Genomic DNA, 42,551 nt, shown 5'->3' with positions numbered 1-42,551 from the left:
GTCTGGAAGGCGTACCCCTTCGCGGAGGACGCCGGGATCCGCGCCGCGAACCCCCGCAGCGCCGGGAGGCGCCGCCGCAGCCGGCCCGACGGGAGGCGGCGCCCCGCGAGCGGCGCCCGCGCAGCCGCAACCGGATGTACATCCCGGGCCTCGGCTGTCTGAAGGGCTGCCTGATGGTCCTGCTGGTGCTGGCCGTGGCCGCGGTGGCGCTGTGGAACTTCACGCCGCTCCCGCAGTACTGGGACAACGTCCAGGGCTGGTTCAACAGCGCGAGCGACTGGGTGAGCAGCGTCCTCGGGTCGAAGTAGTGGCGCGCGGGGCCCGGCGCGCACTCCGGACGCCGGGCCCCGACAGCAACATTGACGCTTTGTCGACAATTTCCGAGATTTATCGCCCGTCAGTGCCCGCCGGACCCCCTCAGGCGGCCCGCGGAGGGGGTCCGGGCGCGTAGGTTGGTCGCTGTTGTCCCGCCCCACCGAGCGCTCCGGACCCTCCCGGCGCGCTCCCGCCGCCCACGGAGCAGCATTGGCACGCAAGATCGGCAGCCGCTACACCGTCCACCAGGTGATCGGCCGGGGCTCGGCCGGGACGGTCTGGCTCGGCGAGGGGCCGGACGGCCCGGTGGCGGTCAAGCTGCTGCGCGAGGACCTCGCCGCCGACCAGGTGCTGGTCGGCCGCTTCGTCCAGGAACGCGCCGCGCTGACCAGCCTCGACCACCCCCGGGTGGTCGGCGTGCGCGACATGGTCGTCGACGGCAGCGACCTCGCCCTCGTGATGGAACTGGTCCAGGGCACCGACCTGCGCTCCCGCCTGGAGCGCGACGGCGCCCTCGCCCCGCAGACCGCCGTATCGGTCATCGCGGACGTCGCCGACGGCCTGGCCGCCGCGCACGCCGCCGGGATCGTGCACCGCGACGTCAAGCCCGAGAACGTCCTGCTCGACCTCGCCGCCGCCCCCGGGCCCGGTGGCGCCCCGCGCGCCAAGCTGACCGACTTCGGCGTGGCCCGCCTGGTCGACGCCCCCCGCCGGACCCGCGCGACCCGGATCATCGGCACCCCCGACTACCTCGCCCCGGAGATCATCGAGGGCCTGGAGCCGCGCGCCGCGGTCGACATCTACGCCCTCGCCACCGTCCTCTACGAGCTGCTGGCCGGCTCCACCCCCTTCGGCGGCGGGCACACCGGCGCGGTGCTGCGCCGCCACGTCACCGAGCAGGTGCCGCCGGTCCCCGGCCTGCCGGACGGCCTCTGGCGGATCATCTCCGAGTGCCTGGCCAAGGCCCCGGCCTCCCGGCTGCGCGCCGCCGAGCTGGCCGCGCGGCTGCGCGAGCAGCTGCCCGCCCTGGCGGGGCTCCCGGTGCTGGCCGTCCCGCAGCAGGGCCGGGCCCCGGCCGAGGAGCTGCTGACCCCCGGCGAGGCCGTGTACGCCGAGGTGGACGCCGGCCCCGGCACCCACAAGCGGCGCCGCGGCCCGGCCGTCCCGCTGGTGCCCGGCGCCGCCCCGGACTCCACCCGCGACACGCACACCAGCCTGCGCCGCCCCTCGGCCCAGGAGCTGGCCTCCTACGCGGCCGAGTCCCGGGCCCAGCGCACCGTCCCCGCGGCCCACCGGCGGGACCGCCAGGCGCTGCTGCGCCGCCGCCGGATGCTGGCCGTCCTGCTGGCCACGGTCCTGCTGCTGGCCGGTGCGGCCGCCGCCTGGACCGCCTTCGCCGCCACCGCGCCGGACACCGGGAAGCCGCCCCGTCCGGTGGTGCACTCCGCACCGCAGCGGGCCCCGTAGGGGATCGCGGGCGCCCGGTCGAAGCACCGGATGCACCCGGTGTCGCCAGGAGCCCCCCCGGGGGCATTACCCTGGGTGCGTGGCAGCCGTCGATCCTTCCGAAGAGCTCAAGAACCTCGAAACGACCATGGGGTCGATCGAGGCCGTCCTCGACCTGGACAAGATCCGGGCCGACATCGCGCGTCTGGAGGAGGAGGCAGCCGCCCCCGACCTGTGGGACGACCTCGCGAACGCGCAGAAGGTGACCAGCCGGCTCTCCTTCCTCCAGGGTGAACTGCGCCGGGTCGAGAACCTGCGCAGCCGCATCGACGACCTCGGCGTCCTGTTCGAACTGGCCGAGGCCGAGGACGACGCGGACACCCGGGTGGAGGCCGAGAACGAGCTGGCCTCCGTCATGAAGGCGGTCGAGGAGCTGGAGGTCCGCACGCTCCTCTCCGGCGAGTACGACGCCCGCGAGGCGCTGATCAACATCCGGGCCGAGGCCGGTGGCGTGGACGCCGCCGACTTCGCCGAGCAGCTGATGCGCATGTACCTGCGCTGGGCCGAGCGGCACGGGTACCCGACCGAGGTGTACGACACCTCGTACGCGGAGGAGGCCGGCATCAAGTCCGCGACCTTCACCGTCAAGGCCCCGTACGCCTACGGCACCCTCTCGGTCGAGCAGGGCACCCACCGCCTGGTCCGCATCTCGCCCTTCGACAACCAGGGCCGCCGGCAGACCTCGTTCGCCGGTGTCGAGGTGCTCCCGGTCGTCGAGCAGTCCGACCACGTCGACATCGACGAGTCGGAGCTGCGCATCGACGTCTACCGCGCGTCCGGCCCCGGCGGCCAGGGCGTCAACACCACCGACTCGGCGGTGCGCATCACGCACATCCCGACCGGCGTGGTGGTCTCCTGCCAGAACGAGCGCTCGCAGATCCAGAACAAGGCCTCGGCGATGAACGTCCTCCAGGCCAAGCTGCTGGAGCGGCGCCGCCAGGAGGAGCGTGCGGCGATGGACGCGCTCAAGGACAGCGGCAGCTCCTGGGGCAACCAGATGCGCTCCTACGTGCTGCACCCGTACCAGATGGTCAAGGACGTCCGCACCGAGTACGAGGTCGGCAACCCGCAGGGCGTGCTGGACGGCGACATCGACGGCTTCATCGAGGCCGGCATCCGGTGGCGCAAGCAGCGCGAGACCGCCGCGCAGTAGTGGTCACGGCAGGCGGGTCACGACCCGCCTGCCGTGACACGACGAAGGCCCCGACGGTGATCCGTCGGGGCCTTCGCGTACGTCTTCCGGGGTCAGGCCAGTGCCTGCCGGGCGATCAGCGCCACCGCGAGCAGGCCGGCCAAAAGGGCAAGCAGCATCGCGGGGGAGAGCACACCGAACGGGCCCTGCTGCTCCTGCAGCCGGGCACGGTTGGCGCGGCACACCGGGCACCGGCCATCGCTCACGCGGCCGTTGCAGTTGGCGCACACCAGATGGTCGCAGGTCATGCGATCTCCTCCTCGCTGCCTCAGCCAACGCACCGGACGGGGCTTTGGTTCCTTTTCTTGCCCTGTGCGGGGGAGCGGCCAACCCCGGCCGCCACCTCCACTCTGCCAGGTTCTGGCCGTTCCGGCCCCCGGGCTGTGAGATGCCTCCCAATTTTCTGGGCATAACCGGACATTCTCCCCCAAGTTCCAATTTCTGTCACGGCCCGACCCTGCGAGTCGGACGCGGCTTCGCGTATGGTCCCAAGCCGGGAGGGGCCCTTCCCCCTCCTTCCGCCCGTCCCCGGGCCGGGCGCCCGGGGTGGACCGACCGAGGACAGGCGCCGCCTAGGATGGCCTCCGTGATGCAGCCGTGATCAGATTCGACAACGTCTCCAAGACCTATCCCAAGCAGAACCGTCCCGCCCTGGACAACGTCTCGCTGGAGATCGAGAAGGGTGAGTTCGTCTTCCTGGTCGGCTCGTCCGGCTCGGGCAAGTCCACCTTCCTGCGCCTGTGCCTGCGCGAGGAGCGCCCCAGCACCGGCGAGGTGCACGTGCTGGGCAAGGACCTGGGCAAGCTGTCCAACTGGAAGGTGCCGCACATGCGCCGCCAGCTGGGCACCGTCTTCCAGGACTTCCGCCTGCTCCCCAACAAGACGGTCGCGCAGAACGTCGCCTTCGCCCTCGAGGTGATCGGCAAGCCCAAGAGCGCCATCAACAAGGTGGTGCCCGAGGTGCTGGACCTGGTCGGCCTCGGCGGCAAGGAGGACCGCATGCCGGGCGAGCTGTCCGGTGGTGAGCAGCAGCGCGTCGCGATCGCCCGGGCGTTCGTGAACCGCCCGATGCTGCTGATCGCGGACGAGCCCACCGGCAACCTCGACCCGCAGAACTCGGTCGGCATCATGAAGCTGCTCGACCGGATCAACCGCACCGGCACGACGGTGCTGATGGCCACTCACGACCAGGCCATCGTCGACCAGATGCGCAAGCGCGTCATCGAGCTCGACAAGGGGCTGCTGGTCCGCGACCAGGCCCGCGGCGTCTACGGGTACCAGCACTGATCCTCCTGCGCTGACCCGTGGGCCGCCGGCCCGTTCCGCCCGACCAGTACCGACCCTGGAGTTGTTACACGCATGCGCGCCCAGTTCGTCCTGTCGGAGATCGGTGTGGGTCTCCGCCGCAACCTGACGATGACCATCGCGGTCGTCGTCAGCGTCGCGCTCTCCCTCGCCCTCGCCGGTGCCTCGCTCCTGGTCCGTGACCAGGTCAACTCCATGAAGGGGTACTGGTACGACAAGGTCGAGGTGAGCATCTACTTCTGCACGAAGTCGGACGCCCGCAACTCGCCGCAGTGCCAGAACGGCGCGGCCACCGACCCGCAGATCGCCGACATCAAGTCCCAGCTGGACAAGATGGACTCGGTGGTCCAGTCCTCGACCTTCGAGAACTCCACCGAGGCGTACAAGCACTGGAAGGAGATGAACCCGGACAACCCGCTCATCTCCGTCCTCGGCCCGGACGCCATCCCGCAGTCCTGGCGGGTGAAGCTCAAGGACCCGACCAAGTACGACGTCATCCAGAGCGCCTTCGCCGGCAAGCCCGGCGTCAAGTCGGTCGAGGACCAGCGGAAGATCCTGGAGAACCTGTTCGGCCTGCTGAACGGCCTCCAGACCGCGGCGTTCGTGATCATGGTGCTGATGCTGTTCGTCGCCCTGCTGCTGATCGTCAACACCGTCCGGGTGTCGGCGTACAGCAGGCGGCGCGAGACCGGCATCATGCGCCTGGTCGGTGCCTCGAACTTCTACGTCCAGATGCCGTTCATCGCCGAGGCCGCGTTCGCCGCGCTGCTCGGTGCGGTGATGGCGTCCGGACTCCTCCTCGGCGGGCACTTCTTCGTCCAGGGCTGGCTGGCCGACCGGGTCCAGTTCATCCACTTCATCGGGCTCAGCTCGGTGCTGGCGGTGATACCGCTGCTGGTGGTGGTCGGTATGGGCATGGCCGGCATCGCGGCGTTCTTCACCCTCAGGAAGTACCTGAAGGTCTAGCACAACCCCGGAGCCCCGGCTCCGGACCGGCTCCGGAGCCCCCGCGGCCCCGGACGGCACTGCGCCGTCCGGGGCCGTCGGCGTTCCGCCGTCAGCCGTTCCGGCCCGCCGCGTCACGTGCTGCGCCTACACTCCGATGCCATGCTGCAAACTCCGCGCAGGGCACGCCAGGCGGCCACCCTCAGCCTGGTGTTCGGCGCCGTGCTGCTGGCCGGCGCCGCGACCGGAGCCTGGGGCGACCCGAGCGCGCCACCTCACCGCCCGTCCGCGGACGCGGCCCCGGCCGCCGCGGCCGGCGTCGCGGCCGGCCAGGACCCGGCCGGGGCGGCGCTCTCCGAGCAGCAGGCCGAGCACCTGATCGGTGCCAACGGCGACCGCTGGGGCGCCTACTACAGCGCCCAGGAGTACGCCGAGTTCAGCCAGGGCCTGGACGGCCGCTACCTGGGCGTGGGCCTCTCGGTCGGCCGCGGGCAGGACGGCGTCACCGAGGTCTCGCAGGTGCAGCCCGCCGGGCCGGCCGCGGAGGCCGGGATCGCCGCCGGCGACCGGCTGCTGCGGGTCGGTCCGGACCAGGCCGACCACCTGCCCGTGACCGAGGTCGTCGCCCGGCTGCGCGGGCGCGAGGGGGAGCGGCGGATCGGCTCCGAGGTCACCCTCGCCGTCCAGCGCGGGGACGGCGGCATCCGCGAGGTCCAGCTGCGCCGGGCCCTGCTGGACAGTCAGCAGGTCGCGGTCGAGCACCTGGACAAGGGGGTCCTGCGGATCACCGTGCGGGCCTTCACCAGCGGCGTGGCCGAGCAGGTGCGCGCCGCAGTGCGCGGCCCGCACACCGGGGTGGTGCTGGACCTGCGCGGCAACTCCGGCGGGCTGGTCGACGAGGCCGCCGGTACCGCCGGGGTCTTCCTGGACGGCGGCCCGGTCGGCTCGTACCAGGAACGCGGCGGGACCCGCGAGCTGACCGCCCCGCCCGGCGGCGACCAGCGCTCGCCGCTGGTGGTGCTGGTGGACGGCGGCACCATGAGCGCCGCCGAACTGCTCACCGGCGCGCTCCAGGACCGCAGCCGGGCCGTCGTGGTGGGCGGCCGGACCTTCGGCAAGGGCACCGTCCAGCAGCCCAGCCGGCTCGCCGACGGCGCGGTGCTGGAGCTGACCGTCGGCCGCTACTACACCCCGGCGGGCCGCTCCCCGGAGGGCACCGGCCTGACCCCCGACGTGCCCGCGTCCGGCTCCGAGGACGCCGGCGAGCTGGCCCTGCGGGTCCTGGCGGGCCTGGGGACGCGGACCTGACGCACCCGGGCCCGGCGCGTGCACGCGCGAGGGCCTGACGCGCGGGTAAAGGGGCTGCTCCGCACCGGGCCGAGGTGCGAGAATGGCCGCGCTATGGCAAAGGAAACCGGACAGAAGCTGATCGCGCAGAACAAGAAGGCGCGACACGAGTACACCATCCTCGACACCTACGAGTGCGGTCTCGTGCTCACCGGCACCGAGGTCAAGTCACTGCGCGAAGGGCGGGCCAACCTGGTCGACGGGTACGCCTACATCCAGAACCACGAGGCGTGGATCGACAACGTCTTCATCCCCGAGTACACCCAGGGGACGTGGACCAACCACGCCGCGCGGCGCAAGCGCAAGCTGCTGCTGCACCGGATCGAGATCCACAAGATCGAGGCCAAGGTCCGGGACGCCGGCCACACCCTGATCCCGCTCTCGCTGTACTTCAAGGACGGCCGGGTGAAGCTCGAACTCGCGCTCGCCGTCGGCAAGAAGCTGTACGACAAGCGTCAGACGCTGCGGGAGAAGCAGGACACCCGCGAGACGGCCCGTGCGGTGGCGGCGGCGCGCCGGCGTCAGAGCTGACACCCGGCGACGCCGGCGTTAATCCGCTGGACCCTCGCTGGTCGCCTCGCGTACTATGGCGCCAGCAACACGGACGGCAACGTCCGAGCTGTTTCTCAAAAAAACATGGGGATGATCGGTTTCGACAGGGGACGTCGAAACAGGAGAAGCGAGCCGAGGAACGCGGCAATGATCTCGTTAACCATCTGTCGCAAAAAAATAATCGCCAACTCTAAGCGCGATTCCCAGCAGTTCGCTCTCGCTGCCTAATAACAGCTAAGAGTGCTTGGGTGTCAGACCGGGGAGTTCCCGACCCGGACCCTGGCATAATCTAGGGAACTCAACCGTCCGCCCGGGCTGCGAGGGCGGATGGGAAATCAAACAGCAGCTGGGCCTGTTGGCGGCTTGTCCGCGTGACTGCCAGGGCCGAGAAACTCACAGCGGACTGCGCTCGGAGAAGTCCTGAATCCACTCCACTGGACCCGGGTTCGATTCCCGGCATCTCCACAACCCCATGTTGCACAGCGAAGGCCGCCCACCGCTCAGCGGAGGGCGGCCTTCGCGATTTCCCTCCCGGTGCGGCGCAACGGAGCGGCGGGGCGTAGGATCTTCCGTCCGCTCGTTTCCCAGAGCCGGACTCCCGCCGCTACCACCGAGGCCATGCAGAGCAATACGGACACCACCGCCGCCACCGACTCCGAGACCGTCCGCGAGCGCGAGATCGCCGGGGAGCAGCACCACCTGGACACGGTCTACCACCGCCTGGAGGAGAAGCTCGCCGAGGCCGAGTACATCCTGGAGGACGCCGCCAAGCGCGTCCAGGTCGGCACCCCCGGCGCGCTCGCCGAGCGCGACGCCCAGGTCTACCGGGCGGGCGCGCACCTCCAGCGGCTCAACAACGAGTTCGAGGACTTCCTCTTCGGCCGGATCGACCTCCAGCAGGCCGACGCTCCGGAGGAGCACGGCATCCCCTCGAACACCCCGCTCGACCCGGCCGACCCCGCCGTCGCCGAGACCCTCCACATCGGCCGGCTCGGTGTGCTGGACGCCGAGTACGGCCCGCTGGTGATCGACTGGCGGGCGCCGGCCGCCGCGCCGTTCTACCGGTCCACCCCGCTGGAGCCCGGCCGGGTCATCCGCCGCCGGGTGATCCGCTCCAAGGGCCGCAAGGTGGTCGGCGTCGAGGACGACCTGCTCCGCCCCGACCTCACCCCCACCCTGGACGGCCGCGAGCTGGCGGTGGTCGGCGACGGTGCGCTGATGGCCTCCCTCGGCCGCGCCCGCAGCCACTCGATGCGCGACATCGTCTCGTCCATCCAGAAGGAGCAGGACGAGGTGATCCGCGCCGCCGCGGCCGGGGCCACCCTGGTCACCGGCGGCCCCGGCACCGGCAAGACGGCCGTCGCCCTGCACCGCGCCGCCTTCCTGCTCTACCAGGACCGCCGCCGCTACGCCGGGGGCATCCTGGTGGTCTCCCCGACCCCGCTGCTGGTCTCCTACACCGAGGGCGTGCTGCCCTCGCTCGGCGAGGAGGGCCAGGTCGCCATCCGCGCGGTCGGCTCCCTGGTCGACGGCATCGAGGCGGGCGTCTACGACACCCCGGAGGCCGCCCGGGTCAAGGGTTCGGCCCGGATGGTGCAGCTGCTGCGCCGGGCCGCCAGGGCGGCGCTGGAGCTCGGCGCGCCGCAGGAGCTGAAGGTGGTCGCCCGCGGCGAGGTGCTGCGGCTGGACGCCGGCCGGCTCAAGGCCGTGCGCGGCAACGTGGTGGGCTCCGGCGGCACCCCGCTGAACCTGCTCCGCCCGCGCGCCCGCCGGCTGCTGCTGGACGCGCTCTGGCAGGAGGCGACCCGGCACCTGCCGAAGCCGTCCGACCACTACGCCCGTGAGCAGCGCCAGGAGGAGAAGGAGGCCTTCGACGACTACGTCTCGGACGAGGCGGCGTTCCTGGACTTCCTGGACGCCTGGTGGCCCGCGGTGACCCCGCGCCGGGTGCTCGGCACGCTGAAGCAGACCCGGCACACCAACCGGATCGCCCGCCGCGCCGTGACCCCGGAGGAGGCCCGGCTGCTGGCCGGCTCGTGGCGGCACCTGTCCGAGCGCGGCGAGGGCGAGCTGTCGGCGCACGACGTGGCGCTGGTGGACGAGCTCCAGGTGCTGCTCGGCGAGCCGGTCCGCCCGAAGGTCCGCGAGGTGGACGCGGTGGACCTGCTGAGCGGCCTGGACGAGGTCACCACGTTCGCGGACCGCAACTCCAGGCAGCGCGAGAGGGTGCCGGTGGAGCGCACCGAGTACGCGCACATCATCGTGGACGAGGCGCAGGACCTGACCCCGATGCAGTGGCGGATGATCGGCCGCCGCGCCCGGATGGCCACCTGGACGATCGTCGGCGACCCGGCGCAGTCCTCCTGGCCGTTCCCCGGCGAGGCGCAGGCGGCGCTGGACGAGGTGCTGTCCGGCAAGCCGCGCCGTCGCTACACGCTGACCGTGAACTACCGGAACCCGGCCGAGATCGCCGAGGTGGCGGCCAAGGTGCTGGCGCTGGCAGCGCCGGGCACGCCGTCGCCGAGCGCGGTGCGCAGGGTCGGCGTGGAGCCGCGCTTCGCGGCCGTCACGGACCCGTCGCCGGAGGCCTTCGGCGCGGCGGCCCGGGCGGAGCTGGAGCGGCTGCTGGGGGAGGTGGACGGCACCGTGGCGGTCGTCGTGCCGATGGATCGCCGGGCCGAGGCGGCCGGCTGGATCGACGGCCTGGGCGAGCGGGCGGTGGCGCTGGGCAGTCTGGAGGCCAAGGGCCTGGAGTACGACGCGACCGTGGTGGCCGACCCGACCGGGATCGCCGGCGAGTCGGAGGCGGGCCTGCGGGTGCTCTACGTGGCGCTGACCCGGGCGACCCAGCGGCTGACCGTGCTCTCCGGTCCGGACGACCTGCCGGACGCGGACGGCGTGCCGGCCCTGCTGGACGGCTGACCTGCTGACCGCCCGTCAGGGCGGGCGGCACGAAGAAGGCCCCTCCCAGGGCACGAAGAAGGCCCCTCACCGACGGTGAGGGGCCTTCAGACGTTAATGACACCGACCCGCCATGCTCGCCTCGCGGCAAGTGGTCCCTCGAAGGGACGAAGGTTGGGCCCGGGGGCTTGGATCGAGCCGGTGTCCCGTCCAATGTAACGCATCGGCCCGCTGAGGCAAGAAGTTGTCGACTTCGCACACTCAATGAACGTTATTTCTGGCTACAGCCTGGTAGGTGCGACGATCGAGGTCTAGCATGCGCAGGCGAAGCCTTCAACAATCTGTTGAAGCAACTGAGGACGGAAGAAGGAACGTCGATGGCGACGGTGCCCAGTGTCTCCAACTCGATCACGGTGCGGCTGGAGGTCCCGGCCAGGGGCAATGCCGTCAGTGCGATCACCACGGCCGTCGAGTCCTCCGGCGGTTCGGTCACCGGCCTGGACGTCACCGCCTCCGGCCTGGAGGCGCTGCGGATCGACGTGACCGTGGCCGCGTCCTCGGTCGCCCACGGCGAGGAGATCGTCGAGAAGCTGCGCACGATCGACGGCGTGTCGATCGGCAAGGTCTCCGACCGTACCTTCCTGATGCACCTCGGCGGCAAGATCGAGATGTCCTCGAAGCTGCCGATCCGCAACCGTGACGACCTCAGCATGATCTACACCCCGGGTGTCGCCCGGGTCTGCATGGCGATCGCCGAGAACCCCGAGGACGCCCGCCGCCTCACCATCAAGCGCAACAGCGTCGCCGTGGTCACCGACGGTTCGGCGGTGCTGGGCCTGGGCAACATCGGCCCGGCCGCCGCGCTGCCGGTGATGGAGGGCAAGGCGGCCCTGTTCAAGCGCTTCGCCGGCATCGACGCCTGGCCGATCTGCCTGGACACCCAGGACACCGACGAGATCGTGGCCATCGTCAAGGCGATCGCCCCCGGCTTCGCCGGCATCAACCTGGAGGACATCTCCGCGCCGCGCTGCTTCGAGATCGAGGCCCGGCTGCGCGAGGCCCTGGACATCCCGGTCTTCCACGACGACCAGCACGGCACCGCGATCGTGGTGCTGGCCGCGCTCACCAACGCGCTCAAGGTGGTCGGCAAGGACATCTCCGAGATCCGCGTGGTGATGTCGGGCGCCGGCGCCGCCGGTACCGCGATCCTCAAGCTGCTGCTGGCGGCCGGCGTCGAGCACGCCACCGTCGCGGACGTGCGGGGCGTGGTCCACCAGGGCCGTGAGGACCTCAACGACTCGCTGCGCTGGATCGCCGAGCACACCAACCGCTCGGGCCGCACCGGCAGCCTCAAGGAGGCCGTGGCGGGCGCCGACGTCTTCATCGGCGTCTCCGCCCCGAACGTGCTGGACGGCGACGACCTGGCCACCATGGCGCCGGACGCGATCGTCTTCGCGCTGGCCAACCCGGACCCGGAGGTCGACCCGGCGATCGCCCGGCAGACCGCCGCCGTGGTCGCCACCGGCCGCAGCGACTTCCCGAACCAGATCAACAACGTGCTGGTCTTCCCGGGCGTCTTCCGCGGCCTGCTGGACGCCCAGAGCCGGACGGTCAACACCGAGATGATGATCGCCGCCGCCCGGGCGCTGGCCACCACCGTCGCCGACGACGAGCTGAACGCCAACTACATCATCCCGAGCGTCTTCCACAAGGACGTCGCGAAGACGGTGGCCGCCGCCGTCCGTGACGCCGCGCTGGCCGGCGTGCAGGAGGAGCGCGAACCGTCCCGTCCGACCCCGGGCATCGTCGGCACCCTCGACACCTCCTCCTTCCCCTCCGTCAAGCTCTGACGGCGGCCCCGCGGCGCGTGTCGCGGATCGGTCAAATGACCGAATAGCGCGCTTACCCACCCAAGCCCGCCCCGAACCCTTGCGACACAAGGGCGAGGGGCGTGTTTGGGCTTGTCGTGCCTAGGGCGTACGGTAGCCCTGCACGGGGCAGGCGTGTCCGACAAGTACGGAACGTCCCCCTGGTCTTCCGGCGTGTCGTCCCGACCGCCGCCCGCGCCCGGTCCGCCGGAGCCGACGGAGCATCACACCTCCGGCGGGCGGGCGTTGTTCGGGTGGCTCGGCCGGGGCCCGATTGGCTTTCTCGGGGCCGGACGGGGCAGGATTCGTATCCGGGCAGGCAGGCGGGCCTTCGACGGCACCGGCGCCGCGGCACGGGGTACGAACCCGGCCTGCGACCACGCATTGCCTGAATGAGCACAGTGTGCGGACCTGCGGCCTATCCGGGTGCCCCCCGGAGGGAGCACCGATGGGCCCCCGCACACCGCAAGCGAACAGACCACAGGAGTACACATGAACCGCAGTGAGCTGGTGGCCGCGCTGTCCGAGCGCGCCGAGGTGACCCGCAAGGACGCCGACGCCGTTCTGGCCGCCTTCGCCGAGATCGTCGGCGAGGTCGTCGCCAAGGGCGACGAGAAGGTCACCATCCCCGGTTTCCTGACCTTCGAGCGCACCCACCGCGCTGCCCGCACCGCCCGCAACCCGCAGACCGGCGAGCCGATCCAGATCGCGGCCGGCTACAGCGCCAAGGTGAGCGCGGGCTCCAAGCTCAAGGAAGCCGCCAAGGGCGCCTGAGCAACCCCTTGAACGCCGAGAGGCCGGGTTCCCTTCGGGGAGCCCGGCCTCTCGCCGTCGGTGGGGCCGCCGGTCAGGCGGTGACCAGCTGCTCGCTGGGCAGCTCGACGTGGGCGCCGAGGTCGCGCAGCTTCTCCATGAAGTTCTCGTAGCCGCGGTTGATCAGGTCGATGCCGTGCACGGTCGAGGTGCCCTCGGCCGCCAGCGCCGCGATCAGGTACGAGAAGCCGCCGCGCAGGTCCGGGATGACCAGCTCGGAGCCGATCAGCTTGGACGGGCCGGAGACGACCGCGGAGTGCAGGAAGTTGCGGGCGCCGAAGCGGCACGGGGTGGCGCCCAGGCACTCGCGGTAGAGCTGGATGTGGGCGCCCATCTGGTTCAGCGCGCCGGTGAAGCCGAGCCGCGACTCGTACACCGTCTCGTGCACGATGGACAGGCCGGTGGCCTGGGTCAGCGCGACCACCAGCGGCTGCTGCCAGTCGGTCTGGAAGCCCGGGTGCACGTCGGTCTCCAGGGCGATCGCCTTGAGCTCGCCGCCCGGGTGCCAGAACCGGATGCCCTCGTCGTCCACCTCGAAGGCGCCGCCGACCTTCCGGAAGGTGTTGAGGAAGGTCATCATCTCCAGCTGGCGGGCGCCGCGGACGTAGATGTCGCCCTTGGTGGCCAGTGCCGCGCAGGCCCAGGAGGCGGACTCCAGGCGGTCCGGCAGCGCGCGGTGGTTGTAGCCGGAGAGCTCGTCGACACCGGTGATCAGGATGGTCCGGTCGGTGCCCATGGTGATGATCGCGCCCATCTTCTGCAGGATGCAGATCAGGTCGACGATCTCCGGCTCGACGGCCGCGTTGCGCAGCTCGGTGACGCCCTCGCAGAGGACGGCGGTGAGCAGGACCTGCTCGGTGGCGCCGACCGACGGGTAGGGCAGCTCGATCTTGGTGCCGCGCAGCCGCTGCGGGGCGACCAGGTAGGTGCCCTGCGGGTGCTTCTCGATGGTGGCGCCGAACTGGCGGAGCACCTCGAAGTGGAAGTCGACCGGGCGGCCGCCGATGTCGCAGCCGCCGAGGCCCGGGATGAAGGCGTGGCCGAGGCGGTGCAGCAGCGGGCCGCAGAACAGGATCGGGATCCGCGAGGACCCGGCGTGCGCGTCGATGTCGGCGACGTTGGCGCTCTCCACGTGGGAGGGGTCGAGGATCAGCTCGCCCTCCTCGTCACCGGTGCGCACCGTCACGCCGTGCAGCTGGAGCAGGCCGCGGACCACCTTGACGTCGCGGATGTCCGGGACGTTGCGCAGTCTGCTGGGTCCCTGCCCGAGCAGGGCGGCGACCATGGCCTTGGGGACCAGGTTCTTCGCACCACGGACGCGGATCTCGCCTTCGAGCGGGTTTCCGCCGTGAACCAGCAGGACGTCGTCGGTCATCGTTCTCGCAATCCGGGGTGCCAGAGGAGTGGGTGGGGCTCCGGTCGGGAGCCGGCGGTGGACCGGTCGTACGGGCGCGTTCGGGCCCCCGGCGTGACCGAGTCGGCACCGTATAAGGGCGTCCACCATCAGTAGATGGTAGTGGGCGTATCGGTGGTTCCCGTGAGCCTCTCCCGTGATGGTGCTCTCTCGGGGTGGTGTCGCGCCCGCCGGTGCGTCCGTACGGGTGTTCGCGCGGCGCGGCGGCGGCCGGGCGGACGGTCTCCGTGTTGCGGTGTCCGCCCCCGGGGGTTCTGCGGGATCATGTGAGGCATGACGGCGGCCCATTCGCACGGAGGCCGGTCCCACACCGGCCGTTTGCTCGTCGCGACCCCCGTGCTCACCGACCCGAACTTCGCGCGGGCGGTGGTGCTCCTCCTCGACCACGACGCCGAGGGGGCGCTCGGCGTCGTCCTGAACAGACCGACGCCGGTCAAGGTCGGCAGTGTGCTGGACGGCTGGGGCGGCCTGGTCGGTCCGCCGGCCGTGGTGTTCCAGGGCGGACCGGTCGCCCTGGACTCGGCGCTCGGCCTGGCGGTGGCGCCGGGGGAGCCGGGCACCGTCGAACCGCTCGGCTGGCGGCGGGTGCACGGCGCGATCGGCCTGGTGGACCTGGAGGCGCCGCCCGAGGTGCTGGCCGGGGAGCTGGGCGGGCTGCGGATCTTCGCCGGGTACGCGGGCTGGTCGCCGGGGCAGCTGGAGGCGGAGGTCGACTCCGGCGCCTGGTACCTGGTGGACTGCGAACCGGGCGACATCTCCAGCCCCGAGCCTGAGCGGCTCTGGCGTGCGGTGCTGCGCCGCCAGCGCGGCCCGCTGGCACTGCTCGCGACGTACCCGGACGACCCCACGTTGAACTGACGTGCGACCGTCCCGGGCGCGACACTGGCCCGCTTTCCCGGGGCCCCCATAGACTTGGCACTCATGAGCACTCTTGAGCCCGAGCGCGGCCTCGGCACCGGCACCCTGGTCGAGCCCGTCCCGCAGGTGTCCAACGGGGACGGCGACCACGAGCGCTTCGCGCACTACGTCCAGAAGGACAAGATCATGGAGAGCGCGCTCTCCGGATCCCCCGTGGTGGCGCTCTGCGGCAAGGTCTGGGTGCCCGGGCGCGACCCGAAGAAGTACCCGGTCTGTCCGATGTGCAAGGAGATCTACGACGGCATCGGCAAGCCCCAGGACGGCAAGGGCGGCGACGACAAGTAGCCCGCCGGCCCCGGCCGTTTTGCACAGTGGACCATTTCGCGAAGTGGTCTATGCCAATTGAGCCGGGCGGGGGCAGGATGGCGGGATGGACCTCATCCCCGCCCCCTTGAGCTCCGTCCGCCTCCAGGACCAGGACTTCCCCCTCGACCGCGGCACCGCCCTCACCGCCCCGCCCGCGCTGGCCGGTGCCGAGCGGTGGCTGCGGACCTCGCTGACCGCGGCGACCGGACTGCCGCTCGCCCCCGGGCGGCCCGGCGAGGGCGTCGAACTGGTGCACGACGAGACGCTGGCCGGCGAGGCGTACCGGCTCTCGGTACGCCCCGGCCACGCCGTGATCACCGCCGGAGGCCCCGCCGGCGCGCTCTGGGGCGCGCAGACGCTGCGCCGGCTGCTCGGCCCGGACGCCTACCGCCGGGCCCCGCTGCGGGGCGGCGGCTGGGTGCTGCCGGGCACCGACATCGAGGACGCCCCCCGCTTCGCCTGGCGCGGCGCGCTGCTGGACGTCGCCCGGCACTTCCTCCCCAAGGCCGACGTCCTGCGCTTCGTCGACCAGCTCTCCGCGCACAAGCTCAACGTGCTGCACCTGCACCTGACCGACGACCAGGGCTGGCGGCTGGAGATCAAGCGCTACCCGAGGCTGGCGGAGCAGGCCTCCTGGCGCGAGCGCTCGATGGTCGGCTACCGGGCCGGCGGGCGGCGTGACGACCGCCCGCACGGCGGCTTCTACACCCAGGACGACGTGCGCGAGATCGTCGCGTACGCCGCCGAGCGGGCGGTCACCGTCGTCCCGGAGATCGACCTGCCGGGCCACTCGCAGGCCGCCATCGCCGCCTACCCGGAGCTGGGCAACACCGACGTGGTGGACACCGCGGCGCTGGGCGTCTGGACCGACTGGGGCGTCAGTCACCACGTGCTCAACCCCTCCGAGGCCACCCTCCGCTTCTTCGAGGGCGTGCTGGAGGAGGTGCTGGAGCTCTTTCCGTCCGAGTTCATCCACCTCGGCGGCGACGAGTGCCCCAAGGAGCAGTGGAAGGACAGCCCGGCCGCCCAGGCGCGGATCCGGGAACTGGGCCTGGCCAACGAGGACGAGCTGCAGAGCCACGTGATCCGGCACTTCGACCGCTGGCTGGCCGGGCGCGGGCGCCGACTGATCGGCTGGGACGAGATCCTGGAGGGCGGCCTGGCCCCCGGTGCGGCCGTCTCCTCCTGGCGCGGCTACGGCGGCGGGATCGCCGCCGCGCAGGCCGGTCACGACGTGGTGATGTGCCCCGAGCAGCACGTCTACCTGGACCACCGGCAGGCGCCGGGCCAGGACGAGCCGGTCCCGGTCGGCTTCGTCCGCACCCTGGAGGACGTCTACCGGTTCGAGCCGGTGCCGGCGCAGCTGGACGGGGCCGCGGCCCGCCGGGTGATCGGCACCCAGGCCAACCTGTGGACCGAGTTCATGGACAGCGCCCGGGACGTCGACTACCGGGCCTTCCCCCGGCTCGCGGCCTTCGCCGAGGTCGCCTGGTCCGCACTGCCCGCCGACCCGGCCGCGCGCGACTACGCCGGCTTCGAGCGCCGGATGGAGGCCCACCGGGCCGTGCTGGACGCGCTCGGCGTCGAGTACCGGCCGGCCGCCGGGCCGCACCCCTGGCAGCGCCGGCCCGGCGTGCTCGGCCGCCCGCTCGACGGACCGCCGCCGGCCGTCTGACGGACGAGGGTCCCCGAGGCGATCGGGAACTTCTGAGTGGTCATCCGACGTCAAGAACAGATGAACATCTGCTTCGGCCCGGTCCGGGCCGGAGCAGATACCGCCCGGTATCCGTCCCAATCGGGCAGTTCCGTTCGCCCGCCCCGAAATGATCATCGAGCATTGTGTGCCAGAGTTGCCCAACCCGGCCCGATCGCCCGTACCCTACGGGCCAGGCCGGGCTGCCGACGCGGACACCCCGGCCGAGGCCCGCGGGCGGCAGGCGATCGATGAGCAAGTGGAGCACGGTGGGACCCAGGTGAACCGGACGATCATGCTGCCGGCCTCCCTCGACGAGGCCGTCGACGCGCTGGCCTCCCACCCGGCCGCGGTGCCGGTGGCCGGCGCCACCGACCTGATGGAGGCCGTCAACGCCGGACGGTTGCGCCCCGCCGCCCTGATCGGCCTCGGCCGCATCACCGAACTGCGCGGCTGGCGGTACGAGGACGGCGGCACCGCCGTCCTCGGCGCCGGGCTCACCCACGCCCGGATGGACCGGCCCGACTTCGCCGCGCTCATCCCCGCCCTCGCCGACGCCGCCCGCACCGCCGGACCCCCGCAGGTGCGCAACGTCGGCACCCTCGGCGGCAACATCGCCACGGCCGCCCCGGCCGGCGACACCCTCCCGGTGCTCACCGCCCTGGAGGCCAGCGTCACCCTCGCGCGGGCCGGCGCCACCCGCGAGGTCCCGGTCAGCCACCTGCTCACCGGCCTCGACCCGCTGCGCCCCGGCGAACTGCTCACCTGGGTGCGCGTCCCGCTGCTGCACGCCCCGCAGGTCTTCCTCAAGGCCACCGGCCGCAGCGGCCCGGCCCGCGCCACCGCCTCCGTCGCGCTCGTCCTCGACCCCGCCCGGCGCGCCGTGCGCTGCGCCGTCGGCGCCGTCGCCCCCGTACCGCTGCGGCCGATGGAGGCCGAGGCGTGGGTGGCCGGCTGCATCGACTGGGACGGCAGCCGCGAGATCGACCCGGCCGCGACCGCCGCCTTCGGCGAGTACGTGGCCGCCGCCTGCGTGCCCGACAGCTACGGCGCCGAGGGCGCCTGGGAGGCCGTGACCGAGGGGCCGAGCGCGGCCGCCGTCCGGCTACGGCGTACCGTGTCGGTGCTGGCCCGACGGGCACTGGGAAGGGCGCTGAAGTGACCACTGACCCCATCGAGACCCTCGACGCCGGTCTGTTCGACCATGCGCCCGTCAGTCGCGAGCTGCGCCCCTGCGCCTCCTACACGCTGCGGGTCAACGGCTTCGAGCGGCCCGTCACCGACGCCTGGATCGGCGAGAGCCTGCTCTACGTGCTGCGCGAGCGGCTCGGCCTGGCCGGTGCCAAGGACGGCTGCGAGCAGGGCGAGTGCGGCGCCTGCTCGGTGCAGGTCGACGGGCAGCTGGTGGCCGGCTGCCTGGTGCCCGCCGCACTGGCCGCGGACAGCGAGATCAACACCGTCGAGGGCCTCTCGGCCGCCGGCGGCGCCAGCGACGTCCAGCAGGCGCTGGCCGAGTCCGGCGCGGTGCAGTGCGGCTACTGCACGCCCGGCATGGCGATGGCCGTCCACGACCTGCTCCAGCGCAACCACCGGCCCACCGACGTCGAGGCCCGTCAGGCGCTCTGCGGCAACCTCTGCCGCTGCACCGGCTACCGGGGCGTGCTGGCCGCGGTCCAGAGCATCGCCGACGCGCGCGCGGTCGAGACCGAGGACGCCGGGGACGCGCCCGCCGGGGAACCGGCCGGGGAGGCCGCCGCCCAGAACGCGGGGACCCCGCTCCCGGCCGCGCCGGAGGAGCCCGGGCGGACGGCGGAGCCGACGGTGTACACCGACGAGGACGCCTGGATCGAGCACGTCCCGCAGCCGCCCGCCGAGGAGGTCCGGGCCGCCGTCGGGACCACCGCCGGCACGGGCGTCGGCGTCGGCATGCAGTACGGCACGCCGGACGGCCAGGGCGGCTACGACACGGGCGTCTACGACACCGCGGTGCTGCCGCCCGTGCCGGGCATCCCCGCGCAGGCCGACGGCCAGGGCTACTACCCGCAGCAGGGCTACCCCGAGCAGACCGTCTACCAGGAGGCGGGCGGCCAGGAGAGCGCCGGGCACGGCACGGGCGTGCACGACGTCGGCATGCAGGGGATGGGCGGGCAGCCCGCCCCGGTCCACGGCGGCTACGTACCCGGCGCCTTCCCCGGCGGCGGCTATCAGCAGCCCGGCTACGAGGCCGCCCCGCCGTACGAGGCCGCCTCGCCGTACGACGGCCCGGTCTACGAGCCGACCCCCGCGCACGGCGTCCCCGTACCCGCCGCCGCCTTCGACGGCACCGGGTACGACGGCACCGCCTTCGACGGCCCCGGCTTCGAGGCCCCCGCCTTCGACGGCACGCCCGCGCACGGCACGCCGTACGTCGCCACGCCCCCGCACGGCGTCCCGGCCGAGGGCACCGCCCCCGCCGGCGTCCCGTACGGTGCCACCCCCGCCCACGGCATCCGGCTCCCCAAGGACGACCACGCATCATGACGTCGCCTACCGACATCGGCGCAGCACCCCAGCAGGACGGTGACGAGGGCGGCGCAGCGGAGCCGTTCGGGCTCGGCAGCTCCCCGCTGCGCAGCGACGCCCTGCCGAAGGCGCTCGGCATCTACCCCTACGCCGCCGACCTCTGGGCCGAGGGCCTGCTCTGGGGCGCGGTGCTGCGCTCGCCCCACCCGCACGCCCGGATCAACGGCATCGACACCTCCGCCGCGCTCGCCCTGCCCGGCGTGCACGCCGTGGTCACCGCCGCCGACCTGCCGGCCGGCCCGGACGGCGGCTTCGACGGCGCCCCGGCCGGCCCGATCGTCGCCGACCGGCCGGTGCTCGCCGCCGGGGTGGTCCGCCACCACGGCGAGCCGGTCGCCGCCGTCGCCGCCGACCACCCGGACACCGCCCGCCTCGCCGTCGGCCTGATCGTCGTCGACTACGAGCCGCTGGAGGCGGTCACCGACCCCGAGCAGTCCTTCACCGCCCCGGCGCTGCACCCGGACGGCAACCTCTTCCGCCACCTGCCGCTGCGCACCGGGGACCCGGAGGCGGCCGGCGAGATCGTCGTCGAGGGGCTCTACCAGGTCGGACGCCAGGACCCGGCGCCGCTGGGCGCCGAGGCGGGACTGGCCGTGCCGCGCCCGGACGGCGGCGTCGAGCTGCACCTGTCCTCCACGGACCCGCACGGGGACCGCGACCGCACCGCCACCTGCCTCGGCCTGGAGCCGGACCGGGTGCGGCTGGTCGTCACCGGCGTGCCCGGCGCCACCTCCGACCGCGAGGACCTCTCCTTCCAGGTCACCCTGGCGCTGCTGGCACTGCGCACCGGCCGGCCGGTGAAGATGACGCTCACCCGCGAGGAGTCCTTCCACACCCACACCTCCCGGCACCCCGCGCTGCTGCGCTACCGCCACCACGCCGACGCCGAGGGCCGGCTGGTCAAGGTCGAGGCGCAGATCCTGCTGGACGGCGGCGCGTACGCGGACGTCTCCGCCGAGGCGCTGGCGGCCGCCACCGCCTTCTCGGTCGGCCCCTACGTCTGCCCGAACGTCTTCGTGGACGCCTGGGCGGTGCGCACCAACAACCCGCCGGCCGGCCGGATGCGCGGCGAGGGCGCGCTCCAGGCCTGCTTCGCCTACGAGTCCCAGCTCGACCAGCTGGCCGCCCGGGTCGGCGTCGACCCGGTCGAGATCCGCCGCCGCAACGCCATGGCCACCGGTGACGCGATGCCCACCGGACAGGCCGTCACCTGCCCCGCGCCGGTGGCCGCGCTGCTGGAAGCCGTCTCCTCGGAGCCGTTGCCCGCGCTGCCGGTGGACGACCCGGACGCCGAGTGGCTGCTGCCGGGCGGGCCCGGCGGTGCCGGTGACCCGGCGGCGGTGCGGCGCGGCATCGGCTACGCGGTCGGCATGGTGCACATGCTGGGCGCCGAGGGCGAGGACGAGGTCTCCACCGCGACGGTGCGGGTCAGCGGTGACCACGCCACGGTGATCTGCGCGGCCGTCGACTCGGGGCAGGGCTTCGCCACCCTGGCCCGGCAGATCGTGCAGACGGTGCTGGGCGTCAGCGAGGTGTACATCGCGCCGGCCGACAGCGACCAGTCGATCGCCGGGCCGTCCGCCCGGGGCCGGCACACCTGGGTCTCCGGCGGCGCGGTCGAGCGCGCCGCACTGATGGTCCGTCACCAGCTGCTCCAGCCGATCGCCGCCAACTTCGGGATGTCGGTCGAGCTGCTCCAGATCTCCGACGGGAAGATCACCTCGTACGACGGGGTGCTCGGCATGCCGGTCGCCGAGGCGCTGGAGGGCAAGGAGCTCTGGGCCACCGCGCAGTGCCGCCCGCACCCGACCGAGCCGCTGGACGAGGCCGGCCAGGGCGACGCCTTCGTCTCCATCGCGTTCTGCGCGATGCGGGCCGTGGTGGACGTGGACATCGAGCTCGGCGCCGTCCGGGTGGTCGACATGACGGTGGCCCAGGACGTCGGCCGGGCGCTCAACCCGCGCCAGATCGAGGACCGGATCGAGGCGGGCGTCGCCCAGGGCGTCGGCCTGGCCCTGCTGGAGGACCTGCGCACCGAGGGTGGGCTGCTGATGAACCCCTCCCTCACCGGCTACCGCCTGCCGACCGCCCTGGACACCCCCGAGGTCCGGATCGCCGCCCTGCTGGAGGAGCGCGACGTGGTCGCCGCCTTCGGCGCCAAGGCGGTCAGCGCCGCCCCGGCCGTGGTCGCCCCCGCCGCCGTCGCCGCGGCGGTCCGCGCCGCGACCGGTCTGCCGGTGGGCCGCCTGCCCATCCGGCCCGAGGACGCCGTCACCGGCTGACCCGCCGGAGGGCGGCCGGCCGGCCGCCCCCCGGCGAATTCCCGGGAAATTCCCCGGGGTGAAATGGAACGACGAATTGCCGGTCGGCGGAATCAGCGCCGACCGGCAATTCGTTTCACGGAGGCCATGACGGGAATCGAACCCGTGTAAACCGCTTTGCAGGCGGTTCCCTCAACCACTCGGGCACACGGCCGTGGGGGGTGGAGCTGTACTGCGGGTGCGGCTCAGGCGCAGCGGCAGCAGTGACAGGCGCGACAACACCGGGGAGCGGCGGCACAGGTGCGGGGGGCCGCGGGGGCCGCCGTCTTCCTGTCCATTGCCGACTCCTGTCGTCGTTCGCCGTGTTGGTGAATTCATCTTGGCGGAATGGGCGGGAGAACGTCAATATCCGTTTGTAAATTCTGTATGGCGGATTGTGCTACCGTCGAAGACAGGTGGCCGCTCGAAGGCCGCCCCGGACGAGCGCGTCGTACCCGGTGACGACAAGACGGCGCAGCACAGCGGCAACCCGGCCGCTGCTGACTGCGGAGGTGCTGTCGTCATGGCGTGGCTCGTTCTGATCGTTTCCGGCGTCCTGGAAACCGTCTGGGCGGTGGCCCTTGAGTCGTCCAAGGGGTTCTCCCGGCTCGTCCCCACCGTCGTCTTCGGCATCGCGCTGGCACTGAGCATGGGCGGCCTGGCGTACGCGATGCGCTCCATCCCGATCGGCACCGGCTACGCGGTCTGGGTCGGCATCGGCGCGGTCGGCACCGCGCTGTACGGCATGGCGGTGCTGGGGGACTCGGCGACGGCGGCCCGGATCGGGTGCCTGCTGCTGATCGTCTCCGGCGTGGTGGGCCTCAAGGCGCTGCACTGAGGCGGGACCTAAGCCCTGCGGAGTAGCCGGCCACCACCCCTGGTCAGGGGCCATCCGGTGGGACGAGCCTTACGATGGCACGCATGACCACTGCCTCCCCCACCTCGGTCGACGCCGGCCCGACACCCCCCGACACGAGCGACTCCGGCGGGGTGCTCGGCGCCCGCTACCGGGCGCTGACCCTGGGCATCGTCTCGGTGGTCCTGCTGCTCGCCTTCGAGGCGACGGCCGTCAACACCGCGATGCCGGTGGCGGCCCGTCAGCTGGACGGGCTGGGGCTGTACGCGTTCGCGTTCTCCGGCTACTTCACCACCACCCTGTTCGCCCTGGTCGTCTCCGGCCAGTGGTGCGATAAGCGGGGCCCGCTGCAACCGCTGTTCAGCGGTATCGCGGTGTTCGGCGCGGGCCTGGTGGTGGCCGGGGCGGCGCCCGGGATGTGGGTGTTCGTCGCGGGCCGGGCGATCCAGGGCCTGGGGGGCGGGCTGGTGATCGTCGCCCTGTACGTGGTGGTCGGCCGGGCCTACCCGGAGCGGCTGCGGCCGGCCGTCTTCGCGGCCTTCTCCTCGGCCTGGGTGCTGCCCTCGATCGTCGGCCCGGTGGTGTCCGGCGCCGTCACCCAGCACCTGGGCTGGCGCTGGGTGTTCCTCTCCGTCCCGGTGCTGATACTGCTGCCCCTGGCGGTGATGGGCCCGGCGCTGCGCCGCTCGGAGCGGGAGCAGCCGGTGCTGAAGGGCGCCGACTTCGACCGCCGCCGCACCCGGCTGGCCGCGATGGCCGCGCTCGGCGCGGGCCTGCTGCAGTACGCCGGGCAGCGGCTGGACCTGGTCGGGCTGGTTCCGGCCGCCGCCGGGTCGGCACTGCTGCTGCCCGCCGTGCTGGGGCTGCTGCCCGCGGGGACGCTGCGGGCGGGGCGCGGGCTGCCGACGGTGATCCTGCTGCGCGGGGTGGCGGCGGGGGCGTTCTTCTCGGCGGAGGCGTTCATCCCGCTGATGATGGTCACCGAGCGGGGCCTGTCGCCGACGCTGGCCGGCCTGACGCTGACCAGCGGCGGCCTCTCCTGGGCGTTGGGCTCCTGGCTGCAGGGCCGGCCGGGGGCGGAGCGGTTCCGGGAGGCGATGATCCGGGGCGGCTTCGTGCTGACCGCGGTGGCGATCGCGGGGGCGGCCCTGGTGCTGGTCCCGGCGGTGCCGGCCTGGGTGGCGGCGGTGGCCTGGGGGGTCGGCGGGATCGGCATGGGGCTGGCGGTGGCGAGTGTCAGCGTGCTGATGATGAGCCTGTCCGCGCCGGAGGACGCCGGGGCCAACTCGGCCTCGCTGCAGGTGAGCGACGCGCTCGGCAACGTGCTGCTGGTCGGCCTCGCGGGGGTGCTGTTCTCGGCGCTGGGCGGCGGCTCGGTCGCCGCCGCCCACGAGGGCACCGGGGGCACCGGCTCGTCCGGTGCGTTCGCGGTGATCTTCCTGACCATGACCGGGGTGGCGCTGCTGGGCGCCCTCGTCGCGGGCCGGGTGCGGAAGGCGTAGCGCCGCGGGTCAGCCGGCGGCGGCCGCGGGGACGGGGGAGCCCAGGAAGGTCTCCCAGCCGCCGGCCGGGGCCTGGCCGGGGGCGAGGCTCTGGAGCTTGCGCAGCACCGCCGGGTCCTGCGCGTCCAGCCAGTTCACCAGCTGGCGGAAGGAGACCAGCCGGACGCCGGGCCGGCCGGCGATGGCCTTCAGCGCGTCCTCGACGGCGTTCATGTAGATGCCGCCGTTCCACTGCTCGAAGTGGTTGCCGATGACGTACGGCGCCCGGTTGGTGGTGTACGCCCGCTCGAAGCCCATCAGGTAGGAGTCCCGGGCCTGGGTCTGGTACGCCGCGTGGAGCGAGGGGTCGGCCTTGGTGTTGCTGCCGGACTGGTTGAACATGATGTTGTAGTCCATCGACAGCACCTGGAAGGTGTGCCCGGGGAAGGGGATGGACTGCAACGGGAGGTCCCAGAGCGCGCCGCCCTGGATCTTCTGCGGCCACACCTGGGTGCCGTTGCCGCTGCTGTCGTACCGCCAGCCGCGCCTGGCGGCGGTCGGAAGCAGGTTGCGCTGGCCCTCCAGGCAGGGGGTGCGGCTGCCGATCAGCTCCTTGCGGTAGTCGAAGGGCAGCGCGGGCAGGTCGGTGAATCCGGTGTTGGTCTTCCAGTTCATGACGAAGTCCATCGCCTGCTCGATCTCGCTGTCCCACTCCTCCGGCGACCACCTGCCGACGCCGGTGGCGCCGCAGAAGTGCCCGTTGAAGTGGGTGCCGATCTCGTGCCCCTCCATCCACGCCGCGTGCAGGTTCGTCAGCGTGTCGTGGATGTGCCGGTCGCTCAGGTAGCCGATGTCGGAGGCGCCGGCCTTGTGCTGCGGCGGGCGGTAGAGGTCCTTCTTGGACTCGGGCAGCAGGTAGAGGCCGCTCAGGAAGAAGGTCATCGAGGCGTTGTGCTCCCGCGCGAGCTTGCGGAACCGGCCGAAGAGGCCGTTGTCGAGCTCGCCGGCGCCGTCCCAGGAGAAGACCACGAACTGCGGCGGGCGCTCGCCGAGCTTCAGCGGTTCGGCGGTGGGCTGGCCCGGCTGCGGGCCGGTGTCCGAGGTGGAGCCGTCGCCGATGAGGGTGGCCGGGGGCCTGGGGACCTCGGACGGGGGACCGGCCTGGTCCGCCGCGGGACTGGCCGGCACCGGTGCCGGCGCGGCCCCCTGCCCACCGACCTGCCCGCTGTTTCCGCCGCAGCCGGCCGCGAGGGTGGCGGCGGTCGCGGCACCGGCGGCCAGTAGGGTGCGGCGGGAAAGAGCGTCCATGGTCACTCCGTTCGTGGGGGCGTGCGGACGGCGTGCGACGGCCCCGGCGGGAGGAACCGCCACACGTCCGGTCGGACAAGTGCGGTGATAGACCTTGAGCTGGGTCAGCATGGCATGTGGTCTCGACCGGTCAGTGATGCACCACGGTCGGTCTGAAGTGATCGCCCGATTGGTGCAACCGGATGGGCCGCCCAGGTTGTCGATGCCCATGCGGGCGGAGCCGGGGGCAGTCATCCCGGGGACCGCTGCTCTCTCCGGGTGGTCGGGGGTCTACTCGGAGTACACCCGGGGCCCTCGGCCCTGCCGATCGGGGGGTGCCGGTACGACCATCGTGTTGATGTGCCTTAGGGTCCCGTCCGGTTGGATAGTTCCCAGGGATCTCCCAGGGAGCAGCAAGTCGTCAGCAGAGGAGAGCACCGGGTGGGTGCCCAGCAGAGCAGGAGCCCGTGGCCGGGCACCCTGGCGGTCGGTGCCGCGCTCGTCCTCGGCGCCTGGATGCTCAACCAGGGCGGCCACCTCGAACTGCCCCCGGCCCCGGCCGCCGGCCAGGCCCTCTCGGGCTTCGCCCCGGTCTCCGTCGTCCCGCCGCTCGGCCCCTCCGCCCCCACCCGGATCCGGATCCCCGCCGTGAAGCTCGACGCCCCGGTCACCGGCCTCGGCCTGGACGCCGACGGCCACCTCCAGGCGCCCCCGGAGACCGACCGGAACCTGGCCGGTTGGTACCGCGGCGGCGCCACCCCCGGGCAGCGCGGCACCGCGATCATCGCGGGCCACGTCGACAACCGGACCGGACCCGCCGTCTTCTACCATCTGGGGGCCCTGCACCGCGGCGACCGGATCGAGATCGCCCGCGAGGACGGCGCCACCGCCGTCTACCAGCTCTACGCCATCGAAGTGCACGACCGAAAGGACTTCCCGGACGACCGGGTGTACCGCCAGGCCGCAGACGCCCAGCTCCGGGTGATCACCTGCGGCGGCGGGTACAGCGAGGAACACGGCTACCAGGGCAACGTGGTCGCCTACGGCTTCCTGGCCGACACCACCCGGCCGGGGAAGAAGATATGACGCCCGTCTCGCTTGCCGTCCGCTGGAACCCGATCGACTGGCCGCTGACGCACGGCCCGATCCCGCACGCCGTGCTCGCGGCCGGCTGGGGGTCCCTGCTCCTGCTGGGGCTGGCCCGCGACCGCGCCTGGTGGGGCCGCCGGCTGCCCGCCGCGCTGCTCGCGGCCGCCGCGCTCAGCGTGCTGGTGGACATCGCCGTCGACGGCTGGTGGCACCCCTTCCCGGAGGGGCTGCCGCGGTACGTCCGCTGGTGGATCGCCGTCGCGCTGCTGGCCGGCTGCCTGGCCGGGTTCCGGGTGCCGAGGCTGCGCCCGCGGGGCAGGCTGCTGGCGGTCGGCGGCGCGCTCCTGGTGCTGCTGATGTCCTCCTCGCAGGTCAACCGCGGCTTCGACCAGTACCCCAGCGGCCGCGTCATGCTCGCGCCCTGGCTGAACAAGACGCAGGAGCTGACCACCAGCAGGAGGGACGAGACCGTGGCGGCGCCGCCCGGGAAGGCGCTCTCCGAGGTCTGGCACGCCCCGCCCGGCATGCCGGCCAAGGGCACCGTCTCCAAGACGCCGATCCCCGGGGCCAAGTCCGGCTTCAAGGCCCGCGACGCCTACGTCTACCTGCCGCCCGCCTACTACGCCGACCCCAGGCCGCTGCTGCCCGTGGTGGTCCTGCTGGGCGGCCAGCCGGGCGTGCCCGAGGACTGGGTGAACACCGCTCAGGTGAACGAGGCCCTGGACGCCTTCGCCGCCGCGCACGAGGGCCTGGCGCCGATCATGGTGATGCCCGACCAGCTGGGCTCCACCTGGGCCAACACCCTCTGCTTCGACTCGAAGATCGCCAAGGTCCAGACCTACCTGGCGGTGGACATCCCGGACTGGGTGGGCGAGCACCTCCAGGCCGCCAAGGGCCGGGGCTCCTGGTCGATCGGCGGCGCCTCCATGGGCGGCACCTGCGCCCTCCAGCTCGCCGTCAACGCCCCCGAGGTCTACGGCTCCTTCCTCGACATGTCCGGTCAGGACGAGCCCACCCTGGGCACCCGGACGGAGACCGTCAACGTCGCCTTCGGCGGGGACAACGCCGCGTTCGAGGCCGTCAACCCCATGCACCTGCTGACCCGCAAGAAGTTCCCGGACACCGCCGCCGCGATCGTCGTCGGCCGCACCGACGACTACTTCCGGCGGCAGCAGGAGAAGATCTACCAGGCGGTCCTGGCGGCCGGCATGAAGGCCAAGTTCGACCTGATGCCGGGCGGACACGGCTGGGTGATCTTCCGGCCCGGCATCGCCGACCAGCTGCCCTGGCTGGCCCAGCAGACCGGACTGACCCCGTGATACGGCTCGGTGCGGCCCCCCTGGTGCCCGCCCAGCGGACCGCCGCCGCCGACCCGCCACCGGCGGTGGCCCCGGAACCGGGCCCGCTGCCGGGACGGCGGGTGCTGACCGGGCCGGCCGCCCGGCTGCGCGCCGCACCGCTGACCCTCACGCTGCTCGCCGTCCTCTGGGCGGTCGGCGGCGCCACCGGCAGCCTGGCCCACGGCCCCTCCCGGGGGCTGCTGGCGCAGGCCGGCGTCGGCCTGCCCACCCTCGCCGAGGGACGCTGGTGGACACCGTTCACCTCGCTGCTCTGGTGCTCCGGCCTGGCCTCGTACGTCTCCACCAGCCTGCTGCTGCTCCTCGTCGGCCCGGCCGCCGAGAACCGGCTGGGCCGGCGGCGGACCCTCCTGGTGCTGGTCGGCGGCCAGCTGGCGGGCACCCTGCTGGGGACCGCACTGGTCGCGGCCGGCTCCCGGGCCGGCGAGCACTGGACCCACTCGGTCGCGGACCAGACCGCGATCGGCCCCGTCGTGGGCCTGTTCGCCCTGGCCGGGGTGCTCGGCTACCGGCTCACCGTGCTCTGGCGGCGCCGGCTGCACCTGCTGGTGGTGCTCGTCCCGCTGGTGATGACGCTGTACGTCGGCCACCTGCAGAGCGTCCAGCGCTTCGCCGGCGCGCTGGTCGGCCTCGGCGCCGGCGCGCTGCTGGCCCGGGGCCGCTGGCAGCTGGGCCCGCACCGGGCCTCGCACAACGAGACCCGGGTGCTGGTCGCGCTCTGCCTGGTGGCCGCGGCCCTCGGGCCGCTGATCGCCTCGCTGTACGACAACGCCGCCGGGCCGTTCAACACCTTCTCGGAGCTGTACTTCTCCCAGCGGCTCACCCCGGACGAGGTCGCCGACTTCTGCGCGCTCTCCGCCCACGAGTGCGCCCGGGCGCACGCCGTCGAGCGGATCTTCGACACGCCGGCCCGGCTGATGGCCGCGCTGTTCCCGGCGCTGCTGCTGGTCCTCGCCGAGGGGCTGCGGCGCGGACTGCGGCTCGCCTGGCGGATCACCGTCGCCACCGAGCTGCTCTGGGCCGCGCTGCTGGTCTGGCTGTTCACCGAGACCGGTACCGGCTCCGGGGACGTGGTGCAGTACTTCGTCGAGGCGCTGCTGCTGCCGCTGCTCACCACCGGTCTGCTGCTGACCACCCGGCAGCGGTTCGGCCTGCGGCTGCCGGGCGCGCTGCACGGCCGGCTCGCCGCCCTGCTCGGCGGGGCGGTCCTGGCCGCCTCCGCCGCGTACGCGGGCCTCGGTCTGCTGGCGTCCGGTCAGTTCGAGCCGGGGGCGACCTTCCGCGGGCTGGTCTCCGGGCTGCCGGCGCAGTTCCTCCCGCCGGCCTACAACGACCTGCTGCCCGACTACCCGATCGCCGTCGGCCCGCTCGCCCGGCTGCTGGAGACGTACTGCGGGCTGGTCTTCTGGGTGGTCGCGCTGACCGCGCTGCTGGTGGCCTTCCGGCGGCCGGCGGTGCACGCGGACGCCGCGGACGCGGCCCGCGCCCGGGCGCTGCTCACCGCGCACGGCGGCGGCACGCTCTCCTTCATCACCACCTGGGACGGCAACCACTACTGGTTCGACGAGGAGGGCCGGGCCGCCGTCGCCTACCGGGTGCTCTCGACGGTCGCGCTGACCACCGGGGACCCGTTCGGCGAACCGGAGGCCCGCCGCCGGGCGGTGGCCGGCTTCGCCCGCTACTGCGACGCGCGCGGCTGGACGCCGTGCTTCTACAGCGTCACCCCGGAGACCATGGCCGAGGCCGGGCAGCTCGGCTGGCGTTCGCTGCAGGTCGCCGAGGACACCGTGGTCGCGCTGCCCGGGCTGGCCTTCACCGGCCGCAAGTGGCAGGACATCCGCACCGCGCTCAACAAGGCCGGCAAGCAGGGCATCACCGCCGAGTGGTGGGCCTACCGCGACGCGCCGCTCGCACTGCGGGACCAGATCCGCTCGATCTCGGAGGAGTGGGTCTCGGAGAAGGGCCTGCCCGAGATGGGCTTCACCCTCGGCGGCCTGGAGGAGCTGGACGACCCGGCCGTCCGGCTGCTGATCGCCGTCGACGGGGACCGGACCGTGCACGGGCTGACCAGCTGGATGCCGGTGTACGAGAACGGGGCGCCGGTCGGCTGGACGCTGGACTTCATGCGCCGGCGCTCGGACGGCTTCCGCGGGGTGACGGAGTTCCTGATCGCCTCGGCCGCGCTCGGCTTCAAGGAGGAGGGCGCGCGCTTCCTCTCGCTCTCGGGTGCGCCGCTGGCCCGCTCCGGGCAGGACGCGGCGCCCACCGGGATGCAGCGGATGCTGGACTGGATGGGCCGGGTGCTGGAGCCGGTGTACGGGTTCCGCTCGCTGCTCGCGTTCAAGGCGAAGTTCCAGCCGGAGTACCGGCCGATGTTCATGGCGTACCCGGACCCGGCGGCGCTGCCCAGCATCACCCGGGCGATCGGCAAGGCGTACCTGCCGCACCTGACGGCGGCGCAGGGCGTCCGGCTGATGCGTCGGCTCTCGTCCTGAGTCCCGGCCCGGCCGTCCTCCGGCCCCGCTCTGCCCGGCCCCGGCCCGGGCGGACGCGGACGGCCGGGCCGGGGGCTCCCGGGCGCGGGCACGGTCCGGCGCCGGGCACTCAGCCCAGCAGCTCGGCCAGCGCCCGGTCGGCGTCCAGGTGCAGGTGCTCCTCGCCCTCGGGGACGGCCAGCCGGCTGCGCCACAGGAAGCGCCGCAGGTCGGCGCTGTCGAACTGGACCAGTGCGGTGCCCTCGGGCGCGCGCAGCTCGACCATGGTGCGCCGGCCGGTCGCGGGCCGGACGTGGACGTCACCGATCCCGGCGGGCAGCTCCAGCCCGGCCGTGAGCAGGCGGCGGGCGAAGACCCAGACGATGTCCGGGCCGCCGTCCGGGCCGGGCTCGTCGGAGGGCTCGTCCAGGGAGAACTCGGCCGGGAAGGCCATCCGGACGGCGAGCGGGTCGTCCGGGCGGTAGGACAGGGTGACCCGCAGCCGGGCGGAGCGGTGGGTGGAGAGGATCAGGCGGGCCTGGACGGTCTCTTCGACGGCGGTGCGCACGGCGCGTCCCTTCTCGGGGGTGTGGGGCCTTCTCGGTGGCGTGAGGCCGCAGTGACGGCTGTGGAGGGTGGGGCGGTCTCACCCTGGTGAGAGTCGGTACAGGTGGCTCTGCTTACCCGCTTTTCCCGGGCAATCCCTGTGACCTGCGTCACACCGTTTTCCGGCCGCGCAGGCCGCGCGAGGGCCCGGCCTGGCCGCCCGAACGACGCCGGGCCGGGTAGGCTGGGCTGGTTGTCCGATTGCCCCCCGACCGCGGATCAGGGCTGCCAAACCGCCTCTGACCTGCGATGATCCCCCCTCGGAGACCGTGAGTACTGCCGCCGCCTCCTCGATGCCGCTCTTCTCCGACGTGCAGGAGCCGCACGCGCCCGCCCGGGTCGCCGCCGGCCATGCGTCGGCCTCCTCCTCGCACCACCTGTCGCCGGCCTTCCCCGGCCGGGCCCCCTGGGGCACCGCCGGGAAGCTGCGGGCCTGGCAGCAGGGCGCGCTGGACAAGTACATCGAGAACCAGCCGCGCGACTTCCTCGCGGTCGCGACCCCGGGTGCAGGCAAGACCACCTTCGCGCTGACCCTGGCCTCCTACCTGCTCCACAACCACCTGGTGCAGCAGGTCACCGTGGTCGCGCCGACCGAGCACCTCAAGAAGCAGTGGGCCGAGGCCGCCGCGCGGATAGGCATCAGGCTGGACCCGGCGTACTCCTCCGGGCCGCTCTCCCGGGACTACCACGGCATCGTGGTCACCTACGCGGGCGTCGGCGTGAACCCGATGCTGCACCGCAACCGCACCGAGGCCCGCAAGACGCTGGTCATCATGGACGAGATCCACCACGCCGGTGACTCCAAGTCCTGGGGCGAGGCCTGCTTCGAGGCCTTCGAGCCGGCCTCCCGCCGGCTGGCGCTGACCGGTACGCCGTTCCGCTCGGACACCAACCCGATCCCGTTCGTCCAGTACGAGGCGGGCGGCGACGGCATCCGCAAGTCCGTCGCCGACTACACCTACGGCTACGGGCACGCCCTCGCCGACCACGTCGTGCGCCCGGTGATCTTCCTCTCCTACAGCGGCAACATGCGCTGGCGGACCAAGTCCGGCGACGAGCTGGAGGCGCGGCTCGGCGAGCCGATGACCAAGGACCTGATCGCCCAGGCCTGGCGCACCGCGCTGGCCCCGCAGGGCGAGTGGATCCCCAGCGTGCTCCAGGCCGCCGACCGGCGCCTGACCGAGGTCCGCAAGGCGATCCCGGACGCCGGCGGCCTGGTGATCGCCACCGACCAGAACGTGGCGCGCGCGTACGCCAAGATGCTGCGCGAGATCAGCGGCGAGAAGGCCACCGTGGTGCTCTCCGACGAGGCGGAGGCGTCCAAGCGGATCTCCGACTTCTCGGCGGGCGACTCGCGCTGGATGGTCGCCGTCCGCATGGTGTCCGAGGGCGTCGACGTGCCCCGCCTGGCCGTCGGCGTGTACGCCACCTCGATCTCCACCCCGCTGTTCTTCGCGCAGGCCGTCGGCCGTTTCGTGCGCGCCCGCAAGCGCGGGGAGACGGCCTCCGTCTTCCTGCCGACCATCCCGACGCTGCTGGGCTTCGCCAACGAGATGGAGCTCCAGCGCGACCACGTGCTGGACCGGCCGAAGAAGGAGGGCGAGGGCCTCTTCGACGAGGAGGACCGGCTGCTCGCCGAGGCCGAGCGGGCCAACGACGGGCCGGACGGCGCCGGCGGCGACGAGTTCTCCTACGAGGCGATCGGCTCCGACGCGGTCTTCGACCGGGTGCTGTACAACGCCATGGAGTTCGGCATGCAGGCGCACCCGGGCAGCGAGGAGGAGGAGGACTACCTCGGCATCCCGGGCCTGCTGGAGCCGGACCAGGTGCAGATGCTGCTGCAGAAGCGTCAGCACCGGCAGATCCAGCGCAGCAAGGCCAAGCCGGCCGAGGAGGCCGACCTGCTGGAGCTGCCGGCCGAGCAGCGGCCGGTCGTCACCCACCAGGAACTGCGCGAGCTCCGCAAGGAGTTGAACGCGCTGGTGGCGGCCTGGCACCACCGGACCAGCCAGCCGCACGGCACCATTCACAACGAGCTGCGCCGTCAGTGCGGGGGGCCGCTCACCGCGCAGGCGACCGCCAATCAGCTGAAGGCGCGAATCGACCGAATCCGGGAATGGGCGAAGTAACGGTCCGTCAGTGGTTCGTTTTAACCGGTAATCCGGGCTTTCCCCAAGGGTGTGTGACATTCCGGTATACGCGAAGGAATTGTAGAGACAGCCGGTGTGATGATCGGCTAGTGTTCCGCGTGCTGCGCCGCCTTCGGGCCGTCGGAGTTGTGCGTCGGCCCGTCAGGGGCGGCCGTCACGGCCCCCGATGCGTCAGGCCGGCCAACCTCACCGACCCGAGGCCGCGACAACCGTCGGGCCCGGGCCTGCCGTCACAAGGAGCACACCGAACGTGTCGTACCCCCCCTACGCCCAGCAGCCCGAGCTGTCCGACAAGTCGAAGGTCGTCGCGGGCGTCCTGACGATCCTGCTCGGCAGCCTGGGTGTCGGCCGGTTCTACACCGGCCACATCGGCATCGGCATCGCCCAGCTGCTGACCTGCGGTGGCTTCGGCATCTGGTCCCTGATCGACGGCATCCTCTTCCTCACCAGCAACGACCGCACGGACGCCCAGGGCCGTCTGCTGCGCAGCTGATCTTGCGCATGTCATCCGCGGCAAGCCGCCCCGGCTCCGGCCGGGGCGGCTTCGCCGTGCCCGCGTCCTGGGCCGCCCGGCTGCCCCTGCTCGCCCGGCTGTCCCGCTCCGCCCGGCTGCGCTTCGCCGGGCCGCCGCTGGCGGTGGCCGCCGGCGGCCTCGCCGGTGCCGCGTACCTGTGGACCCGCAACCCGCACCTGCCCGGGCAGGCGCTGCCGTTCTGCCCCTGGCGGAGGATCACCGGGCTGGACTGCCCGGGCTGCGGCGGCACCCGGATGACCTACGACCTGCTGCACGGCGACCTCGCGGCGGCCTGGCACGACAACGCGGCGCTGCTGCTCTCGCTGCCGCTGGTCGCGCTGCTCTACCTCACCTGGCTGCGGCACGGCCTGGCCGGCCGGAGCTGGCGGCCCCCGCTCGAACGCCGCGGCACGGCCGTGCTGCTCGGCGTGGCGGTGGCCTGGACGGTGCTGCGCAACCTGCTCTGACCCGGAGCGTGGCGCCCCCCGTGACCCGCAGTGTCCGGACTTCGGACTGTGCTCGAACTTGCACCCGGTCGCCACCGGCGAGATATGGGCTTTTGCCCGTATTTGTCATGCGTGGCGAAATTGATCATGCCCGAATTTTGGACAACCACTTCCGCTGCGAGAATTCCTTCACTACCTTTCCCCCACGCTCTCCCGCCGGGAAACCCCCACGAGACGGGCACCGCAGGACCGCCAGGGCGTCAAGGACGACACACCGCGGCCCGAGCGCGGCCACCCACCCTGCGCGCGACACCTGAGTCCCGGACCGGCGCCTCCGTTCCGGCGACCCGCCGCGGAAAGGAATTGCGCGTCTTGACTGCAGAGACCTCCCAGACCCTGGACCGTGGCGTCCGGGTCCTCAAGCTCCTCGCCGACTCCGAGCGCGGGCTGACCGTCACCGAGCTGGCGGCCCGGCTCGCCGTCAACCGGACGGTCGTCTACCGGCTGCTCGCCACCCTGGAACAGCACGGGCTGGTCCGCCGGGACATCGGCGGCCGCGCCCGGGTCGGCCTCGGCGTGCTGCGGCTGGCCCACCGGGTGCACCCGCTGCTGCGCGAAGCGGCGCTGCCCGCCCTGCGCAGCCTGGCCGAGGACCTCGGAGCCACCGCCCACCTCACCCTGGTGGACGGGAACGAGGCGCTGGCGGTCGCCGTGGTCGAGCCCAGCTGGACCGACTTCCACGTCGCGTACCGGACCGGGCTGCGCCACCCGCTGGGGGAGAGCGCCGCGGGGCGGGCGATCCTGGAGGCGCGCGGCTTCCCCAGCCAGCGCCGTCCCGAACAGGGGTTCGTCATCACCCGCGCGGAGGAGCAGTCCGGGGCGAGCGGCGCGGCCGCCGCGCTGGTCGGGCTGAGCGGGATCGAGGGGAGCGTCGGCGTGGTGATGCTGAACGGCCTGGTCCCCGAACGGGTCGGCCCCCGGGTGGTGGAGGCCGCGACGGAGGTCGCCGACGCCCTCCGGTAGTGCCTGACCGGGGGCCCGGGTGTGTTTGGATGCCTCTGTGTCCGACTCCAAGCTGCCCCCGGCCCTGACCTCCCCCCGGACCCGCGCGCTGGCGCTGTGCGGGGCGCTGGTCGCCGCGCTGTTCGGCGTGGCCGCCTTCGTCCCGCTGCCGTACACGCTGACCTGGCCGGGCGTGACCGCGGACACCCTCGGCAGCTACCAGGACAAGCCGGTGCTCACCATCACCGGCGCGCCGGTGCGGACCACCGAGGGCCAGCTGCGGATGGTCACCATCTCGGCGACCAACGCGGGCGAGAAGACCACCTTCTGGCGTTCGCTGCGGGCCTGGTTCGACCAGGACGAGGCGATCCGGCCGACCGAGACGGTCTACCCGGCGGGCAACCCGGCCAAGGCCGAGGAGGAGAACGCCCGGCAGATGGCCGAGTCGCAGGACAGCGCCACCGCGGCCGCGCTCTCCTACCTCCACCTCTCGCCGGACCAGGTCAAGGTGAAGGTCGACCTCGGTGACATCGGCGGCCCGAGCGCGGGCCAGATGCTGGCGCTGGGCATCGTCGACAAGCTCGCCGGGGACGGCAAGGGCGGCGACCTCACCGGCGGGCTGAAGATCGCGGGCACCGGGACCATCGACGACCAGGGCGTGGTCGGTGCCGTCGGCGGCGTGCCGCTGAAGACCCAGGCGGCCGCCCGGGACGGTGCGACGGTGTTCCTGCTGCCCAAGGACGAGTGCGCGGACGCCAAGGTCAACACGCCCGAGGGGCTGCGGCTCGTGCCCGTGGGCACGCTGGGCGAGGCCGTCTCCGCGCTGGAGGCGCTGCACAGCGGCGGCGCCGTCCCCGGCTGCTGAGGACGCCGACCCGGACGGCGGGCGCGCGGCCGGCGGCGGCCCGGGCTATTCGGCGGCGGCCTGGTCCACCAGCGGCAGGATCCGGTACGGCACCGGGTTCTCCAGGGCGATCGCCGTCGAGGACCGGACGATCCCGTCGAAGCCGACCACCCGGTCGATCACCCGCTGGAGATCGGCGTTGGAGCGGGCCACGATGCGCACCATCATGTCCCCGCGTCCGGTGATCGTGTGCAGCTCCAGCACCTCCGGCACCGCCGCCAGGTGCGCCCGGACGTCGGAACCCTGCCCCTGGGAGATCTCCAGCGTGGCGAAGGCCGTCACCGGGTAGCCCAGCGCCGCCGGATCCACCTCCGGCCCGAAGCCGCCGATCACCCCCTTGGACTGGAGCCGGTCCAGCCGGGCCTGCACGGTGCCCCGGGCCACCTGGAGGCGGCGCGAACACTCCAGCACCCCGATCCGCGGCTCCTCGGTCAGCAGCCGGATCAGCCGGCCGTCCAGTGCGTCGATCGCGTCGTTGCCGCCGCCCGCCGGCGTGGAAGTGCCCTGCCCGGCAGGGGAGTCGGGGTCGCTCGGGGCGTGGGCGGGGGGCATCGCGGGCTCCGTCCTCCGGTGGGCAATCTGTACAGCGGTACCGCCGATTCTCCCGCCCCGGCGCACACCTTGACCAGGAGGAAACGGAACAGTTGCGCGGCGGTCGGCGCGGCGCCACCCTCCAGCCACAACCCCGTGAGCCGGGCCCCACACCGGCCCGCGGGGCAGACCGTGGTCCCGTACGCCTTCCGGGAGGGCCGACATGACCGACACCGCCGCCGAACCCGTGCTGCTCACCGCGGGCCGGGAGGAACCCGACCTCGTCCCGATGGGACGCGCCGACGCGGTGGTCTTCGCGGTCGGCGACGCCGGGCGGGCGGCCCGCCGCTACGCCACCGCGCTCGGACTGCGCTGCACCGCCTACGCCGGCCCGGAGACCGGCGAGCCCGAGACCGTCTCCTACGTCCTGGACGCGCCCGGGACCAGGTTCGTGATCACCTCGCTGGTCCAGGTGATCGGGCCGCGCGGCCGGGAACTGGCCGGGCACCTGGCCCGGCACGGCGACGGGGTCGTCGACCTCGCGGTGGCCGTGCCGGACGTCTACTACGCGTACGACTACGCCGTGGACCGCGGCGCCGGTTCGCTCGCCGAGCCCTACGAGGTGCAGGACCGGCACGGGACGGTGGTGCTCGCCGCGATCGGGGTGCCCGGCGGTACCCGGCACACCCTGGTCGACCGGTCCCGCTACCGCGGTCCCTACCTGCCCGGGTACGTCCCGTTCGCGGGTTGGTAGCCGGCCCCGGGGTGACAGCCGGGCGGGGGCGCAGCCGCCCGGCTGTCACAGTCGGCCAGGGGCGGCGGTGAGGCGGGGGCCGGTCAGCGGACGACGGTGTCCACGGTCGGCGGGTGGCCGTTCCAGGCGACGAACACCGAGTTGGCCTGGTCGCCCTTGGTGAAGTCCACCCGCAGCCACTGCGGGCCGTTCCAGACCTGCATCTGCCAGCCCGGGTCCGGTGTGGCGGAGACCAGCGAGGCGCTGTCGGTGCGCAGGTCGAGCGCCACCCGGCCGCCCGGCACCGGGTAACTGCGCACCGAGGACGTGGTGGTGGCGACCGGCGCCGGGCGGCGCGAGGACGGCTGGGCGCTGGACGGCTGGGCACTGGACGGCGCGACGCCGTGCGGGGCGGCCGTCGAGGCCTGGGCGGACGTCGGCGCGGGCTGCTCCGGCCGGGGGTCGGACTGCGGCCGGGCCGTCGCGGTGGGCGTCGGCGCCGCCGCTCCGGTGGACGCCGGGGACGGCAGCGGCAGAGCCGTCGGCTGCTCGAACGCGGCGCCGGTCAGCACCGCGTGCACGCCGAACCAGGACAGCGCCACCGCCGCCCCGGTGGCCGCCGCCCAGGCGCCGAGCTGTACGAGTCCGTTCCGCATCGTCCGCACATCCTGCCGTATTCCGGGGCGCGGCAGGCGGGCACCCCTGCCGTTCAACAGGGAAGTTGCAGAAAGCCCGAGGGTCGCACCGGAACGGCCCGGGCCCGGCCCCGGCGCCCCGTCAGGAGTCCGCCGCGCCGTGCGTCCCCCCACCGGTTCCGACCCACCCGAGGTACAGACCACCGGAGGCCGATGGCGTACCGTGCAGGGCCATGGCAACAGTGCTCGTGGTCGAGGACGACCCCTTCGTACGCTCCGCCCTCATCCGGCACCTGGCCGACACCGGTCACGCGGTCCGCAGTGTGGGCACGGCACTTGAGGCTCTGCGCGAGGTCGCCCAGGTCGGCTGCGACCTGGTGATCCTCGACCTCGGCCTGCCCGATCTGGACGGCAGCGAGGCGCTGAAGATGATCCGCGGCCTGACCAACGTGCCGGTGATCATCTCGACCGCGCGGGACGACGAGGCCGAGATCGTCCGGCTGCTCAACGACGGCGCCGACGACTACCTGGTGAAGCCCTTCTCCGGCGAACACCTCAGCGCCCGGATGGCCGCCGTGCTGCGGCGGCTCGGCGGCGGCGCCGCACCGGTCGCCCAGGTGCTCAGGGTCGGCGGGCTCGCCATCGACCTCCAGCGCCGCGAGGCCTCCCTGGACGACCGGCCGCTCGACCTGACCCGGCGTGAGTTCGACCTGCTGGCCTTCCTCGCCGCCCGCCCCGGCGTGGTCGTCCCGCGCAAGGAGATCCTGGCCGAGGTCTGGCGCCAGACCTACGGCGGCGACCAGACCATCGACGTCCACCTGTCCTGGCTGCGCCGCAAGCTCGGCGAGACCGCCTCCAACCCCCGCTACCTGCACACCGTGCGCGGCGTCGGCGTCCGGCTGGAGGCGCCCGGGCCGGGGCCCGCCGACGCGGAGCGCCGGACATGAGGAGGTTCGGGCACTCGCTGCGCTGGGCCCTGATCAAGGCCGCCGTGGCCGGGACCACCATGGTCGCGCTGGCCTTCCTCATCCCGCTCGGGCTGATGGTCCAGCAGACCGCCCGGGACCGGGCGTTCACGGCGGCCGAGCGTCAGGCGGCGGCGCTCGGTCCGGCGCTCGCCATCACCACCGACCAGGACGCCATCGCCCGCGCGGTGGCCAGTACGGACGCCGGCGCGCAGGGGCGGATGGCGGTCCACCTGCCGCTGCCCCTGCCGCTGCCGGCAGGGGCGGGCGCGGGGGCGGGCGCCCCGGCTGCCGCTTCGCCGGGCGGCGCTTCGCCCGGCGCCGCTGCGTCGGGCGGCGTACCGCCCGCTGCCGTCGCAGCCGGTTCCGCCTCGCCCGGCGGGGCGGCCGGGACGCCGCCCGCCGCGACGGCGATGGTCGGGCCGGACGGCGGCGCGACCATCGGCGAGGCCCGCGCGCTGGCCGCCGACGTGGCCACCGCGGGCGGCCAGGGCCGCTCCTTCACCGTCGGGGTGCCCGGCGGCTTCGCGCTGCTCCAGCCGGTCGCCGTCGACACCGGCCGGACCGCCGTGGTCGAGGTGTTCGTCGCGGACGGCGACCTCACCCGGGGCGTCTCCACCGCCTGGCTGGTGCTCTCCGCGGTCGCACTCGCGCTGGTGGCCATCTCGGTGCTGGTCGCCGACCGGATGGGCGCGCGGATCGTCGCCTCCGCCCGGCGGCTGGCCGCCGCGGCCCGCTCGCTCGGGTCCGGCAACCTCGCCGTCCGGGTGCCGGTCGACGGCCGGGAGAGCGCCGGCAGCCCCGAGGAGCTCCGCGAGGCCGGCCACGCCTTCAACTCGATGGCCGACCGCGTCGTCCAGCTGCTCGCGGCGGAGCGGGAGCTGGCCGCCGACCTGTCGCACCGGCTGCGCACCCCGCTCACCGTCCTGCGGCTCAACGCCGCCTCGCTCGGCGAGGGCGACGCCGCCGACGCCACCCGGCACGCCGTCTCCCAACTGGAGCGCGAGGTCGACCAGATCATCCGGTCGGCCCGCCGCGCCCCCGAGGACGCGCCCGCCGTCACCGTCGGCTGCGACGCCGCCGAGGTGATCCGCGAGCGCGTCGGCTTCTGGTCCGCGCTCGCCGAGGACGAGGGCCGCCGCTGGCAGCTGGCCGGCGCCGACCGGCCCGCCCCGGTGCCGGTCCAGCGCGGCGACCTCGCCGCCGTCGTGGACGCGCTGCTCGGCAACGTGTTCCGGCACACCACCGTCGGCACGGCCTTCTCGGTGGACGTGCTGGCCACCGACAGCTCGTTCATCGTCCTGGTCGGCGACGCGGGTCCGGGCTTCACCGACCCCGAGTCGGCCCTCCAGCGCGGCCAGGGCCACGGCGGCGAGGGCTCCACCGGCCTCGGCCTGGACATCGTCCGCAAGCTCGCCGAGGCCACCGGCGGAGACCTCGCACTCGGCCGCTCCGCGGTGCTCGGCGGCGCCGAGATCCGGCTGCGGCTCCAGGCCCGGCCCGACGGCGCGCCGGCCCGCGCCAGCCGTCGGCGCAGCCGCAGCGCGCTCTTCCAGCGGTGACCGGTGACCGGTGACCGGTGGGCGGTGACCGGTGCGCGGAAGGCGCAGGACGGGCCGGCCGGCGGGCGCCGCGGGACGGGCGGCCGGTGTGCCGTGCGCGGTGTGCGGCGGTGCCGGCGGCGGCGGGAGTGCCGGGTCCCACCCCTTCTTTCTTAAGCGGGCCCTAAGAGAGCTGTACCCCTCGCTCAGGGGGCCGTTTCCGGCCTTCCACCCCCGCTAGCGTCGTCCGCGCCGGTCACCCGACCGAGCCGGGGCACGCCGCCCGCAACGGGTCCACGGGACCCCTGCCCGGCCGCGGCGACCCCATTCGGCCCAGTTGCCACCTGCGGAGGTACGCCCACATGACGACCCAGCCCAACCGCCGCCCAGGCCGCCGCCGTCGCAGCCGCAAGGGCGTTGTCCTCGGGGCCTCGGCGGTCGCCGCCGCACTGGTCGCCGGTGGCGTCGTCGTCCTCGCCTCCTCGGCCAGCGCCGCCTCGCTCGGCGCCGTCTACAGCCGCACCAGCACCTGGGACGCCGGCTACACCGGCCAGTACCTGGTCAGCAACCCGGACGGCAGCGCGATCGAGAACTGGACGCTGACCTTCGACCTGCCGGCCGGGGCGAAGATCGACTCGCTCTGGAACGCCACCTTCAGCGCCGAGGGCCAGCACATCACCGTCAAGCCCGAGTCCTGGAACAAGCGGCTGGAGCCCGGCAAGAGCGTGGTGGTCGGCTTCGTCGCCCAGGGCGCCGGCGCCGCCCAGGCCGAGCCGGGCAACTGCCTGATCAACAACGTCTCCTGCAAGGCCGGGGACGGCACCGCGCCGACCCCCTCGGGCCGCCCGACCAGCACGCCCACCACCTCGCCGACCGCGACCACGGCGCCCACCGCGACGCCGACCGCGACCGCGACCGCCAAGCCCACCACGGCACCGCCGAGCCCGACCGCCACGGCCAAGCCCACCACCCCGGCACCGACCGCGACCACCACCCCCGCGCCCACCCCGACCACGACCGGGGCCCCCGTCCCGGCCGCCGGCGCCGGCTTCGCCCCGTACGTCGACACCTCGCTCTACCCGCCGTACGACCTCGTCGCCACCGCCAAGGCCACCGGCGTCAAGAACTTCAACCTGGCCTTCGTCGTCTCCGGCGGCGGCTGCACCCCCAAGTGGGGCGGCGTCAGCGACCTCGCCGCCGACGCGGTGGCCGCCCAGATCGGCGCGCTGAGGGCGGCCGGCGGCGACGTCCGGGTCTCCTTCGGCGGCGCCAACGGCAGCGAGCTGGCCCTCGCCTGCTCCTCGGTGGCCGACCTCACGGCCGTCTACCAGAAGACCGTCGACGCCTTCGGCCTCACCAAGGTCGACTTCGACGTCGAGGGCGGCGCGATCAGCAACACCGCGGCCAACACCCGCCGCGCCCAGGCCATCGCCCAGCTGCAGAGGAACGCCGCCGCCAAGGGCAAGGCCCTGGACGTCTCCTTCACCCTGCCCGCGCTGCCCTCCGGCCTGACCCAGGAGGGCGTCAACCTGGTCGCCGACGCCAAGAACAACGGTGTCGCGATCGGCGCGGTCAACATCATGGCGATGGACTTCGGCGACGGCGTCGCCCCCAACCCGCAGGGCCAGATGGGCAAGTACGCCATCGCCGCCGCCACCGCCACCCAGGCCCAGGTGAAGAGCGTGCTCGGCGTGGACGACGCCGCCGCCTGGCGCAAGGTCGCCGTCACCCCGATGATCGGCGTCAACGACGTGGCCAGCGAGATCTTCACCGTGGCCGACGCCAAGCAGCTCGCCGACTTCGCCACGAGCAAGCACCTGGCCTGGCTGGCGATGTGGTCCGGCACCCGCGACAAGGCCTGCGAGGGCGGCGCCAAGGCCTACGCCGACGCCAGCTGCAGCAGCATCGTCCAGCAGCCGCTGGACTTCACCCGGGCCCTCGGCGCCTACGCCGGCTGAGCCCACTCCCGGGGGTGCCCCACCCCTCCCGGGGACCCCGGCCGGGGCGGGCGCCCCCCCCCCCGGGCCCGGGCCGCCCGGGCC

At 73.4% G+C, this 42,551-nt stretch carries 34 protein-coding genes, 1 tRNA gene, 1 other RNA gene, 2 pseudogenes and 1 riboswitch; of the genes and pseudogenes, 31 read left to right on the top strand and 7 right to left on the bottom strand.

From position 1 onward, the window contains the following. The 3 genes and pseudogenes from ACFC1F_RS25200 to prfB form a co-directional block, all read left to right on the top strand. Positions 1-308 (top strand): annotated as a pseudogene (locus ACFC1F_RS25200) (serine/threonine protein kinase); the annotation flags it as partial. A 217-nt stretch (positions 309-525) separates the two neighbouring features. Further along, positions 526-1,782, top strand: coding sequence for a serine/threonine-protein kinase (locus ACFC1F_RS25195; protein ID WP_209416081.1), 1,257 nt, complete (start codon positions 526-528; stop codon positions 1,780-1,782). A gap of 79 nt (positions 1,783-1,861) precedes the next feature. Further along, positions 1,862-2,974 (top strand): peptide chain release factor 2, encoded by a 1,113-nt coding sequence (gene prfB / locus ACFC1F_RS25190; RefSeq protein WP_209416082.1) that lies wholly within the window; start codon positions 1,862-1,864, stop codon positions 2,972-2,974. Positions 2,975-3,066: 92 nt separating this feature from the next. On the opposite strand, the gene ACFC1F_RS25185 is transcribed toward prfB, so the two are convergent. Then, on the bottom strand, positions 3,067-3,261 hold the full coding sequence (locus ACFC1F_RS25185; protein WP_148644606.1) for a hypothetical protein: 195 nt from the start codon (positions 3,259-3,261) through the stop codon (positions 3,067-3,069). Between the two features lie 349 nt (positions 3,262-3,610). Here ACFC1F_RS25185 and ftsE point away from each other — a divergent pair, with 349 nt between their 5' ends. The 8 genes from ftsE (at position 3,611) to ACFC1F_RS25145 (ending at position 12,705) form a co-directional block, all read left to right on the top strand. Continuing rightward, positions 3,611-4,300, top strand: a complete 690-nt coding sequence (ftsE, locus tag ACFC1F_RS25180; protein WP_148644607.1) for a cell division ATP-binding protein FtsE — start codon at positions 3,611-3,613, stop codon at positions 4,298-4,300. Between the two features lie 72 nt (positions 4,301-4,372). Beyond that, on the top strand, positions 4,373-5,284 hold the full coding sequence (gene ftsX / locus ACFC1F_RS25175; RefSeq protein ID WP_148644608.1) for a permease-like cell division protein FtsX: 912 nt from the start codon (positions 4,373-4,375) through the stop codon (positions 5,282-5,284). A gap of 141 nt (positions 5,285-5,425) precedes the next feature. Then, complete coding sequence (locus ACFC1F_RS25170) at positions 5,426-6,571, top strand: S41 family peptidase (RefSeq protein WP_376161480.1); 1,146 nt, start codon at positions 5,426-5,428, stop codon at positions 6,569-6,571. A 93-nt stretch (positions 6,572-6,664) separates the two neighbouring features. Beyond that, positions 6,665-7,141: an SsrA-binding protein SmpB gene (gene smpB, locus ACFC1F_RS25165; protein WP_209416084.1), complete on the top strand. Its 477-nt coding sequence runs from the start codon at positions 6,665-6,667 to the stop codon at positions 7,139-7,141. A 107-nt stretch (positions 7,142-7,248) separates the two neighbouring features. Then, positions 7,249-7,630: a transfer-messenger RNA gene (gene ssrA, locus ACFC1F_RS25160) on the top strand. Between the two features lie 150 nt (positions 7,631-7,780). Then, positions 7,781-10,084 (top strand): UvrD-helicase domain-containing protein, encoded by a 2,304-nt coding sequence (locus ACFC1F_RS25155; RefSeq protein WP_209416085.1) that lies wholly within the window; start codon positions 7,781-7,783, stop codon positions 10,082-10,084. Positions 10,085-10,440: 356 nt separating this feature from the next. Beyond that, on the top strand, positions 10,441-11,913 hold the full coding sequence (locus tag ACFC1F_RS25150; RefSeq protein ID WP_209416086.1) for an NAD-dependent malic enzyme: 1,473 nt from the start codon (positions 10,441-10,443) through the stop codon (positions 11,911-11,913). Positions 11,914-12,423: 510 nt separating this feature from the next. Beyond that, the gene (locus ACFC1F_RS25145; protein ID WP_030059737.1) at positions 12,424-12,705 is read left to right on the top strand and encodes an HU family DNA-binding protein; all 282 of its coding nucleotides are present in this window, start codon (positions 12,424-12,426) and stop codon (positions 12,703-12,705) included. A 73-nt stretch (positions 12,706-12,778) separates the two neighbouring features. Here ACFC1F_RS25145 and murA read toward each other — a convergent pair whose 3' ends face one another. Continuing rightward, positions 12,779-14,119: a UDP-N-acetylglucosamine 1-carboxyvinyltransferase gene (gene murA / locus ACFC1F_RS25140; RefSeq protein WP_209416087.1), complete on the bottom strand. Its 1,341-nt coding sequence runs from the start codon at positions 14,117-14,119 to the stop codon at positions 12,779-12,781. Between the two features lie 312 nt (positions 14,120-14,431). On the opposite strand from murA, the gene ACFC1F_RS25135 reads away from it, so the two are divergent. From ACFC1F_RS25135 to ACFC1F_RS25110, 6 genes are all read left to right on the top strand, one after another. Beyond that, positions 14,432-15,016 (top strand): YqgE/AlgH family protein, encoded by a 585-nt coding sequence (locus ACFC1F_RS25135; protein WP_148644614.1) that lies wholly within the window; start codon positions 14,432-14,434, stop codon positions 15,014-15,016. A gap of 63 nt (positions 15,017-15,079) precedes the next feature. Beyond that, positions 15,080-15,361 carry a DUF3039 domain-containing protein gene (locus ACFC1F_RS25130; protein ID WP_174315682.1) on the top strand — a complete coding sequence of 94 codons (282 nt, stop codon included), beginning with the start codon at positions 15,080-15,082 and terminating at the stop codon, positions 15,359-15,361. A gap of 85 nt (positions 15,362-15,446) precedes the next feature. Then, on the top strand, positions 15,447-17,057 hold the full coding sequence (locus ACFC1F_RS25125) for a beta-N-acetylhexosaminidase (protein ID WP_376161477.1): 1,611 nt from the start codon (positions 15,447-15,449) through the stop codon (positions 17,055-17,057). 313 nt (positions 17,058-17,370) lie between these two features. Further along, the gene (locus ACFC1F_RS25120; RefSeq protein WP_376161484.1) at positions 17,371-18,237 is read left to right on the top strand and encodes an FAD binding domain-containing protein; all 867 of its coding nucleotides are present in this window, start codon (positions 17,371-17,373) and stop codon (positions 18,235-18,237) included. Continuing rightward, the gene (locus ACFC1F_RS25115) at positions 18,234-19,595 is read left to right on the top strand and encodes a 2Fe-2S iron-sulfur cluster-binding protein (RefSeq protein ID WP_376161475.1); all 1,362 of its coding nucleotides are present in this window, start codon (positions 18,234-18,236) and stop codon (positions 19,593-19,595) included. Before ACFC1F_RS25120 ends, ACFC1F_RS25115 begins: the two co-directional genes overlap by 4 nt. After that, a complete protein-coding gene (locus ACFC1F_RS25110) occupies positions 19,592-21,919 on the top strand; it encodes a xanthine dehydrogenase family protein molybdopterin-binding subunit (protein ID WP_376161473.1) in 2,328 nt (775 codons plus the stop codon). The genes ACFC1F_RS25115 and ACFC1F_RS25110 overlap by 4 nt, the downstream gene beginning before the upstream one ends. A 121-nt stretch (positions 21,920-22,040) precedes the next feature. Here the strand turns inward: ACFC1F_RS25110 and ACFC1F_RS25105 are convergent. Continuing rightward, positions 22,041-22,112: transfer RNA gene (locus tag ACFC1F_RS25105), tRNA-Cys, on the bottom strand. 238 nt (positions 22,113-22,350) lie between these two features. Beyond that, positions 22,351-22,416: riboswitch (guanidine-III (ykkC-III) riboswitch) on the top strand. A gap of 44 nt (positions 22,417-22,460) precedes the next feature. Between ACFC1F_RS25105 and ACFC1F_RS25100 the strand changes: the two genes are divergently transcribed. Together ACFC1F_RS25100 and ACFC1F_RS25095 are read left to right on the top strand one after the other, a co-directional pair. Next, positions 22,461-22,775, top strand: coding sequence for a multidrug efflux SMR transporter (locus tag ACFC1F_RS25100; protein ID WP_209416091.1), 315 nt, complete (start codon positions 22,461-22,463; stop codon positions 22,773-22,775). Between the two features lie 83 nt (positions 22,776-22,858). After that, positions 22,859-24,295, top strand: a complete 1,437-nt coding sequence (locus ACFC1F_RS25095) for an MFS transporter (RefSeq protein WP_376161471.1) — start codon at positions 22,859-22,861, stop codon at positions 24,293-24,295. Positions 24,296-24,304: 9 nt separating this feature from the next. Here the strand turns inward: ACFC1F_RS25095 and ACFC1F_RS25090 are convergent, their stop codons facing one another. Further along, a complete protein-coding gene (locus ACFC1F_RS25090) occupies positions 24,305-25,582 on the bottom strand; it encodes a hypothetical protein (RefSeq protein ID WP_376161469.1) in 1,278 nt (425 codons plus the stop codon). A gap of 495 nt (positions 25,583-26,077) precedes the next feature. On the opposite strand from ACFC1F_RS25090, the gene ACFC1F_RS25085 reads away from it, so the two are divergent. Genes ACFC1F_RS25085 through ACFC1F_RS25075 form a run of 3 tightly spaced genes read left to right on the top strand, consistent with a single transcriptional unit; the run spans position 26,078 to position 30,503 of the window. Beyond that, entirely contained in the window at positions 26,078-26,647 is a 570-nt protein-coding gene (locus ACFC1F_RS25085; RefSeq protein ID WP_209416143.1) for a class F sortase, read from the top strand. Beyond that, a complete protein-coding gene (locus tag ACFC1F_RS25080) occupies positions 26,644-27,969 on the top strand; it encodes an esterase family protein (RefSeq protein ID WP_209416094.1) in 1,326 nt (441 codons plus the stop codon). The genes ACFC1F_RS25085 and ACFC1F_RS25080 overlap by 4 nt, the downstream gene beginning before the upstream one ends. Further along, on the top strand, positions 27,966-30,503 hold the full coding sequence (locus tag ACFC1F_RS25075) for a bifunctional lysylphosphatidylglycerol flippase/synthetase MprF (protein ID WP_376161467.1): 2,538 nt from the start codon (positions 27,966-27,968) through the stop codon (positions 30,501-30,503). Before ACFC1F_RS25080 ends, ACFC1F_RS25075 begins: the two co-directional genes overlap by 4 nt. 109 nt (positions 30,504-30,612) lie before the next feature. Here ACFC1F_RS25075 and ACFC1F_RS25070 read toward each other — a convergent pair whose 3' ends face one another. After that, positions 30,613-31,050: an SsgA family sporulation/cell division regulator gene (locus tag ACFC1F_RS25070; protein WP_209416096.1), complete on the bottom strand. Its 438-nt coding sequence runs from the start codon at positions 31,048-31,050 to the stop codon at positions 30,613-30,615. Positions 31,051-31,381: 331 nt separating this feature from the next. Here ACFC1F_RS25070 and ACFC1F_RS25065 point away from each other — a divergent pair, with 331 nt between their 5' ends. The 5 genes from ACFC1F_RS25065 to ACFC1F_RS25045 all read left to right on the top strand — a co-directional run bounded on the left by ACFC1F_RS25065 (position 31,382) and on the right by ACFC1F_RS25045 (position 36,065). Beyond that, on the top strand, positions 31,382-33,217 hold the full coding sequence (locus ACFC1F_RS25065; protein WP_245205939.1) for a DEAD/DEAH box helicase: 1,836 nt from the start codon (positions 31,382-31,384) through the stop codon (positions 33,215-33,217). A gap of 271 nt (positions 33,218-33,488) precedes the next feature. Beyond that, positions 33,489-33,731 (top strand): TM2 domain-containing protein, encoded by a 243-nt coding sequence (locus ACFC1F_RS25060; protein ID WP_374106160.1) that lies wholly within the window; start codon positions 33,489-33,491, stop codon positions 33,729-33,731. 8 nt (positions 33,732-33,739) lie between these two features. Then, positions 33,740-34,219, top strand: a complete 480-nt coding sequence (locus ACFC1F_RS25055) for a DUF2752 domain-containing protein (RefSeq protein WP_376161464.1) — start codon at positions 33,740-33,742, stop codon at positions 34,217-34,219. Between the two features lie 351 nt (positions 34,220-34,570). Further along, positions 34,571-35,221, top strand: coding sequence for an IclR family transcriptional regulator (locus tag ACFC1F_RS25050; RefSeq protein WP_209416099.1), 651 nt, complete (start codon positions 34,571-34,573; stop codon positions 35,219-35,221). A gap of 37 nt (positions 35,222-35,258) precedes the next feature. Continuing rightward, positions 35,259-36,065, top strand: a complete 807-nt coding sequence (locus tag ACFC1F_RS25045; protein WP_376161462.1) for a S16 family serine protease — start codon at positions 35,259-35,261, stop codon at positions 36,063-36,065. A gap of 45 nt (positions 36,066-36,110) precedes the next feature. On the opposite strand, the gene ACFC1F_RS25040 is transcribed toward ACFC1F_RS25045, so the two are convergent. Continuing rightward, positions 36,111-36,656, bottom strand: a complete 546-nt coding sequence (locus ACFC1F_RS25040; RefSeq protein WP_245205919.1) for an Lrp/AsnC family transcriptional regulator — start codon at positions 36,654-36,656, stop codon at positions 36,111-36,113. A gap of 268 nt (positions 36,657-36,924) precedes the next feature. Here ACFC1F_RS25040 and ACFC1F_RS25035 point away from each other — a divergent pair. Then, positions 36,925-37,371: pseudogene (locus ACFC1F_RS25035) on the top strand (VOC family protein); the annotation flags it as partial. Between the two features lie 101 nt (positions 37,372-37,472). Here ACFC1F_RS25035 and ACFC1F_RS25030 read toward each other — a convergent pair. Next, a complete protein-coding gene (locus ACFC1F_RS25030; RefSeq protein WP_376161459.1) occupies positions 37,473-38,024 on the bottom strand; it encodes a hypothetical protein in 552 nt (183 codons plus the stop codon). A gap of 212 nt (positions 38,025-38,236) precedes the next feature. Here ACFC1F_RS25030 and ACFC1F_RS25025 point away from each other — a divergent pair, with 212 nt between their 5' ends. The 3 genes from ACFC1F_RS25025 (at position 38,237) to ACFC1F_RS25015 (ending at position 42,467) form a co-directional block, all read left to right on the top strand. Then, positions 38,237-38,950: a response regulator transcription factor gene (locus ACFC1F_RS25025; protein WP_376161457.1), complete on the top strand. Its 714-nt coding sequence runs from the start codon at positions 38,237-38,239 to the stop codon at positions 38,948-38,950. After that, on the top strand, positions 38,947-40,530 hold the full coding sequence (locus ACFC1F_RS25020; protein WP_376161455.1) for a sensor histidine kinase: 1,584 nt from the start codon (positions 38,947-38,949) through the stop codon (positions 40,528-40,530). Before ACFC1F_RS25025 ends, ACFC1F_RS25020 begins: the two co-directional genes overlap by 4 nt. Before the next feature lie 341 nt (positions 40,531-40,871). Further along, complete coding sequence (locus ACFC1F_RS25015; RefSeq protein WP_376161453.1) at positions 40,872-42,467, top strand: cellulose binding domain-containing protein; 1,596 nt, start codon at positions 40,872-40,874, stop codon at positions 42,465-42,467. The last annotated feature ends 84 nt before the right edge of the window (positions 42,468-42,551 follow it).

This window comes from Kitasatospora sp. NPDC056181, from assembly GCF_042266225.1.
In the GTDB taxonomy this organism is placed as follows: domain Bacteria; phylum Actinomycetota; class Actinomycetes; order Streptomycetales; family Streptomycetaceae; genus Kitasatospora.
This window is presented reverse-complemented; position numbering and strand designations above follow the sequence as displayed.

Coding starts and splice junctions, on each gene's coding strand:
- ACFC1F_RS25040 (WP_245205919.1), bottom strand. CDS start 36,656: ATGCCCCCCGCCCACGCCCCGAGCGACCCCGACTCCCCTGCCGGGCAG.
- ACFC1F_RS25100 (WP_209416091.1), top strand. CDS start 22,461: ATGGCGTGGCTCGTTCTGATCGTTTCCGGCGTCCTGGAAACCGTCTGG.
- ACFC1F_RS25170 (WP_376161480.1), top strand. CDS start 5,426: ATGCTGCAAACTCCGCGCAGGGCACGCCAGGCGGCCACCCTCAGCCTG.
- ACFC1F_RS25125 (WP_376161477.1), top strand. CDS start 15,447: ATGGACCTCATCCCCGCCCCCTTGAGCTCCGTCCGCCTCCAGGACCAG.
- ACFC1F_RS25085 (WP_209416143.1), top strand. CDS start 26,078: ATGCTCAACCAGGGCGGCCACCTCGAACTGCCCCCGGCCCCGGCCGCC.
- ACFC1F_RS25110 (WP_376161473.1), top strand. CDS start 19,592: ATGACGTCGCCTACCGACATCGGCGCAGCACCCCAGCAGGACGGTGAC.
- ACFC1F_RS25155 (WP_209416085.1), top strand. CDS start 7,781: ATGCAGAGCAATACGGACACCACCGCCGCCACCGACTCCGAGACCGTC.
- ftsX (WP_148644608.1), top strand. CDS start 4,373: ATGCGCGCCCAGTTCGTCCTGTCGGAGATCGGTGTGGGTCTCCGCCGC.
- smpB (WP_209416084.1), top strand. CDS start 6,665: ATGGCAAAGGAAACCGGACAGAAGCTGATCGCGCAGAACAAGAAGGCG.
- ACFC1F_RS25055 (WP_376161464.1), top strand. CDS start 33,740: ATGTCATCCGCGGCAAGCCGCCCCGGCTCCGGCCGGGGCGGCTTCGCC.
- ACFC1F_RS25130 (WP_174315682.1), top strand. CDS start 15,080: ATGAGCACTCTTGAGCCCGAGCGCGGCCTCGGCACCGGCACCCTGGTC.
- ACFC1F_RS25015 (WP_376161453.1), top strand. CDS start 40,872: ATGACGACCCAGCCCAACCGCCGCCCAGGCCGCCGCCGTCGCAGCCGC.
- ACFC1F_RS25095 (WP_376161471.1), top strand. CDS start 22,859: ATGACCACTGCCTCCCCCACCTCGGTCGACGCCGGCCCGACACCCCCC.
- murA (WP_209416087.1), bottom strand. CDS start 14,119: ATGACCGACGACGTCCTGCTGGTTCACGGCGGAAACCCGCTCGAAGGC.
- ACFC1F_RS25065 (WP_245205939.1), top strand. CDS start 31,382: ATGCCGCTCTTCTCCGACGTGCAGGAGCCGCACGCGCCCGCCCGGGTC.
- ACFC1F_RS25030 (WP_376161459.1), bottom strand. CDS start 38,024: ATGCGGAACGGACTCGTACAGCTCGGCGCCTGGGCGGCGGCCACCGGG.
- ACFC1F_RS25185 (WP_148644606.1), bottom strand. CDS start 3,261: ATGACCTGCGACCATCTGGTGTGCGCCAACTGCAACGGCCGCGTGAGC.
- ACFC1F_RS25145 (WP_030059737.1), top strand. CDS start 12,424: ATGAACCGCAGTGAGCTGGTGGCCGCGCTGTCCGAGCGCGCCGAGGTG.
- ACFC1F_RS25150 (WP_209416086.1), top strand. CDS start 10,441: ATGGCGACGGTGCCCAGTGTCTCCAACTCGATCACGGTGCGGCTGGAG.
- ACFC1F_RS25135 (WP_148644614.1), top strand. CDS start 14,432: ATGACGGCGGCCCATTCGCACGGAGGCCGGTCCCACACCGGCCGTTTG.
- ACFC1F_RS25020 (WP_376161455.1), top strand. CDS start 38,947: ATGAGGAGGTTCGGGCACTCGCTGCGCTGGGCCCTGATCAAGGCCGCC.
- ACFC1F_RS25025 (WP_376161457.1), top strand. CDS start 38,237: ATGGCAACAGTGCTCGTGGTCGAGGACGACCCCTTCGTACGCTCCGCC.
- ACFC1F_RS25090 (WP_376161469.1), bottom strand. CDS start 25,582: ATGGACGCTCTTTCCCGCCGCACCCTACTGGCCGCCGGTGCCGCGACC.
- ACFC1F_RS25080 (WP_209416094.1), top strand. CDS start 26,644: ATGACGCCCGTCTCGCTTGCCGTCCGCTGGAACCCGATCGACTGGCCG.
- ACFC1F_RS25120 (WP_376161484.1), top strand. CDS start 17,371: ATGCTGCCGGCCTCCCTCGACGAGGCCGTCGACGCGCTGGCCTCCCAC.